Here is a 56,862-nt window from a genome sequence, read left to right on the forward strand (position 1 = left end):
CGGGCGGCGGCCAGTGCCGAAAGATCTTCCGGGCCGATCGAGCCCGTATTCAGCTTGGCGATGGCATCGGCGACAGGCGCGCTCAGCGGCGAGCCGCCGATCGCCCCGGCGAGTGTGGCCAGTGCCGCGGCCTGCTCGTCGCCGATCCGTGCGAACCCGTGCACCAGGGCGTCGTCGAACCCGGCGATCACCTCGCCGACCTCGGCGACCCCCGCCGGCTCGTCCAGTAGCTGGGCCAGTTGTGTCGCGAGCATCAGCGCTGCACCCCCGTGGCCGGGAACCACTGCAGCTCCGGAATCGGCGCGGAGCTGCCCGGTAGTTCCAGATAGGCGAGATGCCGCAGGAAGCGGCTGAACACCGCGGCCGCCGGCGCCGGGTCGCGGCGGCCCCGCAGCGCGCCCGTGAGCTCCCGTGCGTCGGTGGCCTCCACCCGCAGGAACCCGGCCACCCGCTCCACCCCGTACTGCAGGGCCGCCTCGGTGATCAGCGCGTCGATGTGTTTGCACTGCCACCCGTTGTTCAACCCGCCACAGGGCCGATTGTTGTTCGTGCTGCAGCTGAGCCCGTGCGTCTTGGCCGACACCGAGGACACGTAGACCCGTGCGATATCGGAGCCGCTGGACACCACGCCCTGCAGCCTGCCGTCGGCCATTTCGACGAAAGGAACCTTCGCCAGCTTGCGAGGTGCGACGGTGGGCAACACCCGCACCACCGAGCTTCGCTCCCATTCAGAGGTGTCCATCGGCTTCCCTCCCGTTGCTTGTCATGGTGATCAACTTACGCGGGGGCACCGACAAGTTTCGGCGCCTGGAAACGTCTACCTATCTGGTCGTTTGGCCTGTCCGACACGGGGATTCGAGTTGTCGGAGGGTCCTGCTACGGTCCGCTCGGGGAGCTACGCGCAAGCACCCGGCCGAGCCGTGGATCGGTCCGTCCCGGCACCTGTGCACTGATCTCAGACAACTTCAGGCAAATACTGCGCGTCGGCAGCTTCCGGCTCGCCCGGCGTGCTATCGAAGACGGATGACCCCGACGCGCTCCTCCTACGATGCCGTGATCGTCGGCGGCGGCCACAACGGCCTTGTCGCCGCTGCCTACCTGGCGCAAGCCGGACGATCGGTGCTGGTTCTGGAAAAGGAGCCGGACACCGGCGGCGCGGCCGTCTCGGCGCGCATGTTCGCGGGCATCGGCGCGCGGGTGTCGCGATACTCGTATCTGGTGAGTCTGCTTCCGCCGCAGATCATTCGGGACCTCGGCCTGCGGTTCGAAACACGCAGGCGGCGGATCTCCTCTTATACGCCGGTGGGCTCCGGCGGCCTGCTGATCGACACCGGATCCGCGGACCGCACCCGGGACAGCTTCGCCCGGCTCACCGGTTCGGACCGGGATTACCAAGCGTGGCAAGGCTTTTACGCGCGCACCGGCCGGTTGGCGGAACGCGTGTTCCCGACCCTGACCCAGCCGCTGCCCGCGCGCACCGAACTGGCCGAGCTCATCGATGACGAGGCCATGTGGGAGGCGATCTTCGAGCGGCCGCTCGGCGAGACCATCGAGGCGACCTTCGCCGACGACACCGTGCGTGGCATCGTGCTCACCGACGCGCTGATCGGCACCTTCGCCCACGCCCACGACCCGTCCCTGCTGCAGAACCGCTGCTTTCTGTATCACGTGATCGGCGGCGGCACCGGCGACTGGGATGTGCCGGTCGGCGGCATGGGTGCGCTGACCGACGCGCTGGCCGACGCGGCCCGTGCCGCCGGAGCCGAAATCGTCACCGGCTGTGCGGTCATCGCGATCGAAACAGACGGTGGCACAACGGAAGTCCGGCATGAGCGCGGAATCACCGGTGCCGGTCACGTCCTGGTGAACGCCTCCCCATACGAGCTGGCCCGCTTGCTCGGCGATCCATTGCCCGTGAAACCCGAAGGTGCGCAACTCAAACTGAACATGGTTCTGCGTCGGCTGCCTCGATTGCGCGATACCGCAGTGGATCCGCGCGACGCCTTCGCCGGAACATTCCACATCGCCGAGTCCTACAGCCAGCTGGAACAGGCCTACCGGGATGCTGCGGACGGCCGGCTCCCCGCTGCCCCGCCTTCCGAAATCTACTGTCACACACTGACCGACCCGTCCATTCTGTCCCCGGATGCCGCCGTGGCGGGCCTGCACACCCTCACCCTGTTCGGATTGCACACCCCCGCGCGGCTGTTCGCCGCCGACCCCACCAAGGCCAAAGATGAGCTGGTGAAAGCAACTCTCGCGCAATTGGATACGGTCTTGGCCGAGCCCATCGCCGACTGCCTGGCCCTCGACGCCACCGGCAAACCCTGCCTGGAGGCCAAATCCCCGATCGATCTGGAACGCGACATCGGCCTGCCCGGCGGTCACATCTTCCACCGCGATCTCGCCTTCCCTTGCCACGACGACGATCCGGCCGATCCCGCCACCCGATGGGGTGTGGGGACCGGCCGGAAGACCGTATTCCTCTGTGGGGCAGGCGCGGTGCGCGGTGGGGGCGTCAGCGGGATCGGCGGCCACAATGCCGCCATGGCGGTGCTGGAGTCCTAGGCCACCGCCACCCGCGCGGCCCGCCCGCGAGTCTGCAGGTAGCCGCCGAGCAGTGCGCTCGGCATGGCCAGCACGACCAGGCTCAGGGCGTAGTAGTGCGGTCCGATATCCATGTCGTAGGTGGCCACGGCGCCGAACGCGGAGAAGAACGTGCCGATGCCGCCCAGGATTACCGCGTGCTTCAACGGTCGCCGGGGCGCCAGTGACGCGGTGAGGTAGGCGCCGAGGATGTTGAATACCGTGCGATAGCCGATCACCGTAAGGACCAGCGGCACACCGACATACAGATGATCATGGGGCAGCACGCCGGCTGCCTTCAGGGCCGCGTCGGTGCCGAGGGATGCGATGCTCGCCGCGGCGAGTCCGGCGACGACCGCTCCGGTGCTCTTGATGATGCTCATGATGTTCTCCTTCAGGTTTTAGCCCGCATGTTCGGGCTTGTTGCCTGTAAGTCGGAGCCGATCGCGCTTCCTCGACATACTTCGCAGAACTTTTTCCGAGATTTTCTGGCAACCGGGACTCGGATCGCCCACAGTCCGCGAAACCCGCTCCGGTGGACCACCGATCGGCAGTACAGTCACCGCGACGCAACCGTTGCTTTCGTTTCAGGAGCCTCCATGGCGAACAAGCGCAAAGACCTAATCCGCACCGATATTCCGCATTCGGCCCGGATCTGGAACTACTGGCTGGGGGGCCGCGACAACTACGAGGTCGATCGGGTCGTGGGGGAGTCCTCGGTGCAGGGATACCCGGACATCAAGACCATGGCGATCCAGTCCCGCCAGTTCCTCATCCGGTCCGTCCGGTACTTGGCGGCCGAGGCCGGGATCCGGCAGTTCATCGATATCGGAACCGGCCTGCCGACCATGGAGAACACGCACGAGGTGGCGCAGAAGGCGGCGCCGTCCTCGAAGATCGTCTACGTCGACAACGATCCGCTGGTGCTCGCCCATGCCCGCGCGCTGCTGATCAACACCACCGACGAAGGGGTGACCACCTATGTGGAAGCCGACTTCAACGAGCCGGAGGCGATCATCGCCGACTCCCGCAACGTGCTGAACTTCAAGGAACCCATCGCGATCCTGTTCATGGGAGTCCTCGGGCACGCGCCCACCGCCGATGACGCGCGCGGCATCATCCAGACCATGATGGACGCTGTCGTCCCCGGTAGTTACCTCGCGCACAACGACGGCACCGACGATGACGAAGGCTATGTGCGGCTCTGCCACAACTACGCGAAATCCGGTGGTGTTCCCTACCATCCGCGTCCGAACAAGGTGATCGCCAGCTATTACGAGGGGCTGGAAGTGGTGGAGCCAGGGATTGTCCCCCTGAATTATTGGCGCACCGACGAAGAGGAGCGCGGGATCCGGCCCGGCTCGGTGTGGGGCGGTGTCGGCCGGAAGCCGTAACCCTGCACAGAATCTCCACTTCTGCCCCCGCCGACCTGCACAGCTGCTTCCTAGGGTTTCGCCTATGAACAAAGTGCAGGTCGGCGTCGGTCATTCTGGCGATTTCACGCGCTGGACAAGCGAGTTCGAAGCGAAGGTGACCGCGCGCGCCGCCGCGGGTGACCCGGATTGGTCACGCGGCGCCCGGCTCGATCCGGCGGTGGTGCGCAGTGTGCAGCGCTTCCAGGTGGGGGAGAGCGGCGACGGCGCGAATCTGATCGGCAAAGCGGATCGCGCCGGGGATCCGGAATATTCGGCCGCCGTGCGGCTGTTCATCGCCGAGGAACGCAATCACGCGCGCTTGCTCGGGCTGCTGCTGCAAGCCGCCGGGCAGCCGACTATTTCCGGGCACTGGACCGACGCGGTGTTCGTGCGGTTGCGGCGGGCGCTGGGGTTGCGAATCGAACTGATGGTGCTGATGCTCGCGGAAGTTGTTGCGCTGAGGTACTACCGGGCGCTGCGCGACGGTGCGGGCGATCCCTTGACCACCCAGGTCGCCGGGCTCATTCTCGCCGACGAACAACGGCACGTGCCGTTTCACTGCCAGCGGTTGCGTGTCGCTTTCGCCGCGAATTCCCGTCCGGCACGGTATTTCGCACTGGTCGCGTGGTGGGTGCTGATGGTGGGCGTGACCGTGGTTGTGGCGGCTGATCACGGTCCGGCGCTGCGGCAATTCGGCGTCGGGCGGCTCGATTTCGCGCGCGGCGTGTTCGCGCTTTTCGCTGTCATCGCGCCCTCGGCGATCCCGCCGCGTTGACCCGTCCGGATTGCCGGATTAGGAAAACAATCGGTCGCTCGATATTCTCTGGGGTCGTTACCCTTCGGTAGCGCAGTGTCGATGAAGTGAGCAGGAAAGAGCGAGATGAGTTTTCGGCGGATCGTAGCCGGCGGGGGAACACAGCGGATCGAGGTCAAGTTCTGCTATCGCCTCCGAGTTGCGGAGTCCGAAAAAGCGGCCCTGGAAAGGGTTCTCGGCGCGCGTCAGAGCAGTTCGCTCTCATAGCCGTAACGCTGGGCGCGACGGCGCCGAATCCCTGGGTATAGCTCGACCGCACCGGCGACGGATTCGCCTGCGAGACAGAGAAAGTACCCCATGGATAACCGGCCGCAGCCGAATGCGTCTCAGCGCGCAGCAAAGAAGAAGAATCTGAAGATTTTCGCCGCAATCGGCGGCGGATTACTAGCCTTCTTATTGCTTGTCGGCATGATCGGCGGCGGTGACAAGCCAGGGTCCACGACGGTGCCGTCGTCGGCCCGAGTGGCGCCGATCGCCACCCAGGTGCCCACGACGACCCCGACCAGCACACCGACTTCTGGGGCGACCGCGACGCTGAACGAGGCTGTGCCACAGACGACTTCGGTTCCAACGACGGTTGTGCCGCCGGTGATTGTTCCGACAACGGTGCGTGCGCCCGTTGTGGTTCCGACGACGGTGCGTGTCCCGGTTGTGGTGCCGACCACTGTCGCACCTCCCGCACCGGTGACGACGGTCCCGCAGGCCGCCTACTACGCCAATTGCGCTGCGGCGAGGGCCGCTGGTGCCGCTCCGCTGCATCGGGGTGAGCCCGGCTACAGCTCGAAGCTCGACCGAGACGGAGACGGGGTCGCCTGCGAGTAATTCGGGCTTGCCCGGAAGTGTTGTGCCGCTGGAGCATCGCATTCACGCGAAGCACTGGCGGCACACCGCTGTGCTCAGTCGGCACGCCCGCCGATGCGCCGGGTCAGTTCGGTTGCGCTGCAATGTACTTCGGCCGCCAGTGCGGACCAGTCAGCGCTGCACGGAATGTCGTCGCAGTGGTGCCGCAACGTGACGCTGATACTGGCGATCGGGTGATGGGCGTGATCGAACACGGGGTGCGCGACCGACGCGAACCCCGGGGTGACGTGGCCATCCTCGCAGGACCAGCCGCGGCGATGCTCAGCCGATAGCAGCGAGCGCAGCGCAGCGAGGGTCGTCGGCCCCCGATCGGTGCGGCGGACAAACGCACCCGCGTTAGGAAACAGCGCCCGCACATGCGCCGCCGGGAGGTGCGCGAGGATAGCGCGACCCGAAGCAGTCAGCTGCGCCGGAAGCCGTACCCCGACATCAGTGACCAAGGTTTCGGGTCGGCGAGGGTGCTCCTTGATCAGGTACAACAACTCATTGCCGTGCAGGACACCAAGATGGGCATTGTGGCCGACCCGTTCCACGAGCTCCCGCAATAGCGGGCCCGCGAGGCGTTCCAGCGGATCGTGCCGCAGGTACGCCGAGCCGAGTTCGAACGCGGCAATACCAAGGCCATAACGCCGTTCAGCCGGTAGATGGATAACGAACCGAGCCTGCTCGAGTTCGGCGAGCAGGTGATAGGTGGTAGAGCGAGGCAGCTCGAGCTCACGCGCAATGGTGGCGGCCGAAACGGGGCCGGCCCGAGTCGCCAGCAACTGCAGCACGGCGAGCCCACGACGCAGGGCCGGAATGTCGCTCACGGGTGCACCTCGCCAGCGTCCGGCGCATTCCCAAGCGCCTTGGCTCGACCTCCAGTTCGCTTACGGAGTTCACTCGAGGACTGCACCTCATCAGCCTTCGGCTCCGTCGAGCGATAACTCGGCGCTACGCTCGGCTCGCTCGCGAGGCTCCTACGGACTGCCCGTCGCTCGCGTTGGCCGACCATGACCGTTATCCCGGCTCTACCTTGGGTTCGCTTGCGGGCCTTTCGTACGGACTGCCCGTCACTGGCGTTTGACTCCGGCACACGCGGTGACTCGGCTCTGCCTTCAGTTCGCTCGCGGGACTCCGTTGCAGATTGCACCTCGCTGGCGCTCGGCTCCGTAACGTGCGACAACTCAGCTCTGCCCTCGGTTCGCATGCGGGGTTCACTCACGAACTGCACCTCGTTAGCCTTTGGCTCCGCCGAGCGGTAACTCGGCTCCACCATCAGTTCGCTCGGGACGCCCTCACGGTCTGCCCGCCGCTCGCGTTTGGCGCCCATGAGCGATAGCCCGGCTCTACCTTGGGTTCGCTTACGTACGGACTGCCCGTCACTGGCGATTCGCTCCGGCACACGCGGTAACTCGGCTCTGCCCTCGGTTCGCTTGCGGGGCTTGTATATGGGCTGCCCGTCGCTGGCGTTTGGCTCCGGCACGCGCGGTGACTCGGCTCTGCCTTCAGTTCGCTCGCGGGATTCCGTAGCGGGCGATAGGGCGGCATTACCTTCGGTCCGCTTGCGGATCTCGGTCGAGGACTGCGCATCGCTGAGCTCGGCTTTCATGAGCGGTGGCTCGGTTCTGCTCTCGGCTGGCGGTGCTCGCTCACGGTGTTTCCCCGATCTGTCTGAAATACCAGACTGTATCCGGCGTGGCCTCGTTCTGGCTGGGGGGTTGCGGTTGTGGAATGGGAGCTATGCCGGAAATCGCACAGGTGGAATTGGATGGGCCGCTGTCGCGGGAGTGGGTTGTCGCTGTCGCGCGGGGTGTGGCGACGGTGCGGTTGAGTGGGGCTGCGGAGAAGCGGTTGGGTAGGGCGCGTGAGCATGTGGAGGCCTTGGCGGTCGGGAGTGTGCCGACCTATGGGGTGTCGACCGGCTTCGGGGCGCTGGCGACGCGGCACATTCCGCCGGAGAGCCGGGCCGCGCTGCAGCGGTCGCTGATTCGTTCGCATGCCGCGGGGGCCGGCGCGGCGGTGGAGCGCGAGGTGGTGCGGGCATTGATGCTGCTGCGGTTGCGGACGCTGGCCACCGGGCATACCGGGGTGCGGCCGGAGACCGCGCATACGTTGGCCGCGCTGTTGAACGCGGGGATCGCGCCGGTGGTGCCGGAGTACGGGTCGCTCGGGTGCTCCGGGGATCTGGCGCCGCTGGCGGCGATCGGGCTGGCGTTGATGGGGGAGGGTGAGGTCGTCGATGCCGAGGGCGTGCGGCGTCCGGCTGCGGAAGCATTGCGTGCCGCGGGGATCAAGCCCGTCGTGCTCGCCGAGAAGGAAGGGCTGGCGCTGACCAATGGCACCGACGGCATGCTCGGCATGCTGGTGCTCGCAATCGAAGACCTGCGCATGCTGCTCGACGTCGCCGACATTACCGCGGCGATGAGCGTGGAGGCGCTGCTCGGCACCGACCGGGTGTTCGCCGCGGACCTGCAGGCGTTGCGCCCGCATCCAGGGCAGGCGCGGTCGGCGGAGCGGATTCGTACGGCGTTGGCGGACTCGGAGATCGTGGCGAGTCATCGCGGGCCGGACTGCAATCGGGTGCAGGACGCCTACTCCCTGCGTTGCGCGCCGCAGGTACACGGCGCCGCCCGCGATACCGTGGCGCACGCCGAAACCGTCGCCGACCGCGAATTGGCTTCCGCCATCGACAATCCCGTCGTGCTGGCCGATGGCCGCCTCGAATCCAACGGAAACTTCCACGGCGCGCCGGTGGCGTATGTGCTGGATTTCCTGGCGATTCCGATCGCGGACGTGGCCAGCATGGCCGAGCGCCGCACCGACCGGATGCTGGATACCGCACGCTCCCATGGTCTTCCGGCGTTCCTGGCCGCAGACCCCGGTGTCGACTCCGGGCACATGATCGCGCAGTACACCCAGGCCGGTGTGGTCAGCGAGCTGAAACGCCTCGCGGTGCCCGCCTCGGTGGATTCGATCCCGAGCAGTGCGATGCAGGAGGACCATGTATCGATGGGCTGGTCGGCGGCACGCAAACTGCGCAAGGCGGTAGACGGGCTCACCACGGTTCTGGCCATCGAATACCTCACTGCCGCACGAGCATTGGATCTACGTGCGCCACTGCACCCCGGCCCGGCCACCGCCGCCGCGGTCGCGCTGCTGCGCACCACAGTCCCAGGGCCCGGCCCGGACCGGCACCTCGCTCCGGAGATCGCGGCGGCGGAGGCGTTGATCCGCAGCGGGGCCCTCAGCGTCGCTGTCGCCCAGCACCTTCCGTCGTAGGAGCTTGAATGTTGAATCTCCCGTCGTCCCGGATGTTCTCGGCAGTGACCCAGATGTTGAAGCCCCCGGCGTCTCGGCCCGGATCAGGACGCCAGCCACGGATTACTTGCGGCCCCGCGATGGCATGCCGTGACGACGGAGCCAACATCACGTAAGGACCTGGAGGACAGTTCATGACGGCACGGACAGTGCGGGCTGCGCGTGGCACAGCGTTGACCGCCAAAAGCTGGCAGACCGAAGCGGCGATCCGGATGCTGCACAACAACTTGGATCCGGACGTGGCCGAACGCCCGCAGGACCTGGTCGTGTATGGCGGCACCGGGAAAGCGGCGCGGGATTGGGCCAGTTTCGACGCGATCACCCGGACACTGACCACCCTCGACCTGGACGAGACACTGCTCGTCCAATCCGGGAAACCGGTGGGAGTGTTCCGCACCCATGAATGGGCGCCGCGCGTGCTGATCGCGAACTCGAATCTGGTGGGGGACTGGGCGACCTGGCCGGAGTTCCGCCGCCTCGAAGCCCTCGGGCTGACCATGTACGGGCAGATGACGGCGGGCTCCTGGATCTACATCGGCACCCAGGGAATCCTGCAAGGCACCTACGAGACTTTCGCCGCGATTGCCGACAAGCGTTTCGGCGGAACGCTTTCCGGGACGCTCACCCTCACCGCAGGCCTGGGCGGCATGGGCGGCGCGCAGCCCCTGGCGATCACCATGAACGGTGGCGTGGCGCTGGTCATCGAATGCGATCCGGCGCGCGCCCGGCGGCGGGTGGCCGACCGCTACCTCGACGAGATCGCCGACGACTTCGATGACGCCGTCCGGCGGGTCTCCGCTGCCCGTACCGCGCGAAAAGCGTTGTCGGTCGGGCTGATCGGCAACGCGTGCGAGCTGATTCCGCAGCTGCTGGCCGCCGGCCTGGAAGCCGACATCGTCACCGACCAGACCTCCGCGCACGACCCGCTGTCCTACCTGCCGCGCGGCGTCGAAGTCGGCGACTGGTCCGACTACGCGGCCAAGAAACCCGATGAATTCACCGACCGCGCCCGGGAATCCATGGCCGACCACGTCGAAGGCATGCTCGGCTTCCTCGACCGCGGCGCCGAAGTCTTCGACTACGGCAACTCGCTGCGCGGCGAGGCGAAGCTCGGCGGCTGCGAACGTGCCTTCGACTACCCGGGATTCGTCCCCGCCTACATCCGTCCCCTGTTCTGCGAAGGCAAGGGCCCCTTCCGCTGGGCCGCCCTCTCCGGCGACCCCCGCGACATCGCCGCCACCGACCGCGCCATGCTGGAGCTGTTCCCGCACAACGAATCCCTGCGACGCTGGCTGCACCTCGCGGGCGAACGCGTTGCCTACCAAGGACTCCCGGCCCGCATCTGCTGGCTCGGCTACGGCGAACGCCACCTGGCGGGCCTGCGTTTCAACGAAATGGTCGCCAGCGGCGAACTCAGCGCCCCCGTCGTCATCGGCCGCGACCACCTCGACTCCGGCAGCGTCGCCTCCCCCTACCGCGAAACCGAGTCCATGGCAGACGGATCCGACGCCATCGCCGACTGGCCCCTGCTCAACGCCCTGCTCAACACCGCCTCCGGCGCGAGCTGGGTATCCATCCACCACGGCGGCGGCGTCGGCATGGGCCGCTCGATCCACGCCGGCCAGGTCTGCGTGGCCGACGGAACCGACCTCGCGGCCCAGAAGATCGAGCGAGTGCTCACCAACGACCCGGGCACCGGAGTCATGCGCCACGTGGACGCGGGATACGAGCGGGCTACCGAAGTCGCCGACGAACGCGGGGTGCGGATACCCATGCAGGAGCAAGCATGATGGCCTCGGTTTCAGGCCGTCCACGCCGTCGACGCCGTCCAGGCAGTTCGGTCGCGCGAGGCAGTTCGGTCGCGCGAGGCAGTTCGGTCGCGCGAGGCAGTTCGGTCGCGCGAGGCAGTTCGGTCGCGCGAGGCAGTTCGGTCGCGCGAGGCAGTTCGGTCGCGCGAGGTAGCTCGGCGGCGCGAGGCAGTTCGGTCGCGCGAGGCAGCTCGGCCGCACCAGGTAGCTCGGCCGCACGAGGCGCTCGGGCGCTGAGGAACGACCGGGGAGCGTGGACCGGAGGATCTTGGACCAATGAGGCAATCCGGACGTTGGCGTGTACGCATGAGCGGCCACGCACGGTGGAGGGCGGCGCGCCATGAGCACCTATTGGGCGGAATTTGCCTGGCTTCCTGAGGGTCTCGCCAGCGGTGTGACGATCGAGATCGACGCTGGCGTGATCCGGGCGGTGGTCCCGGATTCCGCGTCCCGGGGGACGGCGTTGCGCGGTTTGACGATTCCAGGGTTCGCTAATGCGCACTCGCACGCGTTCCATCGGGCTTTGCGTGGGCGGACGCATGATGACCACGGCACGTTCTGGACTTGGCGGGAACGGATGTATACCGTTGCTGCGCAATTGGATCCGGATTCGTACTACCGGTTGGCGCGTGGGGTGTACGCGGAGATGGTGGCGGCCGGGTACACCAGCGTCGGCGAGTTTCACTATCTGCACCACGGGCCCGATGGGAAGCGGTACTCGGAACCGAATGCGATGAGTGCGGCACTGGCGAGCGCGGCAGTAGATGCGGGGATTCGTCTGATGCTGCTCGATACCTGCTATCTGGCAGGGGGTTTCGGTCAGGAGTTGGGTGCACATCAGCAGCGGTTCAGTGATGGGAATGTAGTCGCGTGGGCTGAGCGCTCCGCCGACTTCATACCGGATTCCGAACTGGTACGAACCGGTGTTGCCGCTCATTCCGTGCGTGCGGTGCCCGCCGAAGCCCTGAGCGTGGTCGCCGAACAGGCGGCAGGCCGCCCCCTGCACGTACATCTGTCGGAGCAGCCCGCGGAGAACGAAGAATGCACCGCGGCACACGGATGCACCCCAACAGAACTGCTCGCCGGAGCGGGAGCGCTGGGCCCGCAGTCGGTGGCGGTCCACGCAACCCACGTCACCGCCGCGGACGCCGACCTGCTCGCGAGCACCGGAACCCAGGTCTGCCTCTGCCCGACCACCGAACGCGACCTCGGCGACGGCATCGGCCCGGCAAAGCTGCTCAGCGACAAAGGAATCGGCCTCTGCCTGGGCACCGACAGTCACGCCGTCATCGACGCCTTCGAAGAATGGCGCGCCCTCGAACTCGACGAACGCCTCGCCACCCGCACCCGAGGCTGCTTCGACATCACCCAACTATTCACCGCCGCAACCGATCACGCCGCCATCGGCTGGCCCGAAGCAGGCCGCATCGAACCCGGCGCGGCAGCGGACCTGGTCACCATCGACCTCGAATCGATCCGCACCGCAGGCACCACCCCCGCCGCCGCCCTCTTCGCCGCGACCGCAAGCGACGTCCGCGAGGTCCTGGTAGCCGGCCGCCCAGTGGTCTCCGACCACCATCACCTACTCATCGACCACCCAGAAGCAGTCCTACAGGAAGAAATCACAGCTCTCTGGCGCAAGTGAGCTGCCGGTCGACCGCCCCAGGCCAGTCGCCAAGTGGGACACCGCAGAGCGGTCCTCCCGCGAAACGCCCCAGTCAAGTCCCGCTTTGCGCCGCGATCCGTCGGCGGAGCCAGGGGGCCAGTGGAGAAGTGGGACACCGCCGTGTGGTTTACCTGCGAAACGCCCCGGTCAAGTCCCGCTTTGGGCCGCGATCCGTCGGCGGAGCCAGGGGGTCAGTGGAGAAGTGGGACATCACCGAGTGGTTTACCTGTGAAACGCCCCGGTCAAGTCGCTTTCAGCCGCGATCCGTCGACCGAACCAGCGGAGTCAGCGGATAAGTGGGACATCACCGAGCGGTGTACCCGCGAGATGCCCCGGTCAAGTCCCGCTTGGGCCGCGATCCGTCGGCCAAGTCAGGGGGCGACCACCGTTATGGCATGCCCTCGCACTGAGCAGCGCTCACCGAACTGCCGGATCGCATCCCGATAGGCGCGGACCAATCGGGCGAGGGTTGAGGGGTCGGCAAGTAGTCAGCGGATAAGTGGGACACCGCCGAGTGGTCTTCCCGCGAGATGCCCCGGTCAGGTCCCGCTTTGGACGGCGATCCGTTGGCCGAGCCAGAGGAGTCAGCGGATAACTGAGACATCACCGAGCGGTCTACCCGCCAAACGCCCCGATGAAGTCCCGCTTTGGGCCGTGATCTGTCGGCCGAACCAGGGGAGTCTGCGAGTAGGTGGGACATCGCCGAGTGGTTTACCCGCGAAACTGCCCGGTCAGGTCCCGCTTTGGGTCGCGATCCGTTGGCCGAGCCAGGGGAGTCTGCGGGTACGTGGGACATCACCGGGCGGTCTACCCGCGAAACGCCTCGATGAAGTCCCGCTTTACGTCAGAAGCCGGTGCCTGCTTGGCTGAGCTGGCCGGCGGTGGTCAACGGTTCACTTCGCGGGGAAGCGGAGGATGCGGTCGTCGCCATCTCGGACATCGCCGCGTCCGTCGGTGTTGGAGGTGGTGAGCCACAACGCGCCATCGGGGGCGACGGCGACGGTGCGGAGGCGGCCGTAGCGGTCGCGGAGCAGGGCCTGGGGTTCCTCGAGCTTGCCGTCGGAAATCTTTGCGGTCCAGAGCCGTTCGCCGCGGAGGGCAGCGATGTACAGGGTGTCGCCCGCGATGGCGATCCCCGAGGGGGAGGCTGCGGAGGTGGGCCAGGTCAGTAGCGGATCGGTGTAACCCCGGTCGGCTCCGCCGGTACCTTCCACCGCGGGCCAGCCGTAGTCTCGCCCGGGTTCGATCAGGTTCACCTCGTCGAGCCGGTTCTGCCCGAATTCGGCCGCGAACAACCGCCCCGTGCGATCCCAGGCCAGCCCTTGCACATTCCGATGTCCAAGGCTGTACACCGGTGACCCGGCCGTCGGATTCCCCGGCGCTGGTTGCCCTTCCGGCGTCAACCGCAAAATCTTCCCGTTGGGACTTCCCGGGTCCGGCGACCGATTCGTCTGCCCCGCATCCCCCGTCCCCACATACAACATCCCATCCGGCCCGAACTCGATCCGCCCGCCATTGTGATTCCCCGCCTTCGCAATCCCGGAGAACACCACCTCCTGCGCCCCATCCAGCCGGAATCGCACAATCCGATTGTCATCAGCACCGGTGAAATACGCGTAAATCCAACGGGTTTCGGCGTAGTCCCGTGCCACCGCCAGCCCCAGCAGCCCACCCTCGCCCCGCGCGACCACCCCCGAAACCTGGTAAACCTCCTGCGGGGCCCGCCCTGCCACCACTCGAAGGATCCGCCCGCTGTCCCGCTCCGCCACCAGCGCGGCCCCATCAGGCAAGAACGCCAACCCCCACGGCACATCGATCCCGAGCGTGATCTCCTCGGCGGCCCCCAGATCCGGCACGCCGGACGGCGTACTCGTCGCGGTAGTGCTGACCGCGGTGCCGCCGTTGGTCTCACTCGGCTCGGACTCCTCGCCACAGGCGGTGAGTGTCGCACCGACCATCAGCGCGACAAGCAGCGAGGCGGAACGCGCTCGGCGTCCCCGGATATTCGCGATCCCCATGTCTTGGTCCTTACCCGATCGCCCGGCATGATCACCCAGCACGACTGATCGATACGAGTCCATTCAACGCTGATGAGCGCGACGGCGAGTCCTGTCCAGACGAGGATAGGCACGCGAAACCTGATTCGCCCGGATCGCGCGATCCGGCACGGCGAAGTTCGGGACGGTGCCGGTCTACAGCCCGCGTTGGCGCTGAGCACCGCGCAGGCGAGTCCTGTTCGGACGAGGATAGGCACGGGAAACCAGATGCGCTCGGACCACGCGATCAGGCGTGGCGAAGTTCGGGACGGTTGCCGGCCTACAGCCCGCCGTTGGCGCTGAGCACCGCGAAGGCGGTGTCGGCGGTGGGCCAGAGGAGATCGATTTCGGCGCGGACGGCCGGGGCGAGGGCGGGGTCTTGGAGTGCGAGGCCGTTGGTGAAGATGAAGACGTTGGCGCCGGCGTCGGCGAGACGGAGGAGGGGGCCGGTGGCTACGCCCGCGCCCAGGACGGCGTCGAGGCCTTCGCCGACGAAGTAGAAGCGCCATAGGGGGCCGAGGTCGCCGTTGTAGATGGCCTTGGTGGAGTCGATGATCAGCGGGCCCTGCTGGGCGATCGAGTCGACGATGCGGAAATAGTCGGGGGCATTCTCGGGGGTACTGCCCACGGCCGCAACGGAATAGGTGAGGTCGACGGTGAGGTGGGCGTTGTAGCCGGCCATGGCGACGCGGGCGGCGGAGAGGTCGCATTGGCGGGCCAGGGTGAAGTAGTGGGCCCAGTGTGGTGCCGCGAGGGCGCCGGTGAATTCGGCGTGCAGGTTGTCGAGAAAGCGGGAGAGCAGCTCCAGGCTGATGCGGTGGGCCCATTCGGGATTCGCGAATGCCGCCGGGTCCCGTTGCAGAGGCATGACGGCGGCGTATTCGACGCCATTGAGGCCGAGGGCGAGGACCCCGCGCCGATCTCGGTGCCGTACCAGGATTTCGGTGATCTGCCGGTGATTGTCGACGGCCTGCTCCAGCCGGTCCATGGACGAACCGGCCAAAGCGGTTGTGTCGGAGAGCCGTGCGATAGAGGTGAGCTCGCCCTGGCTCAGCGGAGTCCCGCAGACCGTATCGGAAACATTGGCGCTCGCGGTCGGCGCGGCTATGCCCACCGTGGCCAGGATCGCGGCGAATACCGGGATCAGCACGGCGGTGCGCGCACCAGCGATCGTCATGACTTCTCCGTGTTCGTCAGCTCCTCGGCCGCTGCCGAGACATCGGGAACGGACACCATCGTCCGGCTGGCAAGACCCCATCCCGTTGGTCGCGAAAGCGCGGGAGCGAGGGACGAAGCAGCGCAAGCGTATCCGAGGTGATCATGAATCGCTGGCGCGACGGGCCGCTAGCTCTTGCGGAGCGTCCCCGCGATGGTGCCGCCGAGCAGGCCGGGTGTGCTGTAGGACACGGATCCGTCGGGCAACAGTCTGACGGTCGACGTTTTGCCTTCGTCGACGCAGTCGCCCGCGGAGCCGGGGGCGAGGCGAGCGCGGAAGGTCAGCTCGGTTTCGCTCGCGGCGGTGAGGGTTTCGGTTCGCGCGCATCGAGTCCCGAACAGCTTTCCGGTGTTGGCCGAGGTGGCGACCTCTTCACCGATCTTGCCATCCTTGATGTTCAGCTCGATGTCGAAGCCGACCAGGCCGTCCTGCGCGGTCCCTTTCCACTGGCCGACAAAGGCTTCCGGTACGGACTCACCCGCGGCGGCCGTGGTGGACGGCGCCGAGGTCGTGGTGGTGGTGCGCTTGGTAGTTGTGCTCGGCGCGTCCGTCGATGTGCTGGTTGTTCCGCTCGCCCCGGAGTTGTCGTCGCGCAGCTGGTTGCCGACCACGAACGCGACGACCGCGACCAGGACCGCGACGAGCAGTCCAGCGATCAACGCGCCTCGGCGTTTCGGCTTGTGCGGTTCGGGCTGCCAGTGGTTGGGATGCGGCTGGGACAGCTGTGTCGGATCGGTTCGGCCCGTATAACCCTGTGGCGCATACTGATTCGGCGCGGTGGCGGGCCAAGCCTGCCCGTGCGGCGGCGTGTGCTGCGCGGACCACTGGGCTGGCGGCGTGTAATCCGGCACCGGATCGGAGTGCCCGGAATCCAGATCCAGCAACTGCACCGCGCGGGTACTCACCTCGTGCAGCACCGGCCCGGGTAGCCAGCCGCCGCCCGCCGGCACACCGACCTGCGCCAGCTCGTCGACAATCTGCTGCGGAGTCGGGCGCGTCGCCGGATCCTTGGCCAGGCACGCGGCGATCAGCGGTCGCAGCCGTTCGGGCACGCCCTCGAGTCGCGGCTCCTCGTAGACAACTCGCCACAGCATCTGCACGGTGTCGCCGCTGCCGAACGGCCCCTGCCCGCTCGCCGCGAACGTCAGCACCCCGCCGAGCGCGAACACATCGCTGGCCGGCACCACCTGTTCACCGGTGACCTGCTCCGGGCACATGAATCCCGGTGAGCCGATGACCTTTCCGGTGGTGGTCAGCGCGGTGTCCTCCACCGCACGTGCGATGCCGAAATCGATCACCTTCGGACCGTCCACTGCCAGCAGCACATTCGACGGTTTCAGATCCCGATGCACCACGCCCGCGGTGTGCACCGCGACGAGCGCTTCGGCCAATCCGCGCGCGAGCACCCGCAGGGTGTCTTCGTTGAAGGTGCCGAACCGCTGGATCGCGTCGTCGAGCGGCAGCCCGGCCACGTAACCGGTGGCCAGCCACGGCGGATTCGCGTTCACGTCGGCGTCGAGCACCGGGGCGGTGAATCGCCCGCCGACGCGCTTCGCCGCGATCACTTCGCGCTCGAACCGCGCGCGGAATTCTCCGTTGCCGACCAGATCGGGCCGGATGACCTTGACCGCGACCGTGCGCCCACCGGCGTTGCGGCCGAGATACACCTTGCCCATACCGCCGGCGCCGAGGACACCGAGAATCCGGTAATCCCCGATCCGTCGCGGATCGTTCACGCCAAGCGGTTGCACAGGCGACAGGCTACCTACCTACGGCTGCCACGTGATGCGGCCGCCCTGGAAGTCCTGGGCTTTACCGTCTTCGTAGTCGTATTCGTCGCTGGTCGGATAACCGTAGCGGCCGCTCTCCCCACCGGCCCGGACCCAGTTGTCCCGGATCGAGCCCCACACGGCGTGCGCGCCCGAGCTGGACGACCAATAGATAGCCCCACCTGGGAAAAGGTTATAGCGCCCGCCCTTGGCGCCCGCGGCTTCGTCGGTGAGCGGGAATCCGAGCGGGCCGTTCTCCCAGCCCAGCTGACCCCACTTGTCGCGGATGAATCCGCCGATCTGGTGCGCGTCGGTGCCGACGGAGTAATAAATGGAACCGCCCTGGAATTGGACGAAGAGGCCGGAACCGGTCGGAGTCTGGGATTCACTGGTCACCGGGTAGCGCAGCGCCCCGCTTTCCCAGCCCAGCGCACTCCATTTATTGCGGATCGGACCCGACACGACGTGCGCGCCGGTCGGATCGGACCAGTAGATGGAGGCGTTGTTGGCAAAAGTCTGGAACTTGCCGCCGCCCGCCGCATCCGCTTCCGGCGCGGTGGGCTCGCCGAGCGCGCCCGTACCTCCGGCCCGGTCGAATTCCGTCTCGATCGCTCCGCCGACATCGAATGGCCCGACGGGGCGCGCACCGGCGGTTGCCGCGCACACGGTCAGGGCGATACCCGAGGCGACGATGGCGGTGGCCAAGGTGCCGGGCTTACGCGATTCAGCTGGGCGGTTTGTGCGACGGAACGGTCTCAAGAGAACTCCTGGACGGGTAGAACTCGGATAGCCAATGGATTGCTGTCTGCCGGACATCCTCCGGGGAGACGAGTCCGAGTGACACGGCGGGGGCCTGTGTTGTGAACTGGCGCACAGCGTCGTCGATATGCGCGGGCCATCTGCTAAATCGGTGTCGGTCGGCAGATTGTTAGCAAATCCAACGGCGGGTTCGGCACTCAGAGTTGCGACTGCACCTTCGCCGCAATCAATTCCAGGTGGTCCAAATCCCCCAGATCCAGAACCTGCAGATAGATGCGCGAACTGCCGATCTTGGCATAGCGCCCGATCTTGTCGACCACCTCGGCGGGCGACCCGGCCAGGCCATTGGTCTTCAGCTCATCGACTTCCCGGCCGATCGCCGCGGCCCGGCGTGCGACCTCGGCATCGCTGTCACCGACGCAGACCACCAGCGCGTTGGAATACACCAGCTCATCGGTGCGGCCATAGGCTTCGGCCGCCGCCCGCACCCGGTCGAAACTGCGAACACTGTCCTCGACCGAGTGGAACGGCACGTTGAACTCGCTCGCGTACTGCGCGGCGAGCCGCGGCGTGCGCTTGGGCCCGGTCCCGCCGATGATCACCGGCAGCGGATCCTGCACCGGCTTGGGCAGCGCGGGGGAGTCCTTCAGCTGATAGTGCGCGCCGTCGAAGTCGAACTTGTCCCCGAGTTTGGTCGCCCACAGCCCCGTGACGATCGCCAGCTGTTCCTCGAACCGAGCGAACTTGTCCTCCGGGAACGGGATTCCGTAAGCGGCATGCTCGCTGGCGAACCAGCCGCTGCCCAGTCCCAATTCGACCCGGCCACCGGACATCTGGTCGACCTGCGCGACCTGTATCGCCAACGGCCCGGGCAGCCGGAAGGTCGCGGCGGTGACCAGGGTGCCCAATCGGATCCGCTTGGTCTCCCGCGCCAGCCCGGCGAGGGTGATCCAGGCGTCGGTCGGCCCGGGCAACCCGTCGGCGTCGCCCATGGCCACGTAGTGGTCCGACCGGAAGAATGCGTCGAACCCCAAGTCCTCGGTAGCTTTCGCGACGGTCAGCAGCGTGTCGTAGTCCGCACCCTGCTGCGGCTCGGTGAAGATGCGCAGTTTCATGGCATCCATCGTGCCCGAGGAAATCGCCCAGCGTTCGCCCGGTCCCTTAGGCGGCCTGCAGGCGCGCGCTGACCTCGGCGAGCGCATCGTGGATGTGGGACTCCACGGTGTCCGGTGCCAAGCCCATGATCAGGCCGATCTCCGCGTAGGTGCTGCCCTCGTAGCCGCGCAACACCACGGCCTCGCGTTCGCGCTGCGGCAGCGTTTCCAAGGCCGCGATCAGCATGTGCCGCAACGTAATCGTGTCCTCGAAGGACAAGCCGGTCCGTTCGGCGAGGAGCGCGATGCGTTCGTCACCGGCCGGGTCGAGGCGGTCGGCGGTTTTGTGGCGCGGGGTGTCGCGGATCAGGTTCTCGGTGGTGCGCCACAGGTATTCGCGCATGTCTTCGGCCTCGGTGATATCCGGGCGGCGAGCGTAGACGCGCATGAACGCGGTGCGCACGATGTCTTCGGGGTCGGTGACTTCTGCGGTGGCCCAGCCGATCATCGGCGCACGAGTGGATTCGTAGGCGTCGATGAGGATTTCGTCGAAAGGGTCGGGTCCAGCGGCGCCGTTGCGGGCGATCCGGACCAGCGTGCTGCCGGAGCGCGCGGCATCCAGTAGCAGCAGGGGTTCCAGTGCGCATTCGCGCAACACCTCGGCGAGCAGCGCTTCGATGGCGGCTTCGGACAGCGCTCGTCCGTCATCCGGTTGCATGGAGCTACCCCCTGTGCACGATCCTTTCTAGCAATTTACGCACGGCCGAACCCGCGCCGCGCGACGAATTCGTGGTCAGGTGAACAGGTTCAGGGGTTGAGCCAGGACGGGGCCGGGCAGTCGCCGGAGACCACGGGGATACAGACGCCGGTCGCGTCGGAAAGCAGGAATCCGGTGCCCAGCACGAGGCAGCTGACGGCGATGGCGGCGAAGAACAGCACCCAGAGCAGACCGGGCAGATGGGTGAGGCGAGCGAGCTGGTCGGCGTCGGAGTCGACACCGCCGGGGTTGCGCCAGCGCTGCCGGCGACCGCGCTGTAACTCCAGGACCGGACGGGTGCCGGCGAGCAGCAGGAACCAGGCGCCGAGGTAGGCGAAGGCGGCCTGCACGGTGTCGGTGCCGAACCAGGAGACCGCGAAAATCAGGGCCCCCAAACCGAATACGGTAATCAGGCCGTAGATGTTGCGGACCTTGATGAGGACCGCCGCCAGCAGGACGATGGCGGTCCACAGCATCAGGGTGATGCGGTTGGCGCCGAGCAGGGCCGCGAAACCCAGCCCGAGCAGCGGGGGTGCGGGGTAGCCCGCCATCGCGGTGAGGATCATGCCGAGGCCGTACGGTTTGCCGCTGGAGACGGTGAGGCCCGAGGTATCGGAATGCAAGGTGATGCTGTTGAGGCGGCGGCCGGTGAGCAAGGCGAACAGCGCGTGGCCGCCCTCGTGCGCGATGGTCACCACATTGCGCGTCATCCGCCACACAGGGGAGTAGCCGACAAGTACCAGCGCGATCAGGCCGGTGATCACCACGAGCTGCCACGATGGCGGCAACTGGGTCGTCTGGAGCCGATCGGCGATAGACGCGCCCCGGTCGATGAATTCCGCACTATCCACCGCCGCACCCTATCGGCGCACCCGAACACCGTCCACTAGAGCGGGCGTTGTGCGCCTTCGGCCGCGGAGTCGCGGGCGGCTTCGAGGATGCGCAGCGCGGTGACTGCGTCGCGCGGGTCGACGGGGACGGGAGCGCCGTTCAGCAGGGCGTCCGCCATCGCGGTGTAGAACGCGGGGTAGTCGCCCGCCAGGGTGGGGTATGGCTGCAGGTCGGGGTCGGCGCCGACGAGGCCCCAGTCGCCGGATTCGACTGTGCCCCAAGGACCGTCGCCGGGGCGTTTGCCGTCGCGCAACGCCGCTTCCTGCGGGTCCAGGCCGTGGACGACGTAACCGGACTCCGAACCGAGCACCCGGAAGCGCGGGCCGAGCTGCGGTGTCACCGCGCTCATCCACAGATGGGAGCGGACGCCGGAGTCGTGGGTGAGGGCGAGGAACGCGTCGTCGTCGGTCTGGATGCCGTCGCGGCGGCGGTCCAGTTCGCAGTACACCTCGCGGACCGGGCCGAACAGGGTCAGCGCCTGGTCGAGCAGGTGCGGGCCCAGATCGAGGAGGATGCCCGCGCCGTCCGCGGCGTCACCCACCTCGCGCCAGCCGCCCTTGGGGACCGGACGCCAGCGCTCGAAGCGGGACTCGAACCGTCGCACGGTACCGAGCTTGCCGGTGTCGATCAGCTGCCGCACGGTCAGGAAATCGCCGTCCCAGCGCCGGTTCTGGAACACCGACAGCGGGACCCCGGTCTGATCCGCCTGTGCGACAAGGGCTTCGGCGTCGGTCGCCGTGACCGCGAACGGTTTATCCACCACCACAGGCACTCCCGCGGCCAGTGCGCGCCGCGCCAAGGGTGCGTGCGTACGGTTCGGCGTCGCGATCACCACCAGATCGATGCCGGAGAGGTCGGCGAAGAGCGCGTCGGCGTCCGGGAACACGCGCACGCCGGGATGCTCGCGCTCGGCTTGGGCGGCCCGTTCCGCCGACCCGGTGACCACCGCGGCCACCCGCATCCGCGGTTCGCTGGCGATCAGCGGTGCGTGGAACACCGATCCCGCGAGCCCGTACCCGATGATGGCGACCTCGAGGCTGCTCATTCTCCTGAAGATACAGCGGTGCGCAGCGACTCGATGGAGGGCTGCGGTCGGGCTACGGGTGGGCCGCTGCCGGGCGCGCATCTGTGTCACCCGGCGGTGATACCCGAGGACGACCCGCGATGGGCCCTTGGTATGACGACGGCAGTGTGTCCCCGCCCATAGCGTGGACGCATGAACCCGAAGTCCTGGCCCCGGCGGATCGCCCTGATCGCCCTGCGTACCGGGGTCGTCGTGCTGGTGCTCGGCGTGGTGGCCGCCGCCACGTTCGGTATCGGAGCGTGGCAGTGGGCGCGCACCGACGACGCGAAGGCAGCTATGACGACCACCGGCCGATACGACAGCTCCCTGGAATCGCTGCGCGAGCATCCACTGCCCGCCTGGTTCCAGGACGCCAAGTTCGGGATCATGCTGCACTGGGGCCCGTACTCGGTGCCGGGTTTCGCGCCGACCGGCCGCACCTTCACCGAAACCGTGGTGCAGGACTACGACCACGCCCTCACTCGCAGCCCGTACGCCGAGGACTACGCCAATCAGATCAAAGACCCGGATTCACCGGCCGCGGCCTACCACCGCGCCACCTACGGCGCTGCCACCTACGAAGACATCGCCCGGAAATTCGAAGCCGAGCTGGCCGGCTGGGATCCCGACGCGTGGGCCGAGAACTTCCGATCCTCCGGTGCCTCCTATGTTGTCCTCACCGCGAAATATGCTGACGGATACGCTCTTTGGCCTTCGGCTGTGCGTAACCCGCACGCCCCGGATTTCCACTCCGAACGAGACCTGGTCGGTGAGCTGGCTGCCGCTGTGCGCGCCCGCGGCATGAAGTTCGGCCTCTACTACTCCGGCGGAGTCGACTGGACCTTCCAGCCGCAAGTGGTGAAAACGTTGGGGGACTACATCTATCTGCCCTACGGTGCCGATTACGCCGATTACGCCGAGGCGCAGGTCCGCGAGCTGATCGACCGCTACCGGCCCGACATCCTGTGGAACGACATCGGCTGGCCCACCGGTCAGCAGCGTCTCAACGCGTTGTTCGCCGACTACTACAACACGGTCCCGGAGGGTGTGGTCAACGACCGCTGGCAGACCGCGTCCTACTGGAAGGCGCTGATGGGCCGGCAGCCGCTGCGCTGGGGCTTCGACCGGCTGATGAAGTGGGCGCTGTCCCAGCCCGGCGGTGCCGACCGGATCACCACTCCACCGACCGTGCCGCACAGTGACTTCCGGACTCCGGAGTACACCGGCTTCGACACCGTGCAGGAGAAGTTCTGGCAGCAGGATCGCGGGATCGGCGGCTCCTTCGGCTACAACCGACAGGAAACCGACGCTGATTACGCCGATCCCGAAGAGTTGCTCACCAGCCTGGCCGAGGCGAGCGCGAACAACGGTGCGCTGCTGTTGAATTCGGGTCCCAGCGGGGGAGCGGGCGTGATCGTGCCCGAGCAGCAGTCCCGGCTGGACGCGATCGGCGCCTGGCTGGCGATCAACCGGGAAGCCGTCGACGGCACCCGTCCGTGGACCACCACCACGGCGACGACCGCCGACGGAACCCGAGTCGTCTTCACCCGCAAGGGATCCGACACCTACGCCATCGTGCTGGGCCGCCCCACCGGCCCGATCACGGTGAAAGGTGTTGTCCTACAGGGCCCTGCGCAACTGCTCGGTTCGGAAGACGCGGTGACGGCCCAGCCGCAGGGCGGGGACACCGTGCTCACCGCACCGTTCTCCGGTAGTTTCGCGCCGGTCGTGAAGATCACCGGCAGCTGAGCTCAGCGCTCGGAGACGCTCCGCTCGACGCAGAACTCGTTGCCCTCGGGATCGGTCAGCGTCACCCAGCCGCGCCCGTCGGCGGTCCGGTGGTCCTCGAACAGTTTCGCGCCCAATCCGACGATGCGGTCCACTTCCTCGTCCCGGGTCCGCTCGGTCGGCATCCAATCGAAGTGCAGCCGGTTCTTCACCGACTTGGTCTCGGGGACCTGGATGAACAGCAACCCGGGCACCGGCGCGGGAGATTCGACCAGGACCTCGTCGTCGCCGGGGCTGTCCTCCCCGGAAATCGGCCAGCCGGTGACGGTGCTCCAAAACGTCGCCAGAGCATAGGGATCGCTACAGTCCACGGTCACATTGCGCAGCATCATCGACCGACGATAACCGCGCGCGCCCCGACGGCGGGCAGGTAATGATCAACAGGCGGCCCGCTCTCGGCAAGTCCCTGTCGCTATCAGTCCAGTAATCGATCACTGGCTCTGTATTTGCGGGCCAGTGATCCGCATTCTTGATCGCATGCTGGTTCGTCGTTTGGTCGCGCTGTATAGCGGGCTCTGGTTGTACGGGTTCTCGATGGCGGTCATGATCCGCGCCGGCCTCGGGCTCGACCCGTGGGACGTGTTCCACCAGGGTGTGGCCGAACACGTCCCGATCAGCTTCGGCATGGTGACGGCCGTAACCGGCGTGGTCGTCCTGCTGCTGTGGATCCCGTTGCGGCAGAAGCCCGGCCTCGGCACGATCAGTAACGTCATCGTGATCGGCATCTCGGTCGACGCCGGTTTGTGGCTGCTCCCGGATTGGCAATCGCTGCCAGCCCAGATCGCCGCGATGCTGCTGGCCGTGGTACTCAACGCCGCCGCGACTGTGCTCTACATCGGTGCGGGCATGGGGCCGGGCCCGCGCGATGGCCTGATGACTGGTCTGGTACGCCGCACCGGCTGGTCCGTCCGCCTCATCCGCACCACGATCGAGGTGACGGTACTGGCGATCGGGTTCGTGCTCGGCGGCAGCGTAGGCATCGGCACCCTGGTCTACGCCTTCGGCATCGGCCCGCTGATCCAGCTGATGATCCCGCTGGTGGACCGCCACCTGCCCGGCTTCCACCACCAGCGCGTTACCGAGCCTGTGCTGGTGCCGGAACCCGTTACGCCGCAACCCGATTCGGCCACGTGAGCGCATTTACAGCCAGCACTCGCGGCATCCCGCGGCCCGATGCTCCGGAGCCCTGCAGTCCTGGCACTCTCAGTCCGTCGTCCCGGCATGCCTTTTGGCGGGATCCAGGCACTCACCGCTGCCGTCGCCTGGCAGCATCAACGCACCCAGCAGCAACCCGACCCCGGCCGCGACTATCGGTGCGCCGGTCCACAATTCGGTGACGGTGGGCAGGCTGCCGACGGCGGCGGAGGCGACGCCGAGGTACAGCGACCACGTGAAGAAAGGCGCGGCGGTGGCGAAGGTCCAGTAGGCCCAGCGGCGGGCGGCGGTGGGGCGCAACGCTTGTGCGAGCAGGTCGGTGCCGATCGCGGCGACCAGGATCGACAGCAGGGTGCTCATGTTGCGGCCGCCGGTTTCCGCGCCGCTCAGGACCAGTAGTGGGACAGTGCAAATCGTCGCGGCGCCGGGCGGCAGGCCCCAGCGTCTGGCCACGAACAGCAGGGGCAGCAGCAGGGCGGCGTTGGTTACCAGCATGCGGACCGCGATCGTGGCGGCGGAGTTGTTCTCGGTGCTGGACAAGCCGGTGACGATCCAGGTCGCGCGCAGGATCAGGGCATTGCCGTATTCCAGGAAGACCATGATCTCCGCGATCGCCAGGCCGATACCGAGCAGCGCGGGCCACAAACGGCGGAGCGTGCCGGGCGCGGGGTCGGTCCAGGCGGAGCGGACGGGGGTGGTGACGATGACGCCCATCGTGATGGCCAGCCCGAGGTGGCTCGGGCTGAACAGAATGTCGATGGACTCCTCGATGCCGAAGATGGTGTGCCAGAACATGTCCGCGACACCGCTGAGCCCGAAGGCCGCCAGGGCGAGCACCGTGGGCCCATATCCGAGCGGGACCGCCGCGAGACCGCGTCGTCCGGTGCGCCAGTGTTTCCAGACCAGCCACGCCACCCAGCCCGCGGTGGCGATGAAGCCGCTGTAGAACACCGCGTGCCACGGGGTGAAGAAGGTTTCCAGACCGGGCCGGTTGGAGTGCGCCCACGCGTCGAGCATGAGCCCGCCGATCAGCCATAGCGAGACCAGCGCGGTGACGGCGTCATCGGCGAGGGTCGCACGCGGTCGTTCCTGGTCGAGTCCGGTCCGTGTCTGTGTTACCCAGCTGATCCCCATTCTCCCGACCGTACCGAAACCGCTTGTCGGCCGCCGGAATTCACTCCGCGCAGGCGTGCGGCTCGCGGCGACGAGCGTGTCCGCACGACAGCCTCGGCAAATCAGCTACTGACCAGCGACAACGCCGACCCGCGGCGATCGGATGCGGCTCGGCGGTTTGCCTGCCGGTAGCGTGACGCCTGTTCGGCTGAGCCGTTCGAGTGAGGGAAGGACGCATATCCAATGACAGCCTCTGACCGTCAGCTACAAGCGGACGCGGAGCCTACCGAGTCGGCGCCAGACAACGCAGCGGCCGAGGAGGGCTATGCGCGGGGACTGAACCCGCGCACCATCCAGATGATCGCGATCGGCGGTGCCATCGGCACCGGCCTGTTCTATGGCGCGGGCGGCGCGATCGAGAAGGCGGGTCCGGCGCTGATCCTGGCCTATCTGGTCGCGGGCCTGGCCATTTTCGTGATCATGCGGGCACTGGGTGAACTGCTCACCTACCGCCCGGTGTCCGGCAGTTTCGCCGAGTACGCGCACGAGTTCCTGGGCCGGTTCGCCGGTTTCGTGACCGGCTGGTCGTATTGGGCGGTGTGGGTGGCGACCTGCATGGCCGAGATCACCGTCGCCGGCAAGTACGTGCAGTACTGGTTCGACATCCAGGGCTGGATCACCGCGCTGGTCGTGCTCGCGGCCATGTTCGCGGCGAACCTGATCTCGGTGCGGCTGTTCGGCGAAGGTGAATTCTGGTTCTCCACCATCAAGGTGACCGCGATCATCGGCATGATCCTGCTCGGCATCGGCGTCCTCACCATCGGCTTCGGCCACGCCGCCAACCCGACGGTGACCAACCTGTGGGCCGACGGTGGCGTCTTCCCGAACGGGTTCGGCCAGTCGCTGCTGGTGTTGCAGATCGTGCTGTTCGCCTATGTCGGTGTCGAACTCGTCGGGGTCACCGCGGGCGAGGCGCGCGAACCACGCAAAACCCTGCGCAAGGCGATCAATACGTTGCCCTTCCGCATCGGGCTGTTCTATGTGGGCGCGCTCGTCGTGATCATGTCGGTGTCGAGCTGGCGCACCTTCCACGAGGGCAAGAGCCCGTTCGTGGAGGTCTTCCAGCAGATCGGCATCCCGGGCGCGGCGGGCTTGATCAACTTCGTGCTGCTCACCGCGGCGCTGTCGTCCTGCAACTCCGGCATCTACTCGACCGGCCGCATGCTGCGCACGCTGTCGCTGCACGGTGAGGCGCCGGCCGTGCTGAGCAAGCTGAGCTCCCGCGCGGTGCCCTATCTCGGGATCAGCCTGTCGGCGGCGGTGATGGTGATCGGCGTGGTCGTGAATGTGATCTCCCCGGACAAGGCGTTCGCTTACATCACCGCGGTGAGCACGATCGGCATCATCTTCGTGTGGGGCATGATCCTGGTCTGTCACATGATCTATCGCAGGCGCGTCAAGCAGGGGCTGCTCCCGGCCAGCGACTACCGCTTGCCCGGTGCGCCGGTGACCACCTGGCTCGCGCTCGGTTTCCTCGGACTCGTCGTGGTGCTGTTGTTCCTCACCGAAAGTGGACGCACCGCGCTCGTGGTCGGTGCGGTGTGGGGCGTGCTGGTCTGCTCGGGGTATCTGGCGCTGACCAAACTCGGCAAGCGAACCGCCTAGTCACGGCTTTCCGAGGGCCGACCGGCATCACGCCGGTCGGCCCTCGGTGTTTCCAGACGGAAATTCAGTGGACGGCGGTGAGAGGATCGCTGATATGTCGCGAACCTTCGAAGACCTGGTGGCCGAAGCCGAATCGGTATCGGTGGACGGCTGGGATTTCTCCTGGCTGGACGGTCGAGCAACCGAGCAGCGACCGTCATGGGGATATCAGCGGCTGATGAGTGCGCGGCTGGCCGAGGTGGACTCGGCGCTCGATATCCAGACCGGCGGCGGCGAAGTTCTCGCCGGTGCCGTGCTGAAACATCGCAAAACACTGCCGCCCACCATGGTGGCGACCGAGTCGTGGCCGCCGAACGTCGACAAAGCCACACAGCTGCTGCATCCGCTCGGCGCGGTGGTCGTCGCCGATTCCGATGAACCGCCACTTCCGTTCGCGGACAACGCCTTCGACCTGATCACCAGCCGTCATCCGGTGCGGGCATGGTGGGCGGAGATCGCCCGCGTGCTGCGTCCCGGCGGCAGTTACCTGTCCCAGCATGTCGGACCGGCCAGCGTCTTCGAGCTGGTCGAGTACTTCCTGGGCCCGCAGCCGGAAGCGCGCAAGGGGCGCGATCCCGAGGACGCTCGCAAGGAGGCCGAAGCCGCCGGGCTCGAGGTCGTCGACCTGCGCTTGGAGCGGCTGCGCACCGAGTTCAACGACATCGGCGCGGTCATCTACTTCCTGCGCAAGGTGATCTGGATGGTTCCCGGGTTCACCGTTGATCAGTACCTCGAGCAACTCCGTGAGCTGCACGAGCAGATCGAAGCCGACGGGCCGTTCGTCGCGACCACCACCCGATTCCTGATCGAGGCGCGTAAACCCGTGTAGCTACTCGGCGGTGGGCCGGCCGGGCAGCATCATCGATGCCACGATCAGGATGACCGCCGCCGCCGCGACAGCGATGAACACGAGGTGCACCGCCGAGGACAGTGCGGCCGGTGCGGGATGGTCGGCCCCGTGCACGTGCGAGTTCACGATCGCACCGAAGACCGCGACACCCACCGCGCTGCCGATGGACCGCGCGAACATATTCGTCGAGGTGACCACACCCCGCTCAGACCATTCCGCGCTCGACTGCGCGGCGATGATCGACGGCGTGGAAACCAGGCCCAGCCCGAGGCCGATCACGAAACACGACCCCGCCAACTGCCACACCGTCGACTGCTGACCGGCCAGCAGCAGCGAGGCCGCGCCCACCGTCGCGACGCTGCTGCCGATCAACGCGCTGTTGCGGAAGCCGATGCGCATGTACACCCGGCCCGCCTGCGAACCGGTGATCGGCCAGCCGAGGGTGAGCGCGCCGACGCCCAGACCCGCGACCAGCGCGCTGCTGCCGAGCACGCCTTGCGCGAAAGTTGGTACGTAGGAGGTCAATCCGAGAATGATGGCGCCGACGAACAGCGAGATGATGCTGCTCGCCACCAGCACCCGCCGGGTGAAAACCCACAGCGGCAGAATCGGATTCGCGGCCCGGCGCTCCACCAGCGCGAAGATCGCGAGCACCAGCGCGCCACCGCCGAAGATCCCGAGACTGGCCGGGGAGGTCCACGCCCAGGAGTGCCCGCCTTCGAGCAGCCCCAGGATGATCGCGCCCGCGCCGAGGGTGAGCAGCATCGCGCCCAGGTAGTCGATGCTGCTGTGCCGATGCTTGGGCGCGGTTTCCTTGAAGTGCCGCAACAACATCCACGCGGCCAGCGCCGACACCGGCAGGTTCACCAGGAAGATCCAGCGCCAACTCAGGTACTCCGAGAACAGGCCGCCGAGCAGCGGGCCCAGCACCGACGAGGCCGCCCACACCGCCGCGATATAGCCCTGCACCTTCCCGCGTTCGGCGAGCGTGTACAGGTCGCCGGCGATGGTCAGCGTCATCGGCTGCACCGCGCCCGCGCCCAGACCCTGAATCGCGCGGAAGATGATCAGCCCCACCATGCTGGTCGCCAGACCGCACAACAGCGAACCCAGGGCGAACACCGCGATGCCGAACAGCAGCACCGGTTTGCGCCCGAAGGTGTCGGCCAGCTTGCCGTAGATCGGCACGGTCACGGCCTGCGCCAGCAGATAGATCGAGAACAGCCACGGGAACTGGGCGAACCCGCCGAGATTCTGGGTGATGGTCAGGATCGCGGTGGCGATGATGGTGGAGTCCAGTGCGACCAGTCCGGTCGAGAGCATCAGCGCTCCGAGTACCGCCCCGCGCTCGGATCTGAGGCCGACGCCCGGCTGCACTGTCTCGGTCGCCACCGGGCGGCCCCTCTCGTTCGTTGGACTAACTGCTTCTCAACGAACGTATCGTCCCCTCAGCTATTCCCGCACGGAAGGTTTCCGTTGCGGCAACAAGGTCACGGCTTGCGGCCGACTCCCGCCCAGTACCAGGCCGATTCCGGGTCGGCGACGACGTTGGTCGCCCGGGGCGCGAGGTCGGGTCGCCAGGTGACGACCGGCACCACACCGGGCTCGACCAGTTCGGTGCCCGCGAACAGCGACTCCGTCTCGGCGCGGGTGCGCGGATGGAAGGTGATCCCCGCGTCCTCGGCCGAGTGCACCACCCGCGCCATCGCGCGTTCGTCGAAATCGGCGGTGGGATGGGTGATCACCAGGTAACTGCCCGAAGGCACCCTGTCCAGCAGTTTCGCCACGATCTCGTGCGGCTTGTCGCTGTCCTCGAAGTACATCAGCACGGCGACCATCATGATCGCGATCGGCTGTTCGAAGTCGAGGGTGTCGTTCAGCGCCGGATCGGTCAGGATGCTCTCCGGGTCGTGCAGATCGGCGTGGATGAACGCGGTCTTGCCCTGCGGTGAGCTCGACATCAGCGCGCGGGCGTGGGCCAGCACGATGGGATCGTTGTCGACGTAGACCACGCGCGCGGCGGGAGCGGCCCGCTGCGCCACCTCGTGGGTGTTGCCCGCGGTGGGGATTCCGGTGCCGATATCCAGGAATTGCGTGATCCCGGCTTCCTGCACCAGATAGCGCACCGACCGCCCGAGGAACGCGCGATTGGCCTGGGCCATGGTCTGGATGGCTGGTATATGTCCGGCTATCGCGTCGCCGAGGGCGCGATCGGCGGGGTAATTGTCTTTTCCACCGAGCCAATAGTCGTAGACCCGTGCTTCGTGCGCGATGGTCGTGTCGATTTTGGCCGATAATCCGGGGGTGGTTCGAACTTGGGGTTGCGCCATCGAGATTCCTTCCTTGGGCGTTCGCTCAGAATATGTTCAGCGAACCCCCAGCGGGCCGGTATCGCCCAAGCAAGACAGCCGGATTCGCGGCTGTCGGGCTGAGGTGCGCAAACCCGCTGACAAGGGGGCAAGACGGGTGCGGTGTGTCGGCTCTGCCAGGGGTTTTCCGTGTTGTTGAATGGGCCGCAGAGAACAAGACCGCACGGTCGGCGAATTTCTTCACCTCGGCATCCATAAGGAGCATGACAGTGAGCCTGATCCTCTGCGCGCTACAAGACACCGTCCTCGCTCAGGTCGTCGGCAACCCCGCACCGGAAGCTCCGCCGCTAGCCGACAAATTGATGCAAATGGGCCGCTACTTCACCTGGCTGGTCCAGCTATCCGGTATCACCGCCATCACCTACGGCGGCGGCCGCTTCGCCTGGGAGAAGTGGAACGGCGGCGGCCTGCAATCCCCGAAGATGATCGCCAGCGCCATGGCCGGCGGCGCCGTCGCCACCAGCGCCGGCACCATCATGAATTCGGTCATCTGAACCGATGTAAGAAACACCTGGTCGGAGGCGGGGTGTCACGCTAGTGCACCGCCTCCGTCCGTCTGTGTCCTCTGTTAGCGTACGAGAATGCAGGACAGCGTGACAGTTCGAATGGCAGCACCCGCTGAGAAAATCTGGAATCTCGTCAGCGATATCACCAATACCGGCAAGTTCAGCCCCGAGACGATCGCAGCCGAATGGCTCGGCGGCGCAACGGAGCCCGCAGTCGGCGCCAAGTTTCGCGGCCGTGTCAACCGCAACGGCTGGGGGTTGAAGTATTGGACCGTGTGCCGGATCATCGCCGCGGATCCGGGCCGCGAGTTCGCCTTCACCGTGCTCGGCCCCGGCGGGATGCCGATCAACACCTGGCGTTACCGCTTGGAGCCCATCGATGGCGGCACCGACGTCACGGAATCGTTCCACCTGCACCCCAGCCTGCCCCTCCGGTTGTACTGGCTGATCGCCGGCCGAGCGCGCGGTCGAACGAACAATAAAGGTATGCGAGAGACGCTGGAACGGATCAAAGCCGTCGTCGAATAAAGGGACGAATCGCGCACCTCAGTTGCGGCGGGTATGAAGCTCCGGTGGCTAGCGTCGGGGGACTGCCCATTTGCTGGAGCCGCCTGAAGGAGATCATCGATGCCCTTCTCACGTCGAGGATTTATTGCTTCGGCGGTGGGTGCGACGTCGTTATTGGTAGGGGAGCCGGGAGCGCGGGCCCAGACACCGATGGCCGGTCCCGGGGAGCCGGAGTACGCGAAGGCGACTGAGCGGGGCTACAACTCGCGGTTCGTAGCGCGGCCCGAGCGCGTGTATCTACCGGTCGATGCCGAGGAGGTTCGGGCGGCGGTGGCCGCGGCGGTGCGGGCCGGGTTGCGGCCTGCGGCTCGTTCGGGCGGGCATTGTTTCGACGATTTCGTCGACAGTGCCGACACGCGGGCGCTGATCGATCTCGGGCGAATGACCGGGGTCGAGTGGGACGAGCGGCATCGTGCGTTCTCTGTCGGCGCGGGTACCGAGCTGCGCGGTTTATGAAGGGCTGGCGCGATGGGGCGTGACTGTACCGGCCGGCATCTGTAAGGGCGTCGGGGTGGGCGGGCACATTTGCGGCGGGGGTTACGGTCCGCTGTCGCGTCGCCACGGCTTGGTCGCCGATCATCTCTATGGAGTGGAGGTCGTCACCGTCGACGCCGCCGGACGAGCGGCGCTCGTGCTCGCGACCAAAGACGGCCCGCACGAGGACCTGTGGTGGGCGCACACCGGTGGGGGCGGCGGCAATTTCGGGGTGGTGACCCGATTCTTGTTGCGCTCGGCCGACTCCGATGGTTCCGATCCTCATCTGGCTCTGCCACGACCGCCGGCCAATGTGCTCAGCACCCGCGTGCTGTTTCCGATCACTACCGAGGACTCGTTCGTACGGCTGCTCGGCAACTATCTGGCGTTCTTCCACCAGCACAGCGAGCCGGATGATGCCTACGCCGGGCTGTACGCGCCGTTGAGTGTCCGCACGACCGCACTCGGCAGCACGGAGCTGTTGGTTCTGCTCGACGGGGACCCACGCGAAGCTCACGATCGCTTGAAAGCTTTTCTCGCCGCGATCACCGACGGGGTCTTCCCGCCGCCGCTGATCGAACCACTCGTCCGCATGTCCTACTTCGACGCCGTCGAGCGGATCTACTACCCCAAGGCAGCCAACTCGCCGAGGGTCAAGATCAAGGCCGCCTACCTGCGCCGCCCTTACTCCGCCGAGCAGCTGCGTACCTGCTATCGCCACATGATGGATGTGAGCGTGATCGGCGAATCGGTGCTGGAATTCCTGCCTTTCGGCGGTGCGGTCAACGCTGTCGCCCTCGGCGCGACGGCGATGCCGGCGCGCGATTCGTTCATGCAGATGCTCATCCATGCGGCATGGCGGCGGCCCGATGGCGACGAGCACTTTGTGACTTGGGCTCGGCGGTTCTATGCCGAGCTCTACGCCGAGACCGGCGGGGTGCCGGTGCCGAATGAACGCAACGGCGGCAGCTATATCAATTATCCCGACCCGGATCTGGCCGACCCGAATTGGAATACCTCGGGTGTGCCGTGGCACGCCTGTTATTACGGCGCGCAATACCAACGGCTGCAGCGGATCAAGGCGACCTGGGATCCGGGCACGGTGTTTCGGCACCGGCTGTCGGTACAGCCCTAGGCATGACTCCCCCGATCGGGGGAGCGTGAAATCGGCCTCTCGGGCGACGTCAGCGCGGCCCGGCCTTCCATAGCGTCGAAGGCCCATGCCAAGCCGATCCCGCCCACGAGGAGCTCCCGTGCTTTCTGCCGTCATGTCGGCTGCCCGAACCCCGGAGCTGCGGCGGAAGGCACTGTGGACGCTCGGGCTGCTGGGGTTGTTCCGACTCGGCGCGGTATTGCCGTCACCCGGTGTGGATTTCACGGCTGTTCGCAGTTGTTTCGAGCAGAACGTGGGCGGCGAATCCGGCGGCATCTACCAGCTGGTGAACCTGTTGTCCGGCGGCTCGATGCTGCAACTGTCGGTGTTCGCGGTCGGAATCATGCCCTACATCACCGCGAGCATCATCACGCAGCTATTGACCGTCGTGATCCCGCGTTTCGAAGATTTGCGGCGGGAAGGGCAATCCGGCCAAGCCAAAGTCACGCAGTACACCCGCTACCTGGCGATGGCGCTGGCATTGCTGCAAGCCTCGACATTGGTTGCGCTGGCCGCGCGGGGCCAACTGCTGCAGGGTTGTCCCGAGGACATCCTCGCCGACAGCTCGCTGTTCGCCATGATCACCGCGGTGCTCGTCATGACCGCGGGCGCCGCCCTGGTGATGTGGTTCGGCGAGCTGATCACCGAGCGCGGTTTCGGCAACGGTATGTCGCTGCTCATCCTCGCGGGCATCGCCGCCCAGATTCCAGCGCAGGGCGGGGCGATTCTGGAAAGCCGGGGCGGAATCGTCTTCGCCGGAGTCTGTCTCGCGATAGCCGCGATGATCGTCGGCGTGGTCTTCATCGAGCAGGGCCAGCGCCGGATTCCGGTGCAGTACGCCAAGCGCGTGGTGGGACGCAAGATGTACGGCGGTTCCTCGACGTACTTGCCGCTGAAGGTCAATCAGGCCGGTGTCATTCCGGTCATCTTCGCCTCGTCGCTGCTGTACCTGCCGAACCTGCTCGTGCAGTTCACCCAGGGGAGTTCGGGCCTCGTTCAGGAGTTCATCCAGAAGTACCTGGCCGACCCGAATCATCCGGTCCACATAACCGGCTACTTCGCCCTGATCGTCTTCTTTTCCTACTTCTACGTCGCGATCACCGTCAACCCGCAGGAACGTGCCGAGGAGATGAAGAAATTCGGCGGCTTCATCCCCGGCTATCGGCCCGGCAAGCCGACGGCCGAGCATTTGGGGTATGTCCTCAATCGGATCACCCTGCCCGGATCCTTCTATCTCGGTGCCGTTGTCGTGCTGCCGAACTTGGTTCTGGGTTTCGGCGATTCCGCTTCCACGGCGAGCCTGGCCTTCGGCGGCACCTCGGCGCTGATCATGGTGAGCGTCGCCCTGGACACGGTCAAACAGCTGGAAAGCCAAGTGCTGAACCGGAATTACCAGGGTTTTCTGCGATGAACCCGGGCGGGCCTCTGGGCACCGGCGGCCGATGAGCCTACGGTCTGAAACCATGGTTCCGAATTCCTCGACCCATCCGCTGCTGCGCGTGGTGTCCTCGCTCGTTCTCGCGATCACCGCGATGACGCTGTCGGTGGCTACCGCGCACGCGGATACGCGATCGACCAGCTGTGCGGTGGACCGGCAGCCCGGCCCGCGTCCGGCTCGATCGGCGGCCGACTCCAGCCTTGCTCGGGGGCAGTCGATCTCGGTGCTGCTGGCCGACGGTCAGATGTTCTTCCGGATGGGTATGCGGGCGGCGATCGCGGGCCAAGCGGATATGAGCTGCGTCGCGGAGGTCGGTGACGGTCTCGCCGCTGTCCGGGAGCTGCAACGTCTGCGCCCGGACGTGGCTCTCGTCGATCTCGACCTGCCGGGCTTGGGCGACGCGGGGCCGATCGACACCACCGGCACCAGGATTCTGGCCCTCGCTACCGAGCACACGGACGAAAATCTGTATCGCGCACTACATCTCGGTGCCACCGGGTTCCTCGCGCGATCCGGGCAAGTCAACGACCTGCTCAGCGCGATCCGCACGGCGGTACACGGCACCGCCCTCATCGATCCGACGCTGACCCGGCAGCTGATCACTCGTCTGTCGGCCGGGATCGAACCTTTTCCGGCCACCCCGGAAGTCGAAACCCTCACTCCCCGTGAACATCAGGTCCTCCACTTCATCGCGAAGGGGTGCACGAATCCCGAGATAGCCCTAGCCCTCGGGATCGGCGAACAGACTGTCAAAACCCATGTCTCCCATGTGCTCACCAAACTCGGCGTCCGTGATCGCCTCCACGCCGCGGTGTACGCGCACACTCGCCGGATCGGACCGATCGAGGCGTAGGCGGCGAAACGTCAAGCCGTGCGCCGTGTCCCACGCTCGGGCTCACTGCGGTACCGCGATGGCGCACCGTCGATATGCAGCCGCGACCACAGCTGTTTGGTGACCGGGTTCATCAGCCCCAGGTCGGTGGCGAGCTTGCGCATATCAGCGAAGTAGCCGGACAGGATGCGGCGTGATTGTGGTGCGCGCCAGAACGCTTCGCGCATCACCGCCTCGGGGATATCGAACTGTCGCGCGAAGGAGCGTGGCGGCGACATGATCTCCCCGGCGAGCCAGCGCATGGCGAGCGGGAAAGCCAAGGCGCACACCGTCTTCGACGCGGCATTCATATGCGCCAGATGCGCCGCGAGGAACTCGCCCGCGAAGGAGATGTGCCGCGCCTCCTCGGCGATGTGGATCTCCATGGTGCGCAACACCGCGGGCGGCACCGAGTCACCGTCGCGGATGAGCGCCTTCTGATAGTGGTCGATCGGTTCCTCACCACCCAGGATGCCGATGAACAGGATGACGTGCGCGTACCCGCCGGCCACGCCGATAAAGGGCGAAAGGACCTTGAACAGCCGCCGCATACCGGGCACATCCACGCCGATGCGATTGACCAGCTCCTGGAACATCTGGATGTGGTTGCACTCCTCGGTCATCTCGTGCAGGCAGTACCTGAACTCGGGCGAACCGTTGGGCAGCTTCATGATGTACTGCATCATTCCGCGGATCAGGACGCTCTCGAAGGCCGCGCCGACCTTGATGACATTGGCTATCCGCCATTTTCCGATCTCGATCTGCCGGTCCAGGGGTAGCTCCTGATACCAGCGCGTCGCGCCGAGCGGATCGTATTCCGGTGACAGCACCCAGCGTGGATCGTCGGGATCGAGCGCGAATTCCGGTGCGTCCCAGTCGATGTCCAGATAGGGGTCGAAGCTGCGGTGAACCGAGCCCTCGGACAGGGTCGCCAGCGCGTCCCGGTAGTCCTGGTCGAACAGTTCCCCAACCGATCGCGACAGCGTCATCGATATCTCCTCGTTCGGGCCGACCGGCGTAGCGAGTGGTCGGTGTCACCTTCGAGGATATATGGGACCCCGAGTCCCATACAACTGTCTTCGCGGAATTGTGCGCAGGAGGGTCACTCTGTACCGCTACTTCGGCGCGTCTGATCGAGCAGCGTGAGGTAGCAATCGAGTTGGGCTGCGCCCGCGAGTAGGTTGCGGCCGCGCGTGGTCAGCCGGGCTTGCCAGGATTCGAGGAAGACGCGCAAGGCGTCCGTCCCGCCCGCCTCACGGAGCGAATCGAGGAACTGGGCGATCCGGGGCAGCGGATAGTCGCCCTGGCGTAGTTGCCGTGCGATCTCGGCGTCACGCACGCACTCCGGGCTGTATTCGCGATAGCCCGTTGCTCGGTCTCGGGCGGGGCGCAGGATGCCGTGGGTTTCCCAGGTACGCAGCGTCGCCGGGTGTACGCCGAGGCGACGGGCGAGTTCGCCCACGGTCAACGGATGACCCTGTGTAGCAGGTGGTTTGGTGGTCGACAGGGCGTTCAGGGCCTTCGCGACCTCGGTCCGGGTTTCGCGTTCGGCCAGCAGCGCGACATGCGCAGTGTCGATGAGCTCGTAGGCGGACTCGGTGTCGCCGCGGTTGGTCGCGCGCATGATCGCCACTGCCTGCTGGTGTGAGTGGCCGCCCCGCAACGCGAGGAAGGCGCGCAGCGCTTGCGCGTGCAGGGGTGTGTAGCGGCGGTAGCCGGTCGCGGTGCGCTCCGTCGGCGGGAGGACTCGCGCGTCGTCGTAGTTGCGGATCGCTTGGGCGGACAATCCGTGTTCCCGGGCGAGATCGATCGGCCGCAACCATTACTCCTTGAGGGTTTGAGCTGTTTGCGTCAGGTCGTTGTCGAATAAGTCTCAACAGATACTTCAACGATACTGTCAAAGGCAATGCGATTCCGGAAGGAGTGCTCATGCCTATACCCACAGCACTGCGTGAGATCGGCCGCCAACTCGACGACCCGGCCGACCTGGGCCGCGCCATCGACGAACTGCTCACCGCGCGAAGCGAACCGCCTGCCCTGCTCGCTCTCGGCGAGCCGACCCACGGAATCGAGGCGTTCCCGCTACTGCGCAACGAACTCCTCGGTCAGCTCGCCGAACGGGGCTATCGGTCGATCGCGCTCGAGACCGACTTCCTCGCCGCGTCCCTGGTCGACGACTACGTAAACGGCGCAACAGCGAACATCGACACGGTGTTGGCAACCGGGTTCAGTCATGGGTTCGGCGCCGTGCCGGGCAACCGTGAACTCATCGAATGGCTCCGCAGGTACAACGCCGACCGCGCGCCCCGGGACCGAATTCGCTTTTACGGCTTCGACGCACCGACGGAATACTCGGGAGCACCGAGCCCGCGACATGCGCTGTCTGTGGCTGCCGCCTACCTGCCCCCTGGGCTTCGGCCTGAATCCGCCCGCGACCTGGACACGCTGCTCGGTGCGGACGCCGATTGGACGAACGAGTCCGCCATGTACGACGCGGCAGCATCCATCGGCGACTCCGATCGCGCTCGCGCCCTCCGCATTGCCGCCGACGACCTCGCCAGCACGCTGCGGCGCGCGGCACCCGCCCTCCGTTCCGCCGCCCCGGCCAACTCCGCCGCCCCGGCCAACTCCGCCGCCCCGGCCAACTCCGCCGACCCCGCCGACCCCGCCGACCCGGCCAACTCCGCCGACCCCGCCGACCCGGCCAACTCGGCCGACTCCGCCGACCCGGCCGACCCGGCCGACTCCGCCGACCCGGCCAACCCCGCCGACCTGGACGACCGTGCCGACTATGACCGTGCCCTCGCGCACGCCCGCACCGCGCAGGGTCTGCTGCGCTACCACGCCGCTATGGCCAGCCCCGGGACCGACCGCGTCGAGATCCTGCTCAGTGTGCGCGCCGAGATGATGGCCGAGAACCTACTTGCGATCGCTGCCCGGGAACAGCGACGCGGACCCAGCCTCGTGTTCGCGCACAACGCGCACCTCCAGCGCGCCCAGCCGCTCAGCGACAACGGCGGGAGCTGGGCCAATGCCGGAGCGCTCGTCGAACTAGCCCTCGGCGAGCGCTACATGTTCATAGCAACCGACGCCAACCCGCACAGCGATCCGAGCACTTTCCAAGGAGCGCTGGCAGCGGCGACGACCCGCCGCGCCCTGTTCCCGGCTCCGGCTCTGCGCGCGGCGCTCGACCCGGCCATCGGCGCGGGCGAACCCATCGTGCCCGGGCATTTCCCTCTGAGCCCGGCAGAGCTAACCGGGGCCGACGCGGTCATCTTCGTCGCCGACACCGACGGAAAACGCCATCAGTACTGGTAGCAACGCATTCGGCTTGCTGGTAGCAACGCATTCGGCCTACTGGTAGCGATGCATTCGGCTATTGGTACGCGGGATCGGCCCAGGGGCCGATGGAGCGGGAGCGGACCGGCTCGACCAGGCGCGGTAGGAGGCTGTGGGGGTATTCGGGGCCCCAGTTGGTGGGATCGCCGGCAATGACGACCTTCGCGTTGTCGGTGTACCAGTCGACGAGGTCGGCGTCGGAGCGGACTATCCAGGTGCAGCCCATCTCCGCGTCGGCGGTGAAGTCGCCGTGCCGGACGAGGGCCGGGCGCCAGAAATAGGTGCCGGGCCACATCTTTCCGAAGTTGTAGTCGAAGCCGCCCGCGAGGCAGTAGGCCTCTTCGGAGCAGGGGTGGTGGGCGAGGGGTTCTTCGCGCCAGCCGGGCTTAGCCTTGATCAGCCGGGTGTAGAAGCCGGTTTCCGAATCTCGGTGCAGCAGTTTGATGTAGAGGCCGGGGACGGGGGTGCCGCCCAGGTCGAAACGCATCGGGCTGCCGTCCTTGACGTCGATCCAGGGCATGGCGGCGGTGTCGAGGACAACGAGTTTCTGGTCGGGGCGGACGAAGTCACGGTCGGCGTCGGCCAGGTCGAAGTGCCAGTCGGCGTGTTCGCGGAAGAGCAGGATCTCGGTGCCCGCCGTGACGGCGATCGGGGGTGTCCAGACTCCGGCCGGGGTCATCCAGAAGCCTTCGGGCCCAAGGATTGTGTCGCCGACGGTGACCTGGCCGGACAGCACGAACCATTCGGTGTCGGCGTGGTGCACGCCCGCCGGGCGCGACCAGTCACTGGTGAAACGGACCTTGAGGGAGGCGGATCCGTCCTCTTCGTCGTAGCTGAGGTTGCGCTGCACCGCGTTTCCGGTGGCGTGCTCGAACTCGGCTACGTGGTCGATCAGGTCGCGTTCGTCGATGAGTTCTACATGTGGACGCATCGGTCCTCCTCGGAGAAGCAAAGTATTTGCGATACAGAATGTAGTGCTTATCAATAAGCAGTACAAGGTGTATCGTCAATTTTCATGACCAGACCGGGCCGTCCGGCGGGACCTGCCGCCGACACCGAAAGCGCCGTGCTGACAGCGGCATTGGAGTTGCTGCTGACCGAAGGCGCGGCCGCGCTGACACCGCAGCGGCTGCACGCGGTCACCGGGGTCGCGCGCACGACCATCTATCGGCACTGGCCGATGCCGCGGGATTTCCTCGCCGCGCTGATCGCCGTGGCTCCGCACGAATCGCCGGAACCCAGCGGGGACCTCGCCGCGGACTTGCACGCCGAAACCGACCTGCTCTGTGATCGTTTGCGCGACAAGCCCGTTGCCGCCTTTCTGCGGGCGCTGGTCACGGCCTCGTCGGCGGATCCGTCGTGCGCGGAGTTGCGGCACCGCTACGTCGAGGACCTGCTCGAACCCTTCCGCGTCGCCCTCGGGGAGCTCGGTGTGTCCGATGCCGAGGAGGCGGCCTCGGCCCTCGTGTCCCCGCTCTTGGTCGACGCACTGCTGCTGGACCGGCCCGTCGATCGAGCCCGGGCGCATCGTGCGGTCGACGCCGTGCTGATCCGGCTCGGCGCTCGAATGTCCTGACGCGGCAACACGAGTCACAGGAGACAGTAGATGACCAATGCCGTGGGCACGCGCGCCGTTTTCGGTGTCATCGTGCCGAGTACGAATACCGTTGTCGAGCACGATTATTGGCGGGCCGGGCTACCGGGTATCGCCTATCGCGCGGGCTCGATGTACATCCCGAACCCGGTGATGGGCGACGACGCGGATTTCCAGGGGCTGCTCGGCCAGATCCGCGCGTCCATCGACACCGCCGTGCGGGACGTGCTCACCGCCGAACCCGATCGCATGGTCATGGGCATGTCGGCCGAGACTTTCTGGGGCGGGGTGGCCGGGAACGCGGCGTTCGAGCAGCGGCTGCGGGACCGCACCGGCCTGCCCGTCACCACCGGCGCGAGTTCCTGCCGGGCCGCACTCCAGGAACTGGGCTGCCGCCGGATCGCGGTGTTCTCGCCGTATCAGCCGATCGCCGACAAGGAGGTCGGAACGTTCTTCACCGAGGCCGGTTTCGAGGTCGCCGCGATCACCGGTTTGCGCTGCCCGACCGCGATGGACATCGCCCGGGTCGGCGAGGACCGCCTGCGCGAGGTCGTCGCCGAGATCGACGGGCCAGATGTGGAGGCGATCGTGCAGGTCGGCACCAACCTGTCCTTCGTCACCCTGGCTGACCGGCTGGAAGCGGAACTCGGCAAACCCGTAATCGCGATCAATGCCGCCACGCTCTGGAATGCCCTGCGCGAGCATGGGTTCGACGACCGCGTCGACGGCGCGGGCCGGCTCCTACGGGAGCACTGATCTCATCGGGCTGCGCCGGTGATGGTCTGGATGACGCCGGTGTCGCGCAACATCTCGTAGTACGCTCCACCGGGGTGGTAGTCGTCGGTGCGCGTGCCGTCCAACAGGTCCAGCGTCCACGCCACCGTGAGATCGCGCGTCGCCGTGGAATTTCCGAGCCGAATTGTGCCGCACATGATTCCGGCGATCTCGCCGATGGCGCCCAGATCGGTGCCGAGCGCGTCGACATGGCTGCCCGTCAGTACGCGCACCCCGAGGAAGCGGCGGGGGAGGTGGCGTTGCATCGACTCGGTGGCGTCGGCCCCGTTGTTGCACAGCGAGGGTGGGGTCGCGATGGTCAGCATGGGCAGATCCGTGGTGGCGAGGGCCCGCAGCGCGTCCTCGGTCACCGAGGTGTCGATGCCGCGTACCGGGTCGAGTGCGAGCACACCGCGCAGGCGGGCAAAACCGGCGGGGTGGGCGGTCGCGAGCCGCTGGGCGAGGTGCAGGACGACGCCGCCGCCCGCGGAATGACCGGACAGCACCAGGTTTTCGGGCAGCACGACATCGGGACGCCCGGCGCGTTCGCGGGCGTCACGGAAGCTGCGCTGCAACGCACCACCCGGGTCGGCGGCGGTGCCGAACAGGTCTGCCACGTTGTCGAGAAACGCGCGGTTGGGTAGCAGGCTGGACAAGGCGCAACCGCGCGGGTCCATCGCCGGTAGGTCGGGTGCGAAGACCACCGCGCCCGCACCGGTGAGCCGGTTCGCGAGGTCGCGGTAGAGGTCCTTGCTCGCGCCGAAACCGTGCACCAGCAGGACCAGTCCGCGCGGCCTGCCTGCGGGGAAGTACCAGTCCGCAGGCTGGTGCAAGACGCTTCCCGCGCAGGCGATGTCCACGGAGTTCGTCACCCGCGTGGGGTCAGGCGGCTGTGCCGTCGCGGAGCCTGCGGACAGCGCGGCCAAGAGCAGAGGAACTAGAAGTGCTTGTGCGTAACGAATTTTCGACATTGCCGCGGCTCCACGGTGTTGGTGAGCGGCCCAGGGTCAGCAGGCCGGTTGCTGCGTTCAGGGCTGAACTGTGCCCAGCAGCAACGCTTTCAGATACTCGGGTGCGATCAGGGTGCAATAGTGCTGCCCTTTGAAGGCGTCCGGGATACCAGGCGTATCCAGGGGCACCAGCAGCGATTTGGACGGCAGGTGCAGGTTGCCTCCGGCGTCCTTGGTGGCGACCGGGAAATCGGCCAGCCAGTCCTGGCCGGTGAGGGCGGGGGTGTCCGGGTCGATCACCACCTTGTTCGGGCGATAGACGAGGGCTTTGCGCTCCTCCTGGGTGAGCGACCGGGCGACCTGGCGCAGGGTGACGCGGTTGACATGTGCGCAGTCGCCTTCGGGGCCGGCGATGTCGGCACCGTACACATCGGTCAGGTGATCAGCCGATTTGCCTTTGCAGCGCACCTGTTTCGGCAAACCTGCCGCAGGGGTCGTGTAGCTGGTCACGGTGAGCGGCTGCACCTGCGGTTTCGACGCGGCGAAGGCGTTGAGGTCGGTGTAGGGGACCTCGGACAGGGTGCCGCCTTGGCGCCGGAATTTGACCACCCGAAGCTTCGCGGTCTGCACCTGCGCGCGCAGGCAGAGCTGCGGAAAAGCTTCCGCCTCAGCGGTTTCGGCCTCCGAAGGTTCGGCCGTGACGGCCGGTGCGGTGAGTCCGGTGCAGGCCATGGCGATCAGTGCGGCGACGGCCAAGCGGGGACGCAGATTTCGAAACATCATGGTGTGTCTCGCTTTCCGGGTGTCGGTAGTTCTCCGGTCACCGCCCAGTGCAGGCAGCGGCGCAGGATGGTGCGGAATTCGGGGACCGTCCAGCTGCCGCGGTCGGCTGCCCCGAGGTCGTCGACGCCTAGGTCCTGAAGGTCGAATCGGCCCCGGCAGTGGCCGAGGGTGAAGTAGCAGACGGTGCCCGCGCCCTGTTCCTTGAGGTAGAGCACGGGGCGTGGTTCGTCGACGGTGGTGTGGCCTTCTTCGAAACCCGTTGAGTCGCCGACGAAGCGCGTGTGCGCCAGCACCTGGAGAGGCGGATGGAGTTCGCTGATATACAGCTCGTCGGTCACCTCGAACGGGGCGATGCCGTGCAGGAAGGGATGATCCGGCTCCGACGGCACGACCTGGTAGGGCGTGATCGGCGGATGACCGAGGAACTGGCTGCCGAGCAGCTCCGGTAGCTCGCCCAGTGTGCGCGGGGTGGCGAAGCCGTCCGCCGGAGTGGCTCCGCGCGCGACGACGACGGCATTCGTAGCGTGCAGGGCGAGCCAGCGGCCGCCCCGGGAGACGAACTCGGACAGCGCTTTACGCTGGTCTGCGGTCGGCGCTCGATTGCAGGTGTAGGTGACGAGCAGGTCGGCGGCGGCCAGCGCGTCGGTGCAGTCGTAGTCCTCGAACACCCGGGTGCGGACCTGCTCGTACTCGTCGAGTTCGGTGAGCAGTCGCAGCCGGGCGTAATCGAAGTCGTGCCATACGCCGCCGCACACCAGCACCGCATCGACGCGACCCGCGGGTCCGGGCATGGTTGTACCTCGCTCTGCGGCAGTCGGTTTCAGTAATCGAAGCGATTGGTGAAGCCGCCGTCGACGGTCAGGTTCACCCCGGTGATATGGCGGGCCGCGGGCGAGGCGAGGAAGGCCACGGCGTTGGCGACATCCTCGGGAGCGGCGAGACGGCCGAGTGCCGTGCCGGCCAAGGAGCCTTCGTAGAGCGCGGGGATATTCGACTTGATGAAGTCCCAGGCCCCACCCTCGAAGTACACCGGCCCCGGTGACACCGAGTTCACCCGAATCCCGCTGGGACCCAGTGCCCGTGCCTGCGCAGAGGTGTGTTGCAACATCGCTGCCTTGAACGCACCGAAACTGTTGGCCGTGGGCAGGATTCCGGCTTCCAGCGCGGAGGTGCTGGCGATGGCGACGACCGCCGCCGCCTCGCTGCGCTCCAGATGTGGTGCGGCTGTTTCGATCAGGGTGACCAGGCTCATCAGGTCGGTGCGGAAATTGTCCGCCCAGGCCTGCGGCCCTTCGCCCACCGACGCCGAGGCATTGGCCACGACGATGTCGAGTCCGCCCAGGGCGTCGGCGGTTTCGGTGACCAGCGCCGCCAAGGCGTCGGGGTCGGCGACATCGCAGGTGCGGTGCACGACCGTGCCGTGCTCGGCCAGTTCCGCGGCGGCAGCCTCGAGGCGATCGGCGTCGCGGGCGCAGATCGCCACCGCGGCGCCCTCGGCGAGCAGGGTGCGGGCGATGGTCAAGCCGATGCCGCGGCTGCCGCCGGTGATGAGGGCGCGCTTGCCTTTGAGATCGAGATCCATGGGTTTCTCCTATGCGATCGGTGGGACGAGGAGGCTTACGAGCCGGGGAGCAGGTCCGCGGCCAAGCCCCCGGCCAACAGGGCGCGTGCCCGTGGCTCGGTGGAACCGGTTGCACCGGTGAGGAAGTCGCCGGTCCAGCCCAGCGCGAGGGTGGACAGCGTGCCCGCGTTCACCGCGGTGGGTGTGCCGCAGAACAGGGTGCCCAGCGGGTCGGAGCTGGCGCCTTCGGCGTCGGTGTGCACGCCGTCCCGCAGCCGGATCCCGACGAAGGGGCGGCGCAGCTGGTTCTGCACGGCGGTGGTGCCGATGCCGAAGCTGTTGCACAGTGCCGGGGCCGCCGAGATCGTCAGGATCGGCAGGCCGGTCGGGTCGAGGCCGGTGAGTGCGCGGGCGATGTTGTCGCCGAGGAAGGATTTCACCGGGTCCAGCAGGATGACCCCGCGCAGACCGGTGAAGGTCTGCGGATGGGTGCTGCGAATCCGGTCGGCCACGAAGGCCACGGCCTCGGCGCCCGCCGAATGGCCGAGGAAGACCAGATCGCTGGGTAGCTCGGGGATCGGCACACCGGTGCGCCGGGCCGCGACGGCCAGGCTGGCTGCCAGTGCTCCCGTGGGATCGGTTGCGGTGCCGAATAATTCGGCGACATTGTGCAGGAAGGCGCTGTTGTCGCCGAGGTTCTGCAGGGTGCAGCCCTGCAGCTGCATGAACGGCAGGCTCGGCGTGAACACGAGATAGCCCGCGTCGGCGAAACTGCGTGCGAGGGCGCTGATTTGGGGGCCGCTGCGGGCGAAGCCATGCTGGATCCAGACCATGGCGGTGGGCTTGCCGGACGGTAGATACCAGTCCACGTCCTGATGCAGCGTGCTGGTGGCGCAACGGATGTCGACACTGCCCGAGATCTGGGTGGTGGCGGTGGCGGGTGCGGCGGCGGTGACGGAGATTAGGGCGGCGGCGACGGCGGTGAGAACCGGGCGTCTAAGGGTCATGGTGACTCCCCCGGGGCGGCACGCTGTTTCCTACAGTGGAATAGCGTTTCGGTATTTGAAAGATCATTGGCCGCTGCCGGGCTGCTGTCAAGGGAAAACTCGAGATGGACAGAAAGTATCGGCCTCGATATGTTTCGCTGAAGGAAACGCTGTTCTACTCAACCGATTTCGGGGTGTGTGATGAGATCTGCCCTGTACGTGCCGGGCAATCGGCCCGAGCTGTTCGACAAGGCGCTGGCCGGACCGGCGGATGTGGTGCTGCTCGACCTCGAGGACGCGGTCCCGCTGCGGGACAAGCAGACCGCTCGGGCGGAGGTGGCCGCCTGGCTGCGGAGTGTCACGCGGGCGTTTCCGCGGATCTGGGTGCGGGTGAACCCGGGCGAACTGGGTCACGAGGATATGCGCGCGGTGGCCGGGCCGGCGCTCGCGGCGGTCTGTCTGTCGAAAACCGAATCGGCGCAGCAGGTCCGCGCGGCAGGTGCGGTATTGGACGCGTGTGAATCACAGCCGGGTGCGATTCGGATCTGTGCCCTGCTCGAAAGCGCGGCGGCAATCCTCGCCGCCCCGGAGATCGCCGCCGCCCCGCGGGTTTCGCGGCTCCAGATCGGCGAAGCTGATCTCCGGGCGGAGCTCGGGATCACGCCTGGCCCCGAGGAACGTGAACTGCTCGCCCTCCGTTCGCACGTGGTGCTGGCCAGTGCCGCAGCGGGTATCGAGCCTCCGCTCGGTCCGGTACGCACCGACTTCCGCGACCTGGATGCGCTACGAGAATCGACGATTGCCCTGCGGCGCTTGGGGTTCCGTGGGCGTGCCTGTATCCATCCGGCGCAACTACCGGTGGTCAACGAGGTCTTCACCCCTGCCTCGGACGAGGTGCGGCGAGCTCGCGCGCTGGTGGACCGGTTCGAGGCGGCCGCAGGGGGAGTGCTGCTCGACGAATCCGGCCGCATGGTCGACGCGGCCGTGATCCGCCAGGCCCGTCGCCTGCTCGCGGAACGGGCCTGATCCGCGTCAGTGGTCGCGCAGTAGCGACCCCGCGCCGTCCACCCGGTCCTTGATGCCGTTGTCGCGCAACGCCATCCACCAGGTCGCGGCGTTGATGGCGATCACCGGTTTGCCGAGCCAGCGTTCGGCCTCGTCGGCCAGGCGCACCATGGACAGGTTGGTGCCGCATTGGATCAGGGCGTCGACGTCGTCGCCGTTCACCTCGAGCAGGGCGGTGCGCAGTTCGTCCTCGGTGACGTGAGCGATGGAAACCGCCGTGGGGCAGCGCAATCCCTTGATGGCGGCGACTTCGAAGCCCAGCTCGCCGAAGAAGCGGACCACGTTCTCGTCGCCGATCGGCTGGTAGGGGGTGACCACGCCGATTCGCTTGGCGCCGAACAGCTCCAGGGCGCGGCGGCAGGCCTCCGCACCGGTTGCTACTTCCAGGCCCGTGACGTCGTGGATCTGCTTCACGAACTGGCGGTTGCCTTCGATTCCGCCCCAGAAGGTTTCGGCGGACATACCCATGACCATGTATTCCGGTTCGCAGGTCAGCACCCGCTCGCAGGCCGAAACTATCTCGGCGCGAATCTGTTCCAGTAGCCGGTCCATGCCGGCGTCGTCGGCCATGTTCTGGTCGCGGATGTGGATGCGGCTGAAATGCGACGTGACGCCGGGCACGCCCATCCGATAGAAATCGGGCTCCACGATGGTGTTGGTGGAGGGCGCGATCACCCCGAATTTGCCGCGCCAGCCCAGGGCGTCTGTCATCGGATCAACTCCTCGTCGGTCGGAGCCGCGACGGTGGCGGCCGAGAGTCGCCATGCGGCGATCAGGAATGCGGCCTGGGCCGCGGTATTGCACAGTTGCTCGATCCATTGCAGCGTCACCGTCTGATCCGGGCGGGACGCGAGCGGGCCGAGCAGGAAGAACACCAGCAGTTGGGTGCCGAACAAACCGGCGGCAATGTTGTCGCCACGAGCCCGCGCCATCAGGATCAGCTGGCTGCCGGTGAGCGTGGCGAACACGGTGGTGCTCAGCAGCATCGGTATGGGGTCGTGCGCGAGGATCGCGCCCAGCGCGCACGCCGCCGTGAGCCCCGGTACCAGGTAGCCCAGCCACGGCGGGACGCGCCCGATGCGTGCACTCGCGGCCACCAGGCACAGCACGCCGAAACCGAGGGTCAGCAACGGGAACAACAGGTTTCGCAGCCATGGCAGGTCGGGCCCACCGGTGGCGGCGATCAATTTCGCGGTGGCCTTGGTGAATCCGGCCGTACCGATGAGTGTGGCCGCGACGACTACGCCCTGGCGAACGCCGGTGCTTGCTAATGGTCTGCGCAGCAACAGAACTCCGGTCGTGGTCAGCACCACGGGCACGAAATCCTCCACTGCCAAGGAGATCGGATACTCCACGGCGTTACTCGGCGAACAGATCGCGGCGGCGGACCGGGGCCGTGAGGAAGCGGCCGATCACCTTCGGCGTGGTGAGCCACCGCACGTGCGCGCCGTTGCGGGTATGCGAGACCGCGCGTTCGGCCAGCCAGGGTGCGACGGTCTCGACCTTGTCGGCGAGGATGTTGAAGACCTTGCGGGCCTTGGCCAATTCGTCCGGATCGGCGTAACCGTGGGTGAGTAGATCGGTGACCACCATGCCCGGGCTGAGCAGGCCCACCGACACCCCCGCAGGTACTTCCTTGGCCAGCGCGTTGGTCAGATAGGTGACACCGCGCTTGCTGGCGCCGTAGGTGGCCAGCCCCGCTACAGTGCGCCCGTCACTGCCCAGACCCTCCATGTTCCAGACGTGGCCCCCACCGGCCGCCGCCATCCCCGCCATGGCGACGGCCGAACCATGGAGCACGCCCAGCAGGTTGGTCTCGACGACATTGCGGGCCTGCTCGGCGGGCAACTGCCACAGCGGGGTCCGGTCATGGGAGACGCCCGCGTTGTTGATCCACACGTCAACCTTGCCGAAACGGTCGACGGTGGCGTCCCAGAGTGCTTGCAGGGAAGCACGATCGGTGACATCGGCGGACATGATGAGGGCGGCCTCGGAGAGTTGGGGTCGCAGTTCGTCGATGCGCGCGGTATTCGTGCCGCACAACGCGACCCGATGTCCGCGCTCGAGCAGGGCCCGCACCATGCCGAGTCCGAGGCCGCGGGTTCCGCCGGTCACCACCACAGTGCTCATACCTGCACCTCGCTGCCGCCGGGCTCCGGCAAGGCACGCTGACACCTGACTCGCTCACTTCGTTCGCCCGTTGCCTGTACCTCGCCGTCGCGCTGGTACCTGAAATGTTCGCTCATGACCGCTCCAATACCCCGTGCATCACCGCGACCAGGCAGTTGTGCTCGAACATTTGATAAACCACCGCGAGCGTCGCGCCCGCGCCCATCCCCGGTTCGGCATCGATCATGAATTCGCGGCCGACCAAGCGGCGGCCGTCGGTGGTGTGCAGGCGCACGAAATTGGCTCGGCCGTAGGAGTTTCCGTTACCCCAGACATCGGGGCCCTCATGGAAGGACCGGACCCCGTCGCGGCGCACCGTGATCTGCGAGTCGGACTCCACCGGACCGGACATGATCAGGTGGTGCTCGGCGGTGAGCAGATTCAGTGGGCTGATTTCGAGGGCCATGTGCAGGCTGCCCAGCGACTGCTGGCCGGCGCTCCACAGTTCCAGATCACCGGCGTAGCGGGACTTCTCCTTGGTTGGCACCGTGAATACCGCGGGACCGCAGCGGGTTTCGGTTTCGACGCGCTGTTGGACCAGTTCCGGATTGCGGGTGTAGACGCCGTTGAACACTCCCACCATGGCCGGACCCTGGTACAGCACAGACGAGTACACCTGAGTGTCGCCGATGGTCTGGTTCCAGGTGTTCAGTGAAACCTGCCAGCCCGGGCCGTAGTAGTTGGCGTCGACGAAACCGCCATAGGGCTGGCCTGATCCATAGAAATCCGGCCCGGTGTAGAGGCGATCAGCGTCGGAGTCCTGGACGCCGAAGGCGAAGGAGGCCCCGAGGGCGAACCGCCCGGCCAGGTCCCCGCCGCCGGTGAGCCCACCGTCCATGTAGTAGGTGGTGACGCCGTCGGCGAATACCGAGGAGCGGCGGATGTCTTCATAGCCGCGCCAGGTGCCCTGGGGGTCGAAAAGTGAAGGGCGGCCGACCCATTCGCCCGCGATGCGCTGCTGAAACGCGCTCGGCTCGGCGTTATCCGCCGCGGCGGGGTGTGCTGTGTCCTCACTCATGCGACCAGCTCCCCGCGCACCCGTTCGGCTTGGTCGGTGCCGAGCAATCTGCTCACCTGCGCCCATACGTGGTCCACTTCGGGGCTGAACAGATTCGCCCGATTGGCCCGGTCCCGGGCCGCCAGTTCGGCGTCGACAGCGGGAACGCCCTTGTCCACCAACGTGAGCCAGTGCTCCACGTAGCGATCCACGGTGGTGTCCAAGGCCTGGAAGGCAGCGTCGGTGGCGCGGCACACCAGCATCCACGGCGACATCATGGCGCGCTGCCGGGGGCCGATGGCGGCGGGGGAGACGCCTTCGATCTGCCATGCCTGTTCCAGCAGCGGGGTCAGTGGCAGGAACGCGGCGTCCAGATATTCCAGGTGGACGGCGAGATCGGCGCGCGGAATCAGATCCAGGTGCATCGCGTGATACTCGGCGGCTTTCACCGAGTCCAACGTGAAATGCGGTATCGCGGAATCGCTTCCGGTGAACGCGAAGATCATGTGGCTGTCCAAGCCGATCTGCGGCACCACCAGGTCGACGGTGACCGCCTTGTCGATCGGCCCGCCCCGCAGCACCTGCAAACGGCCCACCGGTTCCGGGGACATGGCGCTGGTCAGCGCGACATCCTCGGCGGTCTCCAGGCCGAGCGCGGAGCTCAGGGTTCCCAGGGTGCGCTCACTGAGTGCGGTGGGCAGACTCATTGCGGATTACCTCCGGTGCGGGCCTTGTGCACCCAGGCACTGGCCAGTTCGGGATTGTCACGACGGACAGGGGACGCGAGGACGGTGGCTTTGCGGCGCGGGGAATCGCCGGTGATGATGTCGTCGCCGCCGACCCACCAGCCCTGCTTGATCAGTTCCAGGCGCCGGCGCCGGTAGGCGACCTGCAGGCCGTCGCTGCGCACATGCAGCTCGTCGGACAGGTCGAACGGAAGCAGCTCGGGGCGTTGGTTTTCCACCACAGGCTGGTCCTGGAGCAGGATCTTCTCGATGCGTTTGCGGGCGTTGCCGTCCGCCCACGCGCCGGTGAAGAAGTTGCGGTAGCCGAGAATCTTGACCAGCGTCCGCTCCTGCGACAGCGGGATGTTGAAGTCGTAGAGCAGCAGGTCGCCCATCGGCAGCCGCACGTGCAACTTGACGATGTTCGGCAGATACCAGGCGTTGGTGACGGTCACGTACTCCGCCCGCGGCCGGCGCCGGGCCAACAGGCCCCACAGGCCCTTGGGCAGGGGCGGGCTGAGCTGGATATCGGCCTCGGCCGACCACTCCGTCTGCCGGATACGGAAGTCCGGGATCGCGGGCTTGTCGGGGTTGCCGAAAGCGGTGCCGTGCACGAACGGGGTGTGCGCGGCGTCGACGACGTTCTCGAAAGTGCGCTCGTAGTTGGCGGCGATCTCCATCTCGAACTGCACCGCGCGGAACGTTGGATCGTTGTGTTCGGGCAGCTCCGGGATCGGCGGCCGCTCCGCTTCGGGGAGATCGCCGAGAAACGCCCACACCATGCCGTAGCGCTCCACCGCCGGATACGCGTCCACTCGGGCTTTGCGCGGAATCTTGCGTTCCTCGGCGTTGGCCGGGATCTTCACGCACACGCCCTGGGCGTCGTACTGCCAGCCGTGGTAGGGACACGCGATACAGTCGCCGGTCACCTTGCCCATCGACAGCGCGCCGCCCCGGTGCACGCAGAGGTCCGAAAGACACACCGGCGCACCGGCTTCGGTGCGGTACAGCACGAAATCCTGGCCGAGACAGGTGACCTTGCGCGGTTCGCGGGTGACTTTGTCCGCGAATTCCAGTGCGTACCAAAAATTCTTCAACATGGTTGTTGCTCCTATCGCCGGCTCAGCCGCAGGCCGTAGTCGAAATCGGCCAGCTCGGTTTTGGCGGTCGCGTCGCCGCGCAGATGCGTGCGCAGGAACGCCGAAGTGAGCCGGGCGAACGGTTCGAGTGCGCTCGCCTCGGCCGGGCCGTCCAGGAAGGCGCGGGCGGCTGTCGGATCGGCGTCGGCGATGCCGAAGTGGTTGGCGCCGGGCACCATGGCCAGCAGGTGATCGCCCTCGGGCAACGCCTCGGTGAAGGTGCGCCGCACCGGATCCGGGCGATCCGCGCCGTCCTCGCCGTAGCGGTCGGCACTGCCCTGGATGACGCCATCGTTGCTGCCCACGCCGAGCAGTACCGGGCAGGTCACCTGTGCGGGCAGGACAGTGCCGGGCTCCCAGCCGAGCATGGTGGCGACCATGGTGTGCGCGCCCCACGCGAAAACCGCTGCCACCGAGGGGTAGAAGCGAGCGGACTGCAGGACCACGGTGCCGCCGGCCGAATGTCCGCCCAGGGCAATGCGATCCAGGTCCAAGGCGCCGCGGAGCGGTGGTAGCTCGTTGATTTCGGCGAGGGCGTCCAGCACCGCGCCGATGGTGGGGCAGGTGGGGCGGGTGCCGTAGGCGTTCGGGCGTGCGGCGTCGAGATCCACACCGGGGGTGAGACCTCGTTGTCCGCCGAACAATTCGGCGACACGATCCATGGTGACGACCACGAAGCCGGTTTCCGCGATGGCGGTGGCGAAGCGGCGGTAGGAATCCTGGCCGACATTGACGCCGGACAGGAACACCACCACCGGGTAGGGAGCGCCTGTCGGATCGGGGGCGAAGACGCCGGTCAGGCGTTCCGCGTCGCTGCCGGTAGCGAGAGCGGGGTAGTAGACCTTGAGGTGCGCGGTATCGAATGGCGCGACACCATCGGTCCGGACCGACCACCACAGTGACCGAATCAGTGCTGCTCGGTCCGGTGGGTCGACGGTTGCGTGGGGTCCCGTCTTCGGATCGCCGGTCATGGCTGCACCTCGTCGATGTTCGGATCCGGCTGACGACGGCACGTGATTAGCTCGCTCATGCGCCCGCCCTCGGCAGTTCGCGGTCGCCGCCCCAGAGGGCGCGGACCAATCGCTGGGTGAGCTCGGGGCCGAACATGCGCTCGCCCATGACATTCGCGGGATCGCGCTCGGCGATGTTGCGGCGCACCGCGAGGTCGCGTGCCGCCAGCTCGGCCTGTTCGTCGGCGGGTACCGGTTCGGCCTCCGCGACCCAGCCCAGCCACTGCTCCACCCGGGCGGTCAGAATTTGTTCCACCACATCCAGATTCGGGCGCGTCGGCGGGAACGAATAGCAGTAGGCGGTGGGCGAGAGGCTGCCCCGGATGAAGCCGGTGCGGCTGGTGAACCAGCTGAAGTCGGGGTGCTCCGCCTTGAAGGACAGCCAGGGGGCGTCGTTCTGTGCGTAGTAGCGGTCGAAGTAGTCACCGTCACCCACCAGGTCACCGCGCGGGACGGCATCGACGTAGAACCAGCCCTCCGGCCACAGCAGCAGCGCCGAACCCAGATGCGGGACCCGGACCTGGGGGCCGAGCCAGGCCGTCAAGTGCAGGTTCACGAATCCCGTGCGCGGGTCACCGATCCAGGAGTGCACCAGCCAGTCGATCTCGGGGCCGCTGTAGGCGGCGAGGCTGCCCGACGGGCCCTGCTCCGGGTCACCGTAGGTTTCCAGGTCCGCGGTGGACGGGTCGCGGGTGAGCTCGAAGCGCTCGGCGATGCGGGACTGCAACCTGCTCAACAGGTCTCGCCATTCCTGGAAGGTCTCGGTGACGTCGGCGCGCGGGGTCGTGTCGACCATGTGCTCGACGTGCTGGACGGTTTCACTCATGCGGCTGCTTTCCTTCGGTGCGCGGCGGTGTTTCCTTCACCGCGCGGTCACGGTGTCGATCGGGCGGCGAGGGCGGCCGTCGACGAGGTCTGTGCCCTTGGAGACGGCGCGGTTCACGGCCTGAGCTGGGCGGAGGGTGGCGCGCACGCTGGACGCCCCGGGTGGGACCGCGGTCACCACCGGGTGGCTGATCACGCCGGTGAACGGGCCGCTCCAGGCGGTCCACAGCGTGAAATCGGGAGTCAGTGCGTAGAGGGCGCCGGTGAGGCCGGGTCCCGCGGCCACCACATTCAGGCGGTTCTCCGCGGCTCGCTCGGGCAGGCCGAGACGCAGCTCCCACGGTTCGGCCGGGGTGCACGGCACGGCGACGACATCGGCGTGCTGAATGGCGGCCAGGCGGAAGGTTTCCGGGAACAGGGCGTCGTCGCCGACGACGAGCGCCAAACGGCCCCAGGGCAATTCGAATACGGCCAGGTCGTCGCCGGGTTCGGTGAGCCACGGATGCCGGTCGGTCCGATGCAGTTGCGGCTGGCGGCCTACGACACCGTCGGCGTGCAGGAGGACGGCGTGATGGGCGTCGCCGTCGCGCACGCTGAGTACGGCGTACGCGGCGGTATCCGCCAGGGCGCGCACCACTTCCGGGATCGGCACCGGTGCCAGCTCCGGCAGGACGATCAGATCCACACCGCCGGTGGCCAATTCGCGGATCGTGGCGGTATCGGGTGCGGCGATCGCGGCGGTGATGGTGTCCGCGCCCGCCTGGGGTCGGCGTCCGGCGGGGGAAGCGCTCAGTGGCGCATACAGTTCCGGTCGTCGCGCCGCGAACAGATCGGTGCCGTCCGGACGGGTTTTGTCATCGGCCAGTGCGATCTCGATATCGGCGACCACCACCGCCTCACCCGCGGCCGGAGCCATGGCCACACAGGTGCCGTCGGGTGCGACGATCTGACTTTCCCCGGCCCCATGCAGCCGATCCGGCGGCACACCGAGACGTTCCGCGATCGCGGGCAACTGGTCCACCGGCAGCAGTGGCCCGACTTTGTTGGCGGCCACCACCCACACCTTGTTCTCCGCCGCGCGCACCGGAATGTGCAGGCTCGCTTCGTCGGTGGCGAACGAGTTCAGGCTGTTGAGCAGCAACTGCGCACCCCGAACCGCCAGCGAGCGGGTGACCTCGTTGATCACACCCTCCATGCAGGCGTACATGCCGATCCGGCCCAGTCGGGTCTCGATGACCGGCGAATCCTCCTGCCCGGCATCGAGATAGTCGTTCTCCGCGCCCATCAAGATCTGTTTGTCGGACTGGCCGAGCAATGCCCCGTCCGCGCCGAACAGCAGGCTGGTGCCGGTGGTGCGCCCATCGTCCCGGGCCAGCGTGACCCCGATCTTGACGTAGATGCCATGCCGCGCGGCTCGATCGGCGATGGCGGTGAGAAAGGAATCTCCGAGCGTGCGGGCCATTCGCCGGGCATGCGCGCGGTCGTCGTACCAGGATAGGTGGTTACAGAACTCCGGCAGCACCACCAGTTCGGCGCTCGCCGCCGCCGCGGCATCGATCATCCGCAGGCAGGCGGCGAGATTGGCCGCGACGTCGGTGCCGGCGGCGAGCTGTGCGGCGGCGACTCGGGTCATGGGCTGGAACCTCTCCCAGTGTTTCGTAGATCGAAACACTGTTTCCAATTAAGCTGATTCTGTACCCGCTCACGAAATCTGTCCAGCGCTCGCCCGGGATTTCACGCGGCGGTAATCGATTGCCGCGCTTCGAGTTCGCCTTGACACTCGCCGACGCCGCAGGTTCAATATGGCAATTCCGAAACTGCGTTTCCGTATGGGAAACGCGCGCAGGAGGTAGGCATGACGACCTGCGAATCGTCGCCGGACTCGATACGGCGGGCCGACGCAACTTCCCGGCTGGCGGGCCCAGCGACCCGGCGTTCTCGGGTGCCGAGTTGGTACTCCGACTCGATACGGCCGCCCGACCCGGCTTCCTGGCTGGCGGGCCCAGCAACCCGGCGCGCTCGGGTGCCGGTTCGGCGCGAGCGCCCGGCGACCCCGCACGCTCAACTACCAGTTCGGCGCTACCACTCGGTGTCTCGCCACGCGTGTGGCCGGAACCCGCATCTCGATCCCGGTGCAGGGCACCCTGTAAATGATTCGCAGGTCGCTGACATGCGCATCGACTCGACCCACCGGTTTGTGAGCCCGGCAACCCGGCGCGCTCGGGTGCCGGTTCGGCGCGAGCGCCCGGCGACTCGGCACGCTCAACTGCCGGTTCGGCGCTACCACTCGGTGTCTCGCCACGCGTGTGGCCGGAACCCGCATTCCGATCCCGGTGCAGGGTCCCTTGTAAACGATTCGCAGGTCACTGACGTGCGCATCGACTCGACTCCCCGATTTGTGCGCCCGGCGACCCAGCATGCTCAGCTGCCAAACCGATGTGTACACGCGGCAACCCGGCGTGCGCAGCTGCCAAACCGCAATGCGCGCTCGGCAACCCGGTGTGCGCAGTTTCCAAACCGCAGTGTGCGCTCGGCAACCTGGCGTGCGCAGCTGCCAATCCGGCGTGTGAGCCCGGCGACCCAGCGTGCACAGCTGTTAAACCGGCGTAGGCGCGCGGCGACCCTGCGTGTTCAGCTGCCGGTCCGGTGTAAGCGCGCGGCGTCCCCCCATGCTCGTGGCCGGGCTCCGGATTTCGATCCCCGCGCCGCAGCCCCCTTTGCGCATGATTCGGCAGGTCGCTGACATGCGCACCGGGGTGGCTGCACTCGTGCTGTGCGGCGGATTGGTGGGCCCGGTGGCGGGCGGGCAATTGGCGTTACTAGCCAAGCCTTTCGGTGGTGTGGTCGGGACTCCCGGTGCTGCCATCGGCTACCTGGCTGTTTCCGCGTTCGTGCTCGGTTGTCTGACCGCGGCTATCCGCG

Annotated in this window: 56 protein-coding genes (2 of these 56 cut by a window edge); 22 read left to right on the plus strand and 34 right to left on the minus strand. The window is 67.1% G+C overall.

Annotation, left to right across the window (positions count from 1 at the left end):
- Together IBX22_RS24930 and IBX22_RS24935 are read right to left on the minus strand one after the other, a co-directional pair.
- Positions 1-254 carry the beginning of a hypothetical protein gene (locus IBX22_RS24930; RefSeq protein WP_194818130.1) on the minus strand. 1,120 nt of this gene lie to the left of the window's left edge, so the window shows 254 of its 1,374 coding nt (coding positions 1-254); its start codon is at positions 252-254; its stop codon lies beyond the left edge, outside the window.
- On the minus strand, positions 254-742 hold the full coding sequence (locus tag IBX22_RS24935; RefSeq protein WP_194818131.1) for a hypothetical protein: 489 nt from the start codon (positions 740-742) through the stop codon (positions 254-256). Before IBX22_RS24935 ends, IBX22_RS24930 begins: the two co-directional genes overlap by 1 nt.
- Before the next feature lie 281 nt (positions 743-1,023).
- Here IBX22_RS24935 and IBX22_RS24940 point away from each other — a divergent pair, with 281 nt between their 5' ends.
- Positions 1,024-2,568, plus strand: a complete 1,545-nt coding sequence (locus IBX22_RS24940) for an NAD(P)/FAD-dependent oxidoreductase (RefSeq protein ID WP_194818132.1) — start codon at positions 1,024-1,026, stop codon at positions 2,566-2,568.
- Here the strand turns inward: IBX22_RS24940 and IBX22_RS24945 are convergent.
- Positions 2,565-2,969: a hypothetical protein gene (locus IBX22_RS24945; protein WP_194818133.1), complete on the minus strand. Its 405-nt coding sequence runs from the start codon at positions 2,967-2,969 to the stop codon at positions 2,565-2,567. The genes IBX22_RS24940 and IBX22_RS24945 overlap by 4 nt on opposite strands.
- Before the next feature lie 216 nt (positions 2,970-3,185).
- Between IBX22_RS24945 and IBX22_RS24950 the strand changes: the two genes are divergently transcribed.
- Both IBX22_RS24950 and IBX22_RS24955 read left to right on the plus strand, forming a co-directional pair.
- Positions 3,186-3,980 (plus strand): SAM-dependent methyltransferase, encoded by a 795-nt coding sequence (locus IBX22_RS24950; protein ID WP_194818134.1) that lies wholly within the window; start codon positions 3,186-3,188, stop codon positions 3,978-3,980.
- Between the two features lie 64 nt (positions 3,981-4,044).
- Entirely contained in the window at positions 4,045-4,776 is a 732-nt protein-coding gene (locus IBX22_RS24955) for a ferritin-like domain-containing protein (RefSeq protein WP_194818135.1), read from the plus strand.
- A gap of 365 nt (positions 4,777-5,141) precedes the next feature.
- Here IBX22_RS24955 and IBX22_RS38345 read toward each other — a convergent pair whose 3' ends face one another.
- Entirely contained in the window at positions 5,142-5,480 is a 339-nt protein-coding gene (locus IBX22_RS38345) for a hypothetical protein (protein ID WP_309234783.1), read from the minus strand.
- Between the two features lie 19 nt (positions 5,481-5,499).
- Between IBX22_RS38345 and IBX22_RS38350 the strand changes: the two genes are divergently transcribed.
- On the plus strand, positions 5,500-5,637 hold the full coding sequence (locus IBX22_RS38350; protein ID WP_309234784.1) for an excalibur calcium-binding domain-containing protein: 138 nt from the start codon (positions 5,500-5,502) through the stop codon (positions 5,635-5,637).
- 74 nt (positions 5,638-5,711) lie between these two features.
- On the opposite strand, the gene IBX22_RS24965 is transcribed toward IBX22_RS38350, so the two are convergent.
- Complete coding sequence (locus IBX22_RS24965; protein ID WP_194818136.1) at positions 5,712-6,485, minus strand: IclR family transcriptional regulator; 774 nt, start codon at positions 6,483-6,485, stop codon at positions 5,712-5,714.
- 913 nt (positions 6,486-7,398) lie between these two features.
- Here IBX22_RS24965 and hutH point away from each other — a divergent pair.
- The 3 genes from hutH (at position 7,399) to IBX22_RS24980 (ending at position 12,429) form a co-directional block, all read left to right on the plus strand.
- Positions 7,399-8,937 (plus strand): histidine ammonia-lyase, encoded by a 1,539-nt coding sequence (gene hutH / locus IBX22_RS24970; RefSeq protein ID WP_194818137.1) that lies wholly within the window; start codon positions 7,399-7,401, stop codon positions 8,935-8,937.
- Positions 8,938-9,110: 173 nt separating this feature from the next.
- On the plus strand, positions 9,111-10,766 hold the full coding sequence (gene hutU, locus IBX22_RS24975) for a urocanate hydratase (protein ID WP_194818138.1): 1,656 nt from the start codon (positions 9,111-9,113) through the stop codon (positions 10,764-10,766).
- A 358-nt stretch (positions 10,767-11,124) separates the two neighbouring features.
- Positions 11,125-12,429, plus strand: coding sequence for a formimidoylglutamate deiminase (locus IBX22_RS24980; protein WP_194818139.1), 1,305 nt, complete (start codon positions 11,125-11,127; stop codon positions 12,427-12,429).
- Positions 12,430-13,343: 914 nt separating this feature from the next.
- Here the strand turns inward: IBX22_RS24980 and IBX22_RS24985 are convergent.
- From IBX22_RS24985 to IBX22_RS25020, 8 genes are all read right to left on the minus strand, one after another.
- Complete coding sequence (locus IBX22_RS24985; RefSeq protein WP_228539399.1) at positions 13,344-14,468, minus strand: sorbosone dehydrogenase family protein; 1,125 nt, start codon at positions 14,466-14,468, stop codon at positions 13,344-13,346.
- A 298-nt stretch (positions 14,469-14,766) separates the two neighbouring features.
- On the minus strand, positions 14,767-15,663 hold the full coding sequence (locus IBX22_RS24990; RefSeq protein ID WP_194818140.1) for a DUF5995 family protein: 897 nt from the start codon (positions 15,661-15,663) through the stop codon (positions 14,767-14,769).
- A gap of 167 nt (positions 15,664-15,830) precedes the next feature.
- The gene (locus IBX22_RS24995) at positions 15,831-17,453 is read right to left on the minus strand and encodes a serine/threonine-protein kinase (protein WP_194818141.1); all 1,623 of its coding nucleotides are present in this window, start codon (positions 17,451-17,453) and stop codon (positions 15,831-15,833) included.
- Between the two features lie 18 nt (positions 17,454-17,471).
- Entirely contained in the window at positions 17,472-18,230 is a 759-nt protein-coding gene (locus IBX22_RS25000; protein WP_228539401.1) for an LGFP repeat-containing protein, read from the minus strand.
- 197 nt (positions 18,231-18,427) lie between these two features.
- Positions 18,428-19,345 carry an LLM class F420-dependent oxidoreductase gene (locus tag IBX22_RS25005; RefSeq protein WP_194818143.1) on the minus strand — a complete coding sequence of 306 codons (918 nt, stop codon included), beginning with the start codon at positions 19,343-19,345 and terminating at the stop codon, positions 18,428-18,430.
- Positions 19,346-19,391: 46 nt separating this feature from the next.
- A complete protein-coding gene (locus IBX22_RS25010; protein ID WP_194818144.1) occupies positions 19,392-20,042 on the minus strand; it encodes an RNA polymerase sigma factor in 651 nt (216 codons plus the stop codon).
- Positions 20,043-20,131: 89 nt separating this feature from the next.
- Positions 20,132-20,932, minus strand: a complete 801-nt coding sequence (locus tag IBX22_RS25015) for a M50 family metallopeptidase (RefSeq protein WP_194818145.1) — start codon at positions 20,930-20,932, stop codon at positions 20,132-20,134.
- A gap of 35 nt (positions 20,933-20,967) precedes the next feature.
- Entirely contained in the window at positions 20,968-22,017 is a 1,050-nt protein-coding gene (locus tag IBX22_RS25020; protein ID WP_194818146.1) for a Gfo/Idh/MocA family oxidoreductase, read from the minus strand.
- A gap of 171 nt (positions 22,018-22,188) precedes the next feature.
- Between IBX22_RS25020 and IBX22_RS25025 the strand changes: the two genes are divergently transcribed.
- Entirely contained in the window at positions 22,189-23,784 is a 1,596-nt protein-coding gene (locus IBX22_RS25025) for an alpha-L-fucosidase (protein WP_194818147.1), read from the plus strand.
- 2 nt (positions 23,785-23,786) lie between these two features.
- Here the strand turns inward: IBX22_RS25025 and IBX22_RS25030 are convergent, their stop codons facing one another.
- Entirely contained in the window at positions 23,787-24,155 is a 369-nt protein-coding gene (locus IBX22_RS25030; protein WP_194818148.1) for a VOC family protein, read from the minus strand.
- Between the two features lie 145 nt (positions 24,156-24,300).
- Here IBX22_RS25030 and IBX22_RS25035 point away from each other — a divergent pair, with 145 nt between their 5' ends.
- Positions 24,301-24,957 (plus strand): YitT family protein, encoded by a 657-nt coding sequence (locus IBX22_RS25035; RefSeq protein ID WP_228539403.1) that lies wholly within the window; start codon positions 24,301-24,303, stop codon positions 24,955-24,957.
- Positions 24,958-25,026: 69 nt separating this feature from the next.
- Here the strand turns inward: IBX22_RS25035 and IBX22_RS25040 are convergent, their stop codons facing one another.
- Entirely contained in the window at positions 25,027-26,112 is a 1,086-nt protein-coding gene (locus IBX22_RS25040) for a hypothetical protein (RefSeq protein WP_228539405.1), read from the minus strand.
- A 222-nt stretch (positions 26,113-26,334) separates the two neighbouring features.
- On the opposite strand from IBX22_RS25040, the gene IBX22_RS25045 reads away from it, so the two are divergent.
- Positions 26,335-27,756: an amino acid permease gene (locus IBX22_RS25045; RefSeq protein WP_194818149.1), complete on the plus strand. Its 1,422-nt coding sequence runs from the start codon at positions 26,335-26,337 to the stop codon at positions 27,754-27,756.
- Positions 27,757-27,850: 94 nt separating this feature from the next.
- Positions 27,851-28,624, plus strand: coding sequence for a class I SAM-dependent methyltransferase (locus IBX22_RS25050; RefSeq protein ID WP_194818150.1), 774 nt, complete (start codon positions 27,851-27,853; stop codon positions 28,622-28,624).
- Here the strand turns inward: IBX22_RS25050 and IBX22_RS25055 are convergent, their stop codons facing one another.
- Both IBX22_RS25055 and IBX22_RS25060 read right to left on the minus strand, forming a co-directional pair.
- A complete protein-coding gene (locus IBX22_RS25055; protein WP_194818151.1) occupies positions 28,625-30,037 on the minus strand; it encodes an MDR family MFS transporter in 1,413 nt (470 codons plus the stop codon).
- Between the two features lie 98 nt (positions 30,038-30,135).
- The gene (locus IBX22_RS25060) at positions 30,136-30,975 is read right to left on the minus strand and encodes an SAM-dependent methyltransferase (protein ID WP_194818152.1); all 840 of its coding nucleotides are present in this window, start codon (positions 30,973-30,975) and stop codon (positions 30,136-30,138) included.
- A 248-nt stretch (positions 30,976-31,223) separates the two neighbouring features.
- On the opposite strand from IBX22_RS25060, the gene IBX22_RS25065 reads away from it, so the two are divergent.
- From IBX22_RS25065 to IBX22_RS25085, 6 genes are all read left to right on the plus strand, one after another.
- Complete coding sequence (locus tag IBX22_RS25065) at positions 31,224-31,508, plus strand: hypothetical protein (protein WP_194818153.1); 285 nt, start codon at positions 31,224-31,226, stop codon at positions 31,506-31,508.
- 87 nt (positions 31,509-31,595) lie between these two features.
- Positions 31,596-32,048 (plus strand): SRPBCC family protein, encoded by a 453-nt coding sequence (locus tag IBX22_RS25070; RefSeq protein ID WP_194818154.1) that lies wholly within the window; start codon positions 31,596-31,598, stop codon positions 32,046-32,048.
- Positions 32,049-32,147: 99 nt separating this feature from the next.
- On the plus strand, positions 32,148-32,543 hold the full coding sequence (locus IBX22_RS37585; RefSeq protein WP_228539407.1) for an FAD-binding protein: 396 nt from the start codon (positions 32,148-32,150) through the stop codon (positions 32,541-32,543).
- Positions 32,544-32,562: 19 nt separating this feature from the next.
- Positions 32,563-33,696, plus strand: a complete 1,134-nt coding sequence (locus tag IBX22_RS38355) for a BBE domain-containing protein (protein ID WP_309234785.1) — start codon at positions 32,563-32,565, stop codon at positions 33,694-33,696.
- Positions 33,697-33,814: 118 nt separating this feature from the next.
- Positions 33,815-35,125 carry a preprotein translocase subunit SecY gene (gene secY, locus IBX22_RS25080; RefSeq protein ID WP_194818155.1) on the plus strand — a complete coding sequence of 437 codons (1,311 nt, stop codon included), beginning with the start codon at positions 33,815-33,817 and terminating at the stop codon, positions 35,123-35,125.
- 52 nt (positions 35,126-35,177) lie between these two features.
- Positions 35,178-36,005 carry a response regulator transcription factor gene (locus IBX22_RS25085; RefSeq protein WP_228539411.1) on the plus strand — a complete coding sequence of 276 codons (828 nt, stop codon included), beginning with the start codon at positions 35,178-35,180 and terminating at the stop codon, positions 36,003-36,005.
- A gap of 11 nt (positions 36,006-36,016) precedes the next feature.
- On the opposite strand, the gene IBX22_RS25090 is transcribed toward IBX22_RS25085, so the two are convergent.
- On the minus strand, positions 36,017-37,012 hold the full coding sequence (locus tag IBX22_RS25090) for a diiron oxygenase (protein ID WP_194818156.1): 996 nt from the start codon (positions 37,010-37,012) through the stop codon (positions 36,017-36,019).
- 113 nt (positions 37,013-37,125) lie between these two features.
- Complete coding sequence (locus IBX22_RS25095) at positions 37,126-37,842, minus strand: MerR family transcriptional regulator (RefSeq protein WP_194818157.1); 717 nt, start codon at positions 37,840-37,842, stop codon at positions 37,126-37,128.
- A 110-nt stretch (positions 37,843-37,952) separates the two neighbouring features.
- Here IBX22_RS25095 and IBX22_RS25100 point away from each other — a divergent pair, with 110 nt between their 5' ends.
- Positions 37,953-39,341 carry an erythromycin esterase family protein gene (locus IBX22_RS25100; protein ID WP_194818158.1) on the plus strand — a complete coding sequence of 463 codons (1,389 nt, stop codon included), beginning with the start codon at positions 37,953-37,955 and terminating at the stop codon, positions 39,339-39,341.
- Between the two features lie 58 nt (positions 39,342-39,399).
- On the opposite strand, the gene IBX22_RS25105 is transcribed toward IBX22_RS25100, so the two are convergent.
- Positions 39,400-40,293: a DUF4437 domain-containing protein gene (locus IBX22_RS25105; protein ID WP_194818159.1), complete on the minus strand. Its 894-nt coding sequence runs from the start codon at positions 40,291-40,293 to the stop codon at positions 39,400-39,402.
- An 84-nt stretch (positions 40,294-40,377) separates the two neighbouring features.
- Here IBX22_RS25105 and IBX22_RS25110 point away from each other — a divergent pair, with 84 nt between their 5' ends.
- A complete protein-coding gene (locus tag IBX22_RS25110) occupies positions 40,378-40,938 on the plus strand; it encodes a TetR-like C-terminal domain-containing protein (protein WP_194818160.1) in 561 nt (186 codons plus the stop codon).
- Positions 40,939-40,968: 30 nt separating this feature from the next.
- On the plus strand, positions 40,969-41,712 hold the full coding sequence (locus IBX22_RS25115; RefSeq protein WP_194818161.1) for an arylmalonate decarboxylase: 744 nt from the start codon (positions 40,969-40,971) through the stop codon (positions 41,710-41,712).
- A gap of 2 nt (positions 41,713-41,714) precedes the next feature.
- On the opposite strand, the gene IBX22_RS25120 is transcribed toward IBX22_RS25115, so the two are convergent.
- The 5 genes from IBX22_RS25120 to IBX22_RS25140 all read right to left on the minus strand — a co-directional run bounded on the left by IBX22_RS25120 (position 41,715) and on the right by IBX22_RS25140 (position 46,031).
- Positions 41,715-42,602, minus strand: coding sequence for an alpha/beta hydrolase (locus tag IBX22_RS25120; protein ID WP_194818162.1), 888 nt, complete (start codon positions 42,600-42,602; stop codon positions 41,715-41,717).
- Between the two features lie 156 nt (positions 42,603-42,758).
- Positions 42,759-43,463, minus strand: coding sequence for a hypothetical protein (locus IBX22_RS25125; RefSeq protein ID WP_194818163.1), 705 nt, complete (start codon positions 43,461-43,463; stop codon positions 42,759-42,761).
- Positions 43,460-44,254, minus strand: coding sequence for a ThuA domain-containing protein (locus IBX22_RS25130; protein ID WP_194818164.1), 795 nt, complete (start codon positions 44,252-44,254; stop codon positions 43,460-43,462). Before IBX22_RS25130 ends, IBX22_RS25125 begins: the two co-directional genes overlap by 4 nt.
- 29 nt (positions 44,255-44,283) lie before the next feature.
- Positions 44,284-45,045 (minus strand): SDR family NAD(P)-dependent oxidoreductase, encoded by a 762-nt coding sequence (locus tag IBX22_RS25135; RefSeq protein WP_194818165.1) that lies wholly within the window; start codon positions 45,043-45,045, stop codon positions 44,284-44,286.
- 35 nt (positions 45,046-45,080) lie between these two features.
- Entirely contained in the window at positions 45,081-46,031 is a 951-nt protein-coding gene (locus IBX22_RS25140) for an alpha/beta hydrolase (protein ID WP_194818166.1), read from the minus strand.
- 180 nt (positions 46,032-46,211) lie between these two features.
- Here IBX22_RS25140 and IBX22_RS25145 point away from each other — a divergent pair, with 180 nt between their 5' ends.
- On the plus strand, positions 46,212-47,036 hold the full coding sequence (locus IBX22_RS25145; RefSeq protein WP_194818167.1) for a CoA ester lyase: 825 nt from the start codon (positions 46,212-46,214) through the stop codon (positions 47,034-47,036).
- A gap of 6 nt (positions 47,037-47,042) precedes the next feature.
- On the opposite strand, the gene IBX22_RS25150 is transcribed toward IBX22_RS25145, so the two are convergent.
- The 9 genes from IBX22_RS25150 to IBX22_RS25190 all read right to left on the minus strand — a co-directional run bounded on the left by IBX22_RS25150 (position 47,043) and on the right by IBX22_RS25190 (position 55,573).
- Complete coding sequence (locus IBX22_RS25150; protein WP_194818168.1) at positions 47,043-47,786, minus strand: arylmalonate decarboxylase; 744 nt, start codon at positions 47,784-47,786, stop codon at positions 47,043-47,045.
- A complete protein-coding gene (locus IBX22_RS25155; RefSeq protein ID WP_194818169.1) occupies positions 47,783-48,430 on the minus strand; it encodes a hypothetical protein in 648 nt (215 codons plus the stop codon). The genes IBX22_RS25150 and IBX22_RS25155 overlap by 4 nt, the downstream gene beginning before the upstream one ends.
- A 4-nt stretch (positions 48,431-48,434) precedes the next feature.
- Entirely contained in the window at positions 48,435-49,205 is a 771-nt protein-coding gene (locus IBX22_RS25160; RefSeq protein ID WP_194818170.1) for an SDR family oxidoreductase, read from the minus strand.
- 112 nt (positions 49,206-49,317) lie between these two features.
- The gene (locus tag IBX22_RS25165; protein ID WP_194818171.1) at positions 49,318-50,262 is read right to left on the minus strand and encodes a hypothetical protein; all 945 of its coding nucleotides are present in this window, start codon (positions 50,260-50,262) and stop codon (positions 49,318-49,320) included.
- Entirely contained in the window at positions 50,259-50,948 is a 690-nt protein-coding gene (locus tag IBX22_RS25170) for a hypothetical protein (protein WP_194818172.1), read from the minus strand. The genes IBX22_RS25165 and IBX22_RS25170 overlap by 4 nt, the downstream gene beginning before the upstream one ends.
- On the minus strand, positions 50,945-52,066 hold the full coding sequence (locus IBX22_RS25175; RefSeq protein WP_194818173.1) for an aromatic ring-hydroxylating dioxygenase subunit alpha: 1,122 nt from the start codon (positions 52,064-52,066) through the stop codon (positions 50,945-50,947). Before IBX22_RS25175 ends, IBX22_RS25170 begins: the two co-directional genes overlap by 4 nt.
- Positions 52,067-52,077: 11 nt before the next feature.
- Positions 52,078-53,076 (minus strand): dienelactone hydrolase family protein, encoded by a 999-nt coding sequence (locus tag IBX22_RS25180; protein WP_194818174.1) that lies wholly within the window; start codon positions 53,074-53,076, stop codon positions 52,078-52,080.
- Positions 53,077-53,131: 55 nt separating this feature from the next.
- Positions 53,132-53,941 carry an oxidoreductase gene (locus tag IBX22_RS25185; RefSeq protein ID WP_194818175.1) on the minus strand — a complete coding sequence of 270 codons (810 nt, stop codon included), beginning with the start codon at positions 53,939-53,941 and terminating at the stop codon, positions 53,132-53,134.
- 36 nt (positions 53,942-53,977) lie between these two features.
- Positions 53,978-55,573, minus strand: coding sequence for a carbon-nitrogen hydrolase family protein (locus IBX22_RS25190; RefSeq protein WP_194818176.1), 1,596 nt, complete (start codon positions 55,571-55,573; stop codon positions 53,978-53,980).
- Between the two features lie 1,111 nt (positions 55,574-56,684).
- Here IBX22_RS25190 and IBX22_RS25195 point away from each other — a divergent pair.
- Positions 56,685-56,862: the 5' end (the start) of a hypothetical protein gene (locus tag IBX22_RS25195; protein WP_194818177.1), read on the plus strand. 935 nt of this gene lie beyond the right edge of the window; the window shows 178 of its 1,113 coding nt (coding positions 1-178); it begins with the start codon at positions 56,685-56,687; its stop codon lies off the right edge, out of view.

Source organism: Nocardia sp. XZ_19_385 (assembly GCF_015355755.1).
In the GTDB taxonomy this organism is placed as follows: Bacteria; Actinomycetota; Actinomycetes; order Mycobacteriales; family Mycobacteriaceae; genus Nocardia.

Coding starts and splice junctions, on each gene's coding strand:
- IBX22_RS24935 (WP_194818131.1), bottom strand. CDS start 742: ATGGACACCTCTGAATGGGAGCGAAGCTCGGTGGTGCGGGTGTTGCCC.
- IBX22_RS24940 (WP_194818132.1), top strand. CDS start 1,024: ATGACCCCGACGCGCTCCTCCTACGATGCCGTGATCGTCGGCGGCGGC.
- IBX22_RS24945 (WP_194818133.1), bottom strand. CDS start 2,969: ATGAGCATCATCAAGAGCACCGGAGCGGTCGTCGCCGGACTCGCCGCG.
- IBX22_RS24950 (WP_194818134.1), top strand. CDS start 3,186: ATGGCGAACAAGCGCAAAGACCTAATCCGCACCGATATTCCGCATTCG.
- IBX22_RS24955 (WP_194818135.1), top strand. CDS start 4,045: ATGAACAAAGTGCAGGTCGGCGTCGGTCATTCTGGCGATTTCACGCGC.
- hutH (WP_194818137.1), top strand. CDS start 7,399: ATGCCGGAAATCGCACAGGTGGAATTGGATGGGCCGCTGTCGCGGGAG.
- hutU (WP_194818138.1), top strand. CDS start 9,111: ATGACGGCACGGACAGTGCGGGCTGCGCGTGGCACAGCGTTGACCGCC.
- IBX22_RS24980 (WP_194818139.1), top strand. CDS start 11,125: ATGAGCACCTATTGGGCGGAATTTGCCTGGCTTCCTGAGGGTCTCGCC.
- IBX22_RS24985 (WP_228539399.1), bottom strand. CDS start 14,468: ATGGGGATCGCGAATATCCGGGGACGCCGAGCGCGTTCCGCCTCGCTG.
- IBX22_RS24990 (WP_194818140.1), bottom strand. CDS start 15,663: ATGACGATCGCTGGTGCGCGCACCGCCGTGCTGATCCCGGTATTCGCC.
- IBX22_RS25005 (WP_194818143.1), bottom strand. CDS start 19,345: ATGAAACTGCGCATCTTCACCGAGCCGCAGCAGGGTGCGGACTACGAC.
- IBX22_RS25010 (WP_194818144.1), bottom strand. CDS start 20,042: ATGCAACCGGATGACGGACGAGCGCTGTCCGAAGCCGCCATCGAAGCG.
- IBX22_RS25020 (WP_194818146.1), bottom strand. CDS start 22,017: ATGAGCAGCCTCGAGGTCGCCATCATCGGGTACGGGCTCGCGGGATCG.
- IBX22_RS25025 (WP_194818147.1), top strand. CDS start 22,189: ATGAACCCGAAGTCCTGGCCCCGGCGGATCGCCCTGATCGCCCTGCGT.
- IBX22_RS25030 (WP_194818148.1), bottom strand. CDS start 24,155: ATGATGCTGCGCAATGTGACCGTGGACTGTAGCGATCCCTATGCTCTG.
- IBX22_RS25035 (WP_228539403.1), top strand. CDS start 24,301: ATGCTGGTTCGTCGTTTGGTCGCGCTGTATAGCGGGCTCTGGTTGTAC.
- IBX22_RS25040 (WP_228539405.1), bottom strand. CDS start 26,112: ATGGGGATCAGCTGGGTAACACAGACACGGACCGGACTCGACCAGGAA.
- IBX22_RS25045 (WP_194818149.1), top strand. CDS start 26,335: ATGACAGCCTCTGACCGTCAGCTACAAGCGGACGCGGAGCCTACCGAG.
- IBX22_RS25050 (WP_194818150.1), top strand. CDS start 27,851: ATGTCGCGAACCTTCGAAGACCTGGTGGCCGAAGCCGAATCGGTATCG.
- IBX22_RS25060 (WP_194818152.1), bottom strand. CDS start 30,975: ATGGCGCAACCCCAAGTTCGAACCACCCCCGGATTATCGGCCAAAATC.
- IBX22_RS25070 (WP_194818154.1), top strand. CDS start 31,596: ATGCAGGACAGCGTGACAGTTCGAATGGCAGCACCCGCTGAGAAAATC.
- IBX22_RS37585 (WP_228539407.1), top strand. CDS start 32,148: ATGCCCTTCTCACGTCGAGGATTTATTGCTTCGGCGGTGGGTGCGACG.
- IBX22_RS25085 (WP_228539411.1), top strand. CDS start 35,178: ATGGTTCCGAATTCCTCGACCCATCCGCTGCTGCGCGTGGTGTCCTCG.
- IBX22_RS25090 (WP_194818156.1), bottom strand. CDS start 37,012: ATGACGCTGTCGCGATCGGTTGGGGAACTGTTCGACCAGGACTACCGG.
- IBX22_RS25100 (WP_194818158.1), top strand. CDS start 37,953: ATGCCTATACCCACAGCACTGCGTGAGATCGGCCGCCAACTCGACGAC.
- IBX22_RS25105 (WP_194818159.1), bottom strand. CDS start 40,293: ATGCGTCCACATGTAGAACTCATCGACGAACGCGACCTGATCGACCAC.
- IBX22_RS25110 (WP_194818160.1), top strand. CDS start 40,378: ATGACCAGACCGGGCCGTCCGGCGGGACCTGCCGCCGACACCGAAAGC.
- IBX22_RS25115 (WP_194818161.1), top strand. CDS start 40,969: ATGACCAATGCCGTGGGCACGCGCGCCGTTTTCGGTGTCATCGTGCCG.
- IBX22_RS25125 (WP_194818163.1), bottom strand. CDS start 43,463: ATGATGTTTCGAAATCTGCGTCCCCGCTTGGCCGTCGCCGCACTGATC.
- IBX22_RS25130 (WP_194818164.1), bottom strand. CDS start 44,254: ATGCCCGGACCCGCGGGTCGCGTCGATGCGGTGCTGGTGTGCGGCGGC.
- IBX22_RS25135 (WP_194818165.1), bottom strand. CDS start 45,045: ATGGATCTCGATCTCAAAGGCAAGCGCGCCCTCATCACCGGCGGCAGC.
- IBX22_RS25140 (WP_194818166.1), bottom strand. CDS start 46,031: ATGACCCTTAGACGCCCGGTTCTCACCGCCGTCGCCGCCGCCCTAATC.
- IBX22_RS25145 (WP_194818167.1), top strand. CDS start 46,212: ATGAGATCTGCCCTGTACGTGCCGGGCAATCGGCCCGAGCTGTTCGAC.
- IBX22_RS25150 (WP_194818168.1), bottom strand. CDS start 47,786: ATGACAGACGCCCTGGGCTGGCGCGGCAAATTCGGGGTGATCGCGCCC.
- IBX22_RS25160 (WP_194818170.1), bottom strand. CDS start 49,205: ATGAGCACTGTGGTGGTGACCGGCGGAACCCGCGGCCTCGGACTCGGC.
- IBX22_RS25165 (WP_194818171.1), bottom strand. CDS start 50,262: ATGAGTGAGGACACAGCACACCCCGCCGCGGCGGATAACGCCGAGCCG.
- IBX22_RS25170 (WP_194818172.1), bottom strand. CDS start 50,948: ATGAGTCTGCCCACCGCACTCAGTGAGCGCACCCTGGGAACCCTGAGC.
- IBX22_RS25175 (WP_194818173.1), bottom strand. CDS start 52,066: ATGTTGAAGAATTTTTGGTACGCACTGGAATTCGCGGACAAAGTCACC.
- IBX22_RS25180 (WP_194818174.1), bottom strand. CDS start 53,076: ATGACCGGCGATCCGAAGACGGGACCCCACGCAACCGTCGACCCACCG.
- IBX22_RS25185 (WP_194818175.1), bottom strand. CDS start 53,941: ATGAGTGAAACCGTCCAGCACGTCGAGCACATGGTCGACACGACCCCG.
- IBX22_RS25190 (WP_194818176.1), bottom strand. CDS start 55,573: ATGACCCGAGTCGCCGCCGCACAGCTCGCCGCCGGCACCGACGTCGCG.